This is a genomic window from Streptomyces sp. TP-A0356 (assembly GCF_001417775.1).
In the GTDB taxonomy this organism is placed as follows: domain Bacteria; phylum Actinomycetota; class Actinomycetes; order Streptomycetales; family Streptomycetaceae; genus Streptomyces.
The window spans coordinates 494616-552286 of sequence record NZ_BBZJ01000013.1 but is presented as its reverse complement, the minus strand read 5'-3'; the positions used below and the strand labels follow the sequence as shown (position 1 = coordinate 552286).

Genomic DNA, 57671 nt, shown 5'->3' with positions numbered 1-57671 from the left:
CGGTGCCGTGTCGATCGCGTCGGCGAGGCGTTGGAGCAGCGTGGGGAAGCCGGCATCGGACCACAGCGTGTCCGCCGCGTAGCGGTGCTCGGGGGGCCATGCGGCGCCGGAGCCCTCGTACAGGGCCTCGAACGTCGTCGGCTCGTCCAGTTCCCGGGAGAGGGCGCGTTGGGCGAGAGGGCAGGACCGGAGCGGTCCGAGGTACTCGTCGGCTTCCTGCCGCGACGAGGCGAAGGCGGTCCCGGTCACGGTCACCACCTTGGGACCCGGACTCGTGCCGGGTTCCGCCGTGGCGAGGCAGAAGCTCAACTCCACGTCCGGGGGGAGCTCCGAGGCGGCCCCGGTGGCCCAGTGCGTCGCCTCGGCGACGTCCGCGAGCGGGAAGTTCCAGGTGGTCCTCGTGATCGCGGTGGGACGTGGATACAGCCTGAGGCGGAAGGCGGTGACCGCGGCGAAGAAGCCGGGACCCGCTCCCCGCGCAGCCCAGAACAGGTCGGGGTGCTCGCGCTCGCTGCAGGTGACCGGCTCGCCGTCCGCGGTGACGGCCTCGATCTCCATCACGTCGGCACAGGCCGGGCCGCGGACGCCGGGATTCCAGCCGAGCCCTCCGCTGAGGAGGTATCCGCCGACGGCGACCGAGCCGCAGTGGCCCGTGGGAAAGGCCAGCCCATGACGGCCGAGTTCCGAGATGAGCTCCCGGCCGGTGAGCCCGGGCTGCACCGTCGCCGTGGCCGAGGCAGCGTCGACGGTGCACGTGCGGAGTCCGGACAGATCGATGAGCATGCCGCCGTCGCGCAGCGGGGACCCGCACCAGCTGTGTCCCCCCGAGCGCAGGGCGATCCGGAGTCCCTGGGACCGGGCGAGGCGGACCGCCTCCGCCACGTCATGGGCGGTGGCCGGGCGAACGATGACGTCCGGGAACCGTGCCGGCGTGAGCCCGCTCCACACCGCGCTCCTGCGCAGGTCCTCGTATCCGGGGTCGTCCCGCCGTACCAGCGTTCCCCCGAGACCGCGAGTCCGCGTGTGCCGGCTCATCACCCGTTGCTCCTCGCCTCACCATTCCCTTGCTCGTCACATGCCCCGCAGGGCCGACAAGGTGCGCCCTCGGGACGGAGAGATCGGGGGGAATGCCGTTGTGGACGACGCTGAAGAGGCGTTGTTCGGCGACGAGTCAGAGACGGCAGAGCAGGGCGGTCCGTCGTGGGCGCTCCGCTGGGCGTCAGTTCCGATTGGTCAGCTTTGGTCATAGTTTCACCCATGATCTCCGCGGAAGGTGCAGAGTGGGGACTGTGAGTGTCAGGCGGCGTCTCGCGGACCTGTGGCAGCCGTGGCAACCAGGCCACGAGCTGGTCATGATTCCGCTGGCGCTGATCATCGCGGTCACCGTCGTGGACGTCCTGACCCCCACCCACATCCATCTCGGCCCGTTGCTGGTCGTCGCTCCCGCCCTGACGCCGTCGTTCGCCGGCCCGCGACTCACTGCGCTCGTCGGCGGGCTGGCCGTGCTCGCTCAAGTGGTCATAGCCGCGCTGCGGGGCGGGTTCACCCTCAATCACCAGGTGCAGATCGTCACCCTGGCGTTCATGTCGGCCCTGATCGTGATCTATTCCGGCCAGCGTCACCGGCGCATGCGCCAACTCGAACAGGTGCGGTCGGTGTCCGAGGCCACACAGCACGTGGTGCTGCGGCCGCTGCCCCATCGGCTGGGCCCGCTGCGCATCGCCTCCAGTTATCTCGCCGCCGAGGAAGAGGCACAGATCGGCGGGGACCTCTACGCGGCGACACGCACCGACTTCCGCACCCGCCTGATCATCGGTGATGTGCGGGGCAAAGGTCTGACCGCCATCAGTGACGCCTCGGCGCTGATGGGTGCCTTCCGGGAAGCCGCCCACCGGTGTGCCACGATCCTCGAACTGGCCGACGCCCTGGAGAGAAGCGTCCGCAGACACCTGGAGGAGTACACCGACGACCCCGACGCGGACGAGAGGGGGGAGCACTTCGTCACCGCCCTGATGCTGGACATCCCCGACCATGACCCGTCGGTGCAGATGGCCAACTGCGGGCACCCTCCGCCCCTGCAGCTGCACAAGAAGGGCATGACGATCCTGCACCCGCGCCGACCCGAGCCCCCACTGGGCATGTGCACTCTCGCGCGGACCGGTCTCACCGTCGACGCCTACACCTTCGACAGCCATGACACGCTCCTCCTCTACACCGACGGCGTGATCGAGGCCCGGTCCCCCGACGGATCCTTCTATCCCCTCACCGAACGCGTCTCCCAGTGGGCCGACTGCGGCCCCGAAGCCCTCCTGCAACACATCCGCGAGGACCTGCTGGACCATGTCGGAGGGCGCCTGGAGGACGATGCCGCCTTGGTGGTGATCCAACGCTCGCCCACAATGCTGCCCACTCACCACCTGAGGGACCACCGCGTCGACGGCAACCGTCAGGGGGCCGAGGGGACACCGTCTGAAGGCGCGACGACGCCGACGCGCAGCGGCGGACAAGTGCGGATCGCCGCGGACCATCGCCGCAGGTGAGAGACGCAGTCGGCCAAGGTCGAGCGCCCGACCAGGTTGCATCGGGACGAAGAGGTCACGAGCACGTGGAACGGCCGTGAGGCGTCTCCGTGGAACGGCCGCGAGGCGCCCTCGTGTCGACGCTATGGCGCGGGGTCGGGTGCACGCACTGCCAGGATGGCGACGTCGTCGTCGTTGTCGTGGGGACGGACCTGTTCCAGCAGGGCGTCGCTGAAGGACTCCAGGGGGCGGTGGGCGAGAGACGCGGCGTGCCGACGCAACCGGTGAAGTCCATGGTCGATGGAGTGGTGAGGCGATTCGACCAGGCCATCGGTGTAGAGCAAGAGCGTGGCCTTGGGCGGCAGGACGGTGACGGCATCGGGCCGAGGCCTGGTGACGCCCGTCCCGAGCAGTATGCCGTGAGCATCGTTGAGGTAGCGGGTCTGGCCGTCGTGGGCGACCAGCAGTGGTGGTGGGTGGCCGGCGTTCGTCCAGTGCAGTTGCCACAGCCCCTCGTCCCCGACGCTGATCCGGGCCAGGATCATGGTCGCCATCGGTACCTCGGCTATGTGCATCACGGCATCGTCCAGCCGGGTGACGATGGCGCTGGGCGACTCGGGCTGGGACCACGCGAAGGCGCGCAGCATGTTGCGGATCTGCGCCATACCGGCCGCGGCGTCGAGATCGTGTCCGACGACGTCACCGATGGCCAGTGCATGGGCGCCATCGGTCAGGGGAAAGGCGTCGTACCAGTCCCCGCCGACGTAGGAGGCGTGAGGAGCGGGCACGTACCGGGCCGTCATCTCCAGCCCGGGGACCATGGGGAGCTGGGGTAGCAGGTGGCGCTGCATGGTCTCGGCGACTTTGCGCTGGCGCTGGTAGAGGCGCGCGTTGTCCAGGGCCAGGCCGGCCCGGCGGGTGAGGTCCTCCAGCAGCGCCAGGTCGGCGGCGGTGAAGACGTCGCGACGCTGTGATCGTCCCAGGGTCAGGGCACCGAGCACGTCTCGCAGACCGCGAATGGGCGCGATGGCAGCGGAGTGCATGCCCGTCTCGGCGAACAGGCGGCGTTGCTCGACCGCTATGCCCGAATCGGGTGGGCCCTGATAGGTGGAGGGGCCGGCAACGGCGGAGGCGGCGCCGCGCAGAGCCCGCGACAGAGGCATCGGGGACTCCTCGGGCACCGGCGGCATGGGGCCCTTCAGGTCATGGCGCTCGACAAGGACGCCGTCCTTGTGGCTCATGACCAAAGCACGCCGTACCTCGTCCCTCTCGGTGAGCAGGTCGAACACCGCCCAGTCCGCCAGCAGGGGCACGGTCAGGGCCGCCAGCCGGCGCAGCGCCTCCTCCACATCCAGGGTCGACGTGAGCTGTGTGGTCGTCTCCGCCAGCAGGGCCAGGCGTTCGAGTTCCGTCGGCGGTCTGGAGATCGAGTCCGTGTTCGGTCGCGGGGCCTGCTCCCTCTCGTAGAACAGCACCAGCGCGCCCGTCACACCCGCGCCGACGGCGTACGGGGTGATCAGCCAGGACAGATGGAGAAGAGTGCCGTCCCCGCAGGCGAAACACCCCGCGTCGCCATGCCGGGTGACTTCGGTGAGGAGCGCCTCTCTCATGTCGCAGCGGGTGCGGGGCAGTGGGTGCCCCTGGCTGTCCCGGTGCAGCAGGTCGTGAGCGTCCTGGCCGACGAGCTCCGCGGCGCTTCTCCCCAACAGGATCCTGGCCCCGGCATTGGCCGCGACGATGAGCCCGTCGTGATCGACCACGAAGGCGCAGGCCTTCATGTCCTCCAGCGTGTCGCCGAGCAGGGAACCAGACCCTACCTGGTGACCGAACACAGGCAGAGCTGCCGTGCCGGGGTAGGCGGCGTCCATGTCCCTCCTCGGTGTAGACAACCGTGCACCAACCCCAGGAGCATTGCATGCGGGGACGTGAGACGCCCAGGACCGCTGGGCCGCCGGGTCGTCCGTGGGCCGTGCGAGGCCGCCCGAGGCCGACCGACGACGACGCGAAGTGACGGTCGAGTCACCGTCACCAGCAGTGAAACCGCAGGTCAGAGCCTCCGAGCCTAACGGGTTTCCGCCCAGGGGTGGCGGTACGGCAAGATGGGGTGTATCTGCCCACTGCCAGATTTCAAGCTGCCGGACGGTTTCTCTTGGCTGAGTTCATTTACACCATGCGCAAGGCGCGCAAGGCGCACGGCGACAAGGTGATTCTCGACGACGTCACCCTGAACTTCCTGCCGGGTGCGAAGATCGGCGTCGTCGGCCCGAACGGCGCCGGTAAGTCGACCGTCCTCAAGATCATGGCGGGGCTGGAACAGCCGTCGAACGGCGACGCGTTCCTCTCGCCCGGCTACAGCGTCGGCATCCTGCTCCAGGAGCCCCCGCTGAACGAGGAGAAGACGGTCCTGGAGAACGTCCAGGAGGGTGTCGCCGAGATCAAGGGCAAGCTCGACCGGTTCAACGAGATCGCCGAGCTCATGGCCACCGACTACTCGGACGCGCTCCTCGACGAGATGGGCAAGCTCCAGGAGGAGCTCGACCACGCCAACGCCTGGGACCTGGACGCGCAGCTGGAGCAGGCGATGGACGCCCTCGGCTGCCCGCCCGGTGACTGGCCCGTCACCACCCTCTCCGGTGGTGAGAAGCGCCGCGTCGCGCTGTGCAAGCTCCTGCTGGAGCAGCCCGACCTGCTGCTGCTCGACGAGCCCACCAACCACCTTGACGCGGAGTCCGTGAACTGGCTGGAGCAGCACCTCGCCAAGTACCCGGGCACCGTCGTGGCCATCACCCACGACCGCTACTTCCTGGACAACGTGGCCGAGTGGATCCTGGAGCTGGACCGCGGCCGTGCCTACCCGTACGAGGGCAACTACTCCACGTATCTGGAGACCAAGGCGACCCGCCTCAAGGTCGAGGGCCAGAAGGACGCCAAGCGCCAGAAGCGCCTCAAGGAGGAGCTGGAGTGGGTCCGCTCCAACGCCAAGGGGCGGCAGGCCAAGTCCAAGGCGCGTCTGGCCCGCTACGAGGAGATGGCCGCCGAGGCCGAGAAGATGCGGAAGCTGGACTTCGAGGAGATCCAGATCCCGCCGGGCCCGCGTCTGGGCAGTGTCGTGGTCGAGGTGGACAAGCTCAACAAGGCCTTCGGGGAGAAGGTTCTGGTCGAGGACCTCTCCTTCACGCTGCCGCGTAACGGCATCGTCGGTGTCATCGGTCCGAACGGCGCGGGCAAGACCACGCTGTTCAAGATGATCCAGGGCCTGGAGACGCCGGACTCCGGTGCGATCAAGGTCGGCGAGACCGTCAAGATCTCGTACGTCGACCAGAGCCGCGAGAACATCGACCCGAAGAAGTCGCTGTGGGAGGTCGTCTCCGACGGGCTCGACTACATCAACGTCGGTCAGGTCGAGATGCCGTCGCGTGCGTACGTCTCCGCGTTCGGCTTCAAGGGCCCGGACCAGCAGAAGCCGGCCGGTGTGCTCTCCGGCGGTGAGCGCAACCGCCTCAACCTGGCGCTCACCCTGAAGCAGGGCGGCAACCTGCTGCTCCTCGACGAGCCGACCAACGACCTGGACGTCGAGACGCTCTCGTCGCTGGAGAACGCGCTGCTGGACTTCCCCGGCTGCGCGGTGGTCGTCTCCCACGACCGGTGGTTCCTGGACCGCGTCGCCACGCACATCCTCGCGTACGAGGGCGACTCCAAGTGGTTCTGGTTCGAGGGCAACTTCGAGTCGTACGAGAAGAACAAGATCGAGCGGCTCGGCCCGGACGCGGCCCGTCCGCACCGTGCCACCTACAAGAAGCTGACCCGGGGCTGATCTTGCGGCACATCTACCGCTGCCCGCTGCGCTGGGCGGACATGGACGCATACGGCCACGTCAACAACGTGGTGTTCCTCCGCTACCTGGAGGAGGCCCGTATCGACTTCCTGTTCCGCCCGGACAAGGAGTTCAAGCAGGGGTCCGTGGTGGCGCGCCATGAGATCGACTACAAGCGGCAGTTGGTCCACCGACACGCGCCGGTGGACATCGAGCTGTGGGTCACGGAGATCAAGGCGGCGTCCTTCACGCTCGCCTACGAGGTCAAGGACCCGGGCCAGGTCTACGTCCGGGCCTCCACGGTGATCGTGCCGTTCGACTTCGAGACGCAGCGTCCGCGTCGGATCACCGCGGAGGAACGGGAGTTCCTGCAGGAGTACAGGGACGAGGAGGAGGCCGTCGCCGCATGACGGTGCTCCATCTCGCCGACGACGGGGAGGCGGCGGACCTGGCCGCCTTCCTCTCCCGGCTGATCCACTACGACCGCGGCGCCGCGGTGCGTCTGCAGTCGACCGGCACGATGCTGGCGGTGTTCGGGCGTCCGCCGTCGTTCGAGGTGCTCGCGGTCCGTGCGGTGCGGCTCGCCAAGCCGTACGAGAACGGGCTGGACGTCGGGCTCGACGTGACCGTCTCGGCCGGTGAACTCCTGGAGTCCGTGGACGAGTCGGCGGCCACGGCCACCGTTCCCGCGGCCGTCACCGGACCGCCGTGGGCGGGGGTACTTCCGCCGCGCGGCGGCTGGCGCCCGGAGCCGGGACTGCCCGCGCCCGATGCCCTTCGGTCGACCGTGGCGGCGGCGGTGGCCGAGTTCCGGTCGCGCACGGAGGAGTTGGCGCCCGAGCAGCGGACGCGGGACGCACTCGACCGGATCGGCAGGGACATCTGGTCCCGCGCGGTGGGCGAGACGGCGCTTCCGGTGCGGGCCGCGCACGCGGCGCAGTCGCTCGGCTTCCTGCGCCCCGCCCGGCGGACGTCCGGCGACGAGCCGCTCGGACTGTTCTCGTCGGGCTCCTGGCTCAGGCTGCGCACGCCGTACGGCTCGATCGCCGTACGCCGGGCGGGCCTCGGCGTCCTGGACGTCAGCGTCCGCTGACGGAACACTCCGCCGACGGTTCGTGGGGCCAACGGAAGTCCATGGTTCTCGTGGTACTGCCACCTCGCATGGGGCTGCCGTTTCACATGGGACCGCCGCCTCGTATGGGGCTGCCGGTCCCCATGTGCACCACCGCCCCCGGACGCGCAGCCCTATGTGCTCGCCGACGGACTCCTACGCGCTCATTCCGGGGTGTTCACCATCGACTGGGCCGCGTACGTCAGGTAGTTCCACAGCGTGGTCTCGTGTTCCTCGGAGAGGCCGAGTTCGTCCACGGCGACGCGCATGTGCCTCAGCCAGGCGTCATGAGCGGCCCGGTTCACGGTGAACGGGGCGTGGCGCATGCGCAGGCGGGGGTGGCCGCGGTTCTGGCTGTACGTCGTCGGGCCGCCCCAGTACTGGATCAGGAACAGGGTGAGGCGCTCCTCGGCCGGCCCCAGGTCCTCCTCCGGGTACATGGGCCGCAGGATCGGGTCCTCGGCGACTCCCTCGTAGAAACGATGCACGAGGCGGCGGAAGGTCTCCTCACCGCCGACCTGCTCGTAGAAGGTCTGCTCCTGAAGCGTGCCGCGCCGAATCTCTTTCACATGCTCCATGGTCTCAGACGCGACGGCCGAGGTCTCAAGGCTGAGCGGATCCCGTGGGCACACCGCTGCCCGGCGCACGGCGTGCTCGCCCCAGGGCCGCCTTCCGCCGCACAGTGGAGGTATGACCGCGCATGCTCTCGATCATGATCTGGAGAACCTCGCCACGTCGGCGCGAGCGGATCTCGTGCGGGAGATCGACGCGAGCCGGGCCTGGGACGCCGATCCCGTCTGGCGGGAGGCGTTTCAGGCGGTGCCGCGCCATCTCTTCGTGCCGTACTACTACATCGGCGTCGTCGGCGGCTACGAGCGCAGATGGGACGGCGACCCCGATCCACGGCGCCGGGAGCAGTGGCTGCGCGGCGCGTACGCGGACGCCCCGCTGGCCACCCTGATGCGCGACGGCCGACTGGTCTCCTCCAGCAGCCAGCCGTCACTGATGGCGCAGATGCTGGCCGAGCTGGAGGTCGAGGACGGCAACGCCGTCCTGGAGATCGGCGCCGGCACGGGCTACAACGCGGCCCTGCTCGCCCACCGCCTCGGCGACGACCTGGTCACCACCATCGACCTCGACCCGGAGATCACCGAGGCCGCCCGGCAGCACCTGGCGGCCGCGGGATACCACCCGACCGTGGTCACGGGTGACGGCGCGCGGGGTGTACCGGAGCGCGCCCCCTTCGACCGGATCATCGCCACCTGCACACTGAGCTCGATCCCGGACGCCTGGCCGGCGCAGTGCAATCCGGGCGCGCGCATCCTCGCGCCGTTCGCGTCCGGGCTGATCGCGCTGCGGGTCCGGGACGCCGGTCACGCCGAGGGGCGCTTCCTGCACACGCCCGCCTATTTCGTGCCGCTGCGCGGCGGCACCCGGACCGAGCCGGAGCCTCAGGACCTGGGCGGGCTGCCGCACCGGGCCCGCGGCCACGAGCTGTTCCGGTTCCTGCTGGCGCTGACGCAGCGCAGCCTCGACCCGTACGAGGCGTACCAGCTGTGGGAGCGCGAACAGCGGCCCGCGCGCGAACGGTTCGGGATCACGGTCAGCGGCGACCGCTCCTGGTCCTGGCTGGACGACCCGAAGGGGCCGTACGCCTGGCCGCTGCCGTGACGGCCCGGCCGGCACGAGTGGGGACGTGGACGGACGTGCATGTGGCCGCGTACGCGTACGAGGACCCATGGGGCGTCCCGCGCGCGTACGCGGACCCATGGGGCGTCCCGCGCGCGTACGCGGACCGTGGTGCTCAGCCCCGGCGGATCGTGATCGTCGTCCACGCGCCCACGTGCACCCGGTCCCCGTCCTGCAGGGGCACCGGGACGAAGGGCTGGATGGGCTCCTCGCCGCCGTTGACCGTGGTGCCGTTGGTGGAGTTCTGGTCGACGACCGCCCAGGAGCCGTCCTGCTGCTGGACCAGGACCGCGTGCTGGTGCGAGACGCCCGGATCCTCCGGCGGCACCGACAGGTCGATGTCGGGGGTGTCGCCGGTGGAGTGGCGACGGCGCCCGATGGTGACCTGGTTTCCGGTGAGCGCCCGCTGCTGCTCCGGGGAGTACGCCGGCAGGTTCAGGCCCGCGGCCTCGGGCCCGGAGCGCTGCATCATCGCCATGAAGTACTCGCGGTCCGGGCCGATGGTCGCGGTCCAGGTCGCCGGCTGCTGCTCGTAGGGGCGGGGCGGCGCCTGGGTGGAACCGGGCTGCGGATAGCCGTACCCACCGCCCTGACCGCCACCGGGGCCGCCGGGCGCACCCGGACCTCCGGGACCTCCGGGACCTCCGGGACCGCCGGGTGTGCCGGTCGCCTGGGCGGACGACGGAGGCGAGATGACCCAGTCGTCGCCACCTTCGCCGAAGGAGGGACCGCCGGACCGCGGCGGGGGCGGCGGGAAGCCCTGGGTGGGCGGCGGGGGAGGCGGGCCGGGCCGCTGGTACGCGGCGGGCGGAGCGCCCTGCTGGAAGGACGGGGCACCGCTCTGTGGGCCGCCGCCGGGACCACCAGGACCGCCGGACGGGGGCCCGGGCGGCGGAGGAACCGGACGCGACGGATCCCCGCCGAAGTGGGGACGCGAGGGGTCGGCCCCGAAGCCGGACGGGCGCGCGGGGTCCTGCCCGAAGCCCGTCGGCCCCGACGGCTCGCTGCCGAACGGCGGGCCCGGCGGAATCGGTTCCGCGGGCCGGTTCACCTGCGACGGCCGGGAGCTCTGGTAGTCGTAGGAGTCGGGGCCGGTCGTGGTCTGCCCGCCCTGCTGGAAGCGCAGCGCCGGGTTCGGCGCGGGCGGGCGCGGTGCGGCGGGGGTGTACGAGGTCGCCGTGTTGGTCAGGAAGTTCCACCGGCACTCCTCGCAGAACGGGGCGCCGCCCTCGCGGGGCGTGCGGCACTGCGGGCAGAGTTCCGGCTCGGGGTCGGGCACGGCGGAGTGCGGCCGTCCCCCGGGAGGACCGCCGGGAAGACCCCCGGGAGGACCCCCGGCACCCGGAGGCGGTGGGGGCGAACCCGGCGGCGGATAGCCGTAACCGGCGGTCGGCGGTGGTGGTGGAGGCGGCGGGGGCACGGCACCGGCCATACGGTGACCGCAGACCTCGCACCAGTCGTCGGAACCCGACTGGTGTCCGTTCGGGCAGGTCGGCATGTCGGCGCTTCCCCCTCTCCTTCTCCGGTCGCTGCGACCGGCGTGGTTCTCCAACCCCGTTGGGTCGGGCTCGCTGCTGTCAGGACTTCCAGGTCACTTCTTTACACGAACAGTCTTTGTGGACCGTGTTTCGAGCGTCATCTCGTCGGCCTCCGCGACCTTCGCCTTCAGTCGCACAGTACCTGCCGCGGCGTCGACCACGTCCACCACCTTCGCAAGCAGTTTCGCAGTATCCGCGTTCCCCGACGCGCTGGCGAGCTGAACGGCCCGCCCCAGCTTGGCCGTTGCCCCGTCGACATCGCCCGCTTTGCGGAGATCCAGGCCCTGCTGGATGGCTTGTGCCAGTTCGGCCTGGCCCGTGTAGTGGGCCACTTGGGGGTTGATCGACGTGGACGCCGCCATGTCGTCGGTCCACACCGCCCGTACGAGCCCCTGGGCGCCGAGGTTCTCGGCGCTGCCGTCGCCCCGCGGAATCACCAGGGAGACACGGGCGGCCAGCATCTCCTGCCCGATGTTCGCGGGTGAGACCTGGACGCACACGTGGTAGTCGCGGGACTCGTCGCCCCAGGAGCCGGTCGGGTAGTCCCCGGCGCGCGGTCCCGCCTCGACCCGACGGTCGGTCAGCTCCTCGACCGCGGGCGCCACCTGCTTGACGAACTTGATCTCGGTGCCCACGGGCGTCCACAGCCGCAGTGAGACGTCCGCCACCTCCTTGCCCATGGCCGTCTCCATCATCTGTGTGAAGTCGGCGGCGAGGGCGGCCGGGTCGGCGACGATGTCGGCGGTGCCGAGCAGCGCGGAGGCGATCCCCGTGACCTCCTTGACCTCCCAGTCGGTGCCCACTCCACGCGCGTCACACGTGAAACGGCCCGCACAGGCGTCCAGCGTGGCCTTCAGGTCCTCGGGCGACTCGTGTTCGTTGCGACCGTCGGTGAGCAGGATGCCGTGCCGGATCGAGACGTCCGCCGAGGACAGCAGCCGGTCGGCAAGGCGCAGCCAGGTGCCGATCGCGGTGCCGCCGCCCGCGCTCAGTCTGCGCAGCGCCTGCTTGGCCTGGTCGCGGGTGGTCGGGTCGGCGACGGCGAGCCGGCCGCCGCCCGGGTAGACCTCCTTGGCCACATGGGTACCGCCGATCACCGCGAAGTGCACGCCGTCGCGCAGGGTGTCGATGGCCGCGGCCGTCGCCTCGCGCGCGTTGCGCATCTTGGTCGGCGGGTAGTCCATCGATCCCGAGCAGTCCACCATGATCGCCACGGCCGCGCTCGGGCCCCGCCCCGGCGAGTGGACGTGGGGCGCCGCGACCGCGTTTCCGATCGTGCCGCCGCCGGTCGCAGTCACCGTCACGATGGCGTTGACCTCGCGCCCGCCCTCCGGCAGGTACTCGTTCTGGTAGACGTCCATCGAGAACTGCGGCACGTTCGACTTCGAGAAATTGGCCATGCCTTCTCTGATCCCCCTCAAGACCCCCAGCGCTGTGGGGTGGTGACTGGTTGCGGACCGGTCCCCTCCGGTCCTTGGTCCGGCCTCGGCCGGCGACGGGCGCGTCCGGGGGCGCGCCTCACGCGGATCCTGCCCCCTGCGGCGCGGCCGGGAACGGCAGGACCGCCACTGTTACGTTGTCGTGGCCCCCGCCGTCCAGGGCGTGGCCCACCAGCACGCGGGCGGCGTGCAGTGGCCGCCGCTCGGCGTCGGGCGGCACCACCTCGGCCATCTCCTCGGCGGCCTCGGCGTAGTTCCACAGCCCGTCCGTGCACACCACCACCACACCCGGCCGGTCCGGCTTGAAGGAAGCGGTGTGCGGCTCCAGTTCGTACGCGTCCGCGCCGAGCCAGCCCGTGATCGCGTGGGCGCGCTCGTCGGCGTAGGCCTGGGCTTCGCTCATCAGACCCGCGGCCACCATCTGCGCGGCCCACGAGTCGTCCTCGGTGAGCCGGGCCGGGGGAGCGCCGCGGTCCACCGGGACCCAGTAGGCGCGGCTGTCGCCGACCCAGCCGACGACCAGCAGGCCGGCGGTGACGACCGCGCCGACGAGGGTGCAGGCGGGCGCGTTCTGGTGCGGGGCGTGTTCCTTGGCCGTCTCCGGCTCCGTGGCCAGCGCGTTGACGGCGTGCGAGGCGGCGACGATCGCGTCGTACATGGCCTGCTGGGGATGGGTGCCCCGGGGCAGGGCCTCCAGCAGCGCCTCGTTCGCGGTCCGGGCGGCGGCGAGGGAGGCGTCGTCGGGACGGGTCGCCGAGGAGACGCCGTCGCACACGATCGCGACGACGGCGGGCGAGCCGTCCGGCAGCGCGGCCGTGGCGACCGCGAACGCGTCCTCGTTGCGGTGGTGGCGCAGGCCCCGGTCGCTGACCGCGGCGACCGTGCCCGACTCCTGCTCCATGTGGTCGCGTTCGCGCGGCTGGGCATGACCGCAGTTCTCGCAGTAGCCGTCGGTGTCCACGTTGCCCGCGCGACAGGCCACGCAGACCTTGGTGCCGGCGGGAGGCGTCGGCGGGGCGGCGGTGCGTGGGTCGACGGGCCGGGACGGGTGCCCCCCGTGCGCGAGCGGAGCCGACAGCTCGGGGGACGCCAGGTGGTAGTCGTCGGGCTCCGGCGGACGGTCGAACCGTACGCCCTTGGATGCGGCCCCGGCGGTGTGCGCGGCCGGGGCGGCGGGCGCGCCGGACAGTTCGGAGCCGCCCGAGTCCGTGCCCGGGATGTCGGTCGGCAGGTGCACCGCGGCGGGCGCGCCCGGGCCGCCCGGCGCGGGGGCGGCCGGCCAGTGCACCGGGTCCGTCTCCGAACGGGGGTGCGGCGCCCTGCCGTTCATGGTCAGCGTCGGGGCGTCCGGCGGAGGGGCGGGCACCACCGACAGGTCGTACCCGCAGGCGCCGCAGAAGCGGTCGCCCGACTCCAGCGGCTCCTCACAACTGGGGCACCTCGACAGCGCCGTCGGCTGGGACATCTGGGACATCGATCACACCCACGTCCGGGGGCGGTAACGGTTGGCACGTTCCACCAGGTCGATCCTCTCCTCGCCGCCCTGGGCGAGTCTGGCCAGCGTCCGGTACGAGCGCTCCAGACCGAAGCGCAGGCCACGCTCGTCCAGGTCGCTGCCGAGCAGCGCCCGTCCGTTGTCACCGGGCGGCGCGGAGCCCTGGCTACCGGAGAGTACCCAGTCCAGGGCACAGCCGAGCACCTCTGTGGACAACTGCTCGCGCCGCACGGCGTCCAGGCCGTACGCCTCCAGCGCCTGGACCTGCCCCGCGGCGGCCACGAGGTCGTCCAGGAAGGCCGGGTCGGGGCCCGTGCGCTGCCGCAGCCGCGCCCGTACGGCGGCGACGCGGGCCGCGGTGTAGTGGATGGAGGCCTCCGGCACGGACTCCAGGGTGCGTACGGCGCCACGGCGGTCGCCCGTGGCGAGCTGGACACGGGCCAGGCCGAACGCCGAACCGACGTAGCTGGGATCGGTGCTCCAGACGAGGCCGTAGTACTCGGCCGCGTTGTCGAGCTGGCCGAGGACCTCGGCGCACACGCCGAGGGCGAGCTTCGGCGCGGGCTCGCCGGGGAAGGCGTCGTAGATCGCGTCGAAGGAGAGCGCGGCGGCCTCGTGGTCGCCGGTGACGAGGGCGGTGACACCGCGGTACCAGACGACCCGCCAGTCGTCGGGGTGGTCCGCCTCCAGGGCCGCGAGGGTCCGTCCGGCGCTGCCCGTGTCGCCCATTTCCAGCCGGGCCCGCAGCTCGCGCAGGCGCAGCTCCAGGGAGCTCGCAGGCGCGGCGCGCAGCGCGGCGATCAGCTCGGCCGGCGCGGACGTCAGCAGACCGGCCAGGAAGCCGGCGTTGGGGTCGCCGGGGTCGACACGCGGGACGGGCAGGGCGAGGGCGGCGGCGGGCGCGTCGACCGGCTTGACGACGGCCGACGTGCCGGGCGCACCGAGGGCCGCGCCGCCGGGAGCGTTCCAGGCCGTGCCAGCCCCTGCCGTCCAGCCGCCGCCCGGCGCCCCGGCCGCTGCGGGGCCGGCCACGGGCGCGGGCGCGAAACCACCCGCTGCGGACGGCAGATGGACGGGGCCGGAGCCGGAGCCCGCGGTGCCCGGCGTCGGGGGAAGCACGCCCCCGGCGGTTCCGCCCCGGCGGCGCGCCGACACCACCCTCGCCCCCAGTCGCGAGACTTCTCCGTCCAGCTTCGGGAACAACTCCGTGTCCGTCACCTTGACTTCCGGCCCGAACAACGTCGAGAGCGCGGGCCGCGGCCGGCCCGTCTGGACGGCGACCACCTCCCGCAGCACACCGGTCAGCTGCTCCGCCATCTCCTGCGCGGAGGCGAACCGGCGGGCCGGATCCGGGTCGGTGGCGCGGACCAGGAAGCGGTAGAAGGACTCGTAGCGGCGGAAGACCTCGATGGTGTCCGGATCGGGCAGGGAGTCCACGTAGACGTTCGTGTAGCCCTGGAAGTCGAAGGTGAGCACCGCGAGGGTGCGCGCCACCGTGTACAGGTCGCTCGCCACCGACGGGCCGGCCTCCGCGACCTCCGGCGCCTGGTAGCCCACCGTGCCGTAGATGGCCGACTCGTCGTCGTCCATCCTGCGCACCGCGCCCATGTCGATCAGCTTGAGCTGGTCCTCGGTCTGGATCGCGTTGTCGACCTTGAAGTCGCAGTACAGGAGGTTGCGGTTGTGCAGATGGCCGAGCGCCTCCAGCGCCTCGATGCCGTACGCGCACGCCTGCTCCACCGGCAGCGGATCCCGCTTCCCGTCCGGTGTGCGGCGGGAATTGGCGATCTCCTTCAGCGACTTGCCGCCGACGTACTCCATGACGATGTACCCGTCGAGCGAGCCGGTGCGCTGGTCGAGGTGCTCCACGAAGTTGTAGATGCGCACGATGTTGGAGTGCTCGATCTCCGCGAGGAAGCGCCGCTCGGAGATCGCCGCCGCCATCGCGTCCTGGTCGCCGGTGTCCAGCAGGCCCTTGAGGACCACCCACCGGTCGGAGACCGCGCGGTCCACCGCCAGGTAGATCCAGCCGAGCCCGCCGTGCGCGAGGCAGCCCACGACCTCGTACTGGCCGTGCACGATGTCCCCGGCGTGCAGCTTCGGCACGAACGAGTACGGGTGGCCGCACTTCGTGCAGAAGCCCTCCGTGCGTCCGGGCCGGTCGCCGCGCGCCCGTCCGACAGGGGCGCCGCAGTCGGAGCGCGAGCAGAACCGCTTGCGCTCGGGCACCTCGGGGTTGTCCAGCACCATCGCGCGCGGGTCGGGCCGCGGCACGTCCGGCACCTGGACCAGACCGAGGCCCAGACGGCTGCGCCCGGAGCTCCCGGACGCCGTACCCGAGCTGCGCACGGACACCGAGCGGCCGGTGGACTTCCCGGACAGCCGGCCCGACACCGACCGCCGGGACTGGGACGACCGCGACGACGTCCGCGAACTGGAGCGCGAGCTGCCGCTCCCCGAACCCCGGGAGCCCCTGCCGCCGGCGGTGATGCCCGTGGGCGCCGAGCCGACCATGCCGGACGCCGACACGACCGGCGCGAGCCCACACGTGTCGCAGTACAGCTCGCCGCCGCCCACGTCCTCGTACGATCCCTCGCAGTCCGGCCGCTGGCACGTCTGCCCCGACTGACTCATGCTTCCCCCCTCCGGTCGGCCGGCGCGGCCTGGCCGGGCACGCGCGGGCCGAGCAACTCCGCGGCCGCCTGCTGGTAGCGCAGCACCGCCTGTTCGGCGACTCTGAGGTCGCAGGGCGCGCTCCACAGCATGCGGCGGGCCGTGTCGTACCGCTCGACCAGCAGCGGGTCCTCCGCGAGGCCGTGCCGGGCGACCTTCGCCTTGTACGCGTCCAGGCGGCCGCGCAGCTCGGCGCGGACCGCGAGAGGCGCGGTGACCGCCGTCAACGACTCGCGTGCGCGCAGCAGTTCGTCCTCGGCCTTTTGCTCCAGGGACTCAAGGAGCGGTGAGAGACGGTGCCACTGGGCGTGTCTGCGGTACTCGGCGGCCGTCGCCAACTGCTCCTGCAGCGCGGTCGGCGGGCCGCTGACCGCGGGCACCTCCGAGGCGGCGATCTTCGCGAGGACCTCACCGCGCGCGCTGCGGGCCTCCGACAGGGTGCGGTCGGCGCGGCTGAGCAGATCGCGCAGCTTGACGATCCGCGTCTCCGCGTCCTGACGGACCGTCAGCACCGCGTCGATCTCCCGGCGCACGTCCTCCAGGGCGCGCGCCTCGCGGTCGTACGTCGTCATGTCCGGGCGGCCGCCTCCGGGCGCCGAACTCCCCTGTGCCGCGACCCAGTACGCCAGCGGATCGGAGATCACCTGTTCACGCAGCTTCGTCAGCGTGCGCGTGATGCGCTCCAGGTCGTCGCCCGCCGGGTGCTCCCCGGGGCGTACGCCCACGGAGTGCGCCAGCTGGCGGGTGCGCTTCAACTCCGCGGCCAGTAAATCGATCCGGGCGGGCAGTGCCGACCACACGGCGTCGGCGGCGACGACCATGTCGAGCGAGGACGCGTACAGCTCGTTCATCCGCTCCACGAGCTGCGCCAGGGTGAACTGCTCGCTGAGCCTGCCGGTGCCGGTGAGCGTCGGCGCGTTCGCCGTCGCCGTGGCGCTTCCCGCGACGGTGACGCTCGCGCCGCGCAGCAGTTCGGTCAGCTCGATCAGGTCCTCGCGGCTGGACCAGCGCCGCCGGGCGCGGATCTCGCGCGCGGTGCGCAGGGCGTCCGAGTAGGCGTCGAAGTACGCCCACAGCAGGGTGATCGACGCCTCCGCCGACGTCCAGCGCTCCTTGGTGACGCCCGTCAGCTCGGCGCCTTCCAGAAGTCTGCGGCCCGCGTGGTCCTGCAGGGCGAGCAGCGAGGTCTCTATGGCCTCGTGCTCCGCGCCGAGCCGCGCCAGCGCACGGTCCACCTCGTCCCGGTCCATCACCGGCCCGGTGGGTCCCGTGACGCCCATCGATCACCTCTCGCTCTCCTCGTGCCCTGTGCGCGTGTCCGGTGCGCCGGGGTAACTCTCCAGTGGTATCAGGTCGGTTGCGTCGGTTGTTGTGGTCGCGTCGGTCAGGAGGACGGCGGCAGCGACGACGCCGAGTCCGCGCCCAGCGTCTGGGACAGCCACTTGGCGTACGAGGCTCCCCAACCGCTTCTGCGGTAGTCCACGAGCACCTGGTTGACCCGGCGCACCAGATCCTGGGCCTGCTTGTTCATCGCCACCCCGTAGTACTCGGTCGTGAAGGGCTTCCCCTTGAGTTCGACGGTCGGGTCCTGGGCCGCCTGGCTCGCCGCGAGCGCACCGTCGGTGACGACGGCGTCGACCTCGCCGAGCTGCAGTTTCACCAGGCAGTCGAGCTGGTTGGGGACGGTGGTGGAGATGTCGGCGGACGCGGCGAGCCGGCCGGACTTCTTGTCCTCCGTCAGCTTGGTGTTGGCCGTCGACCCCTGGGCCGAGCAGATCCTGCTGCCGGCGAGCGACGTGTCGTAGCCCGTGATGCCGGACGCCTTCGGTGCCAGGACCTGCTGGCCGGTCGTGAAGTACGGGTCGGAGAAGGCGACTTCCGTCAGCCGGCTGCAGGTGATCGTCATGGTGCGCACCACCATGTCCACCTGCCCACTCTTGATGGCCGGGATGCGCTGGTTGGTGGGAATCGCATGGAAGCGGACGGCGTTCGGGTCGTGGAGGATCTGGCGGGCGATCTCGTGGGCGAGGTCGATGTCGAAGCCCTCCAGGTCGCTGCCCGGCGTGTTGGGGTCCCGGTAGCCCCAGCGGTAGCTGTTCTGGTCCACGCCCACCGACAGATAGCCGCGCTTCTTGATCGCCGCGACCGCCGGTCCGCTCTCGTCGGAGGACGGCGGCGGGCTCAGCCGCTCGGGGTGGTCGCCGCAGGAGTCGGCCTTCGCCTGCGTGCCCTCGGCGAGGCCCTGGCCGCCGGTGCCCGTGGAGCCGCCCCCGGACGCGCCGGTCAGCGGCAGCAGCAGCGCGAAGACCATGGTGAGGACGCAGGCGACCAGCATCGCGCCCACACCGCCCCAGCCCTTCAGGCTCGCCCTCAGGCGCCGCGCGTTCATCGCCCCTCCGCCTCTCACCGGTACTCCGAAAGCCTGCGCCCGATGCCCAGCACCGCACCCGCCGCGCCCAGCACCGCGAGGACCGCCGCGCCCACTGGGAGCCCGGTCAACGCGTCCCGGCCGGCGCCCGCCGCCTGCTGGAACCGGCCTTCCTCGTGGCCCAGCGCCTTCTTCAGGTTCGTGTCCACACCGTCGAAGCACTCGCCCGTCGGCTGGTCGGCCTTGGCGCCTATGATCTTCTTCAGCGCCGCCTGGTAGTTTCCGTCGTCGTCGGCGGCCCGCGCCTGCTTGTGGCGGTCCTGCCAGACCTTCATGTCGCCGGTCGCGGCGGACACGGGCTGCTTGCCCGCCTGGTCGTCGGCGAGGGACTCGGCCTGGGCGAGGCCGGCCGACAGCGTCTTCATCTCCTGCTGGAACGCGTAGTCGTACGCGTCCTCGACCCGCCCGTCGGGCAGCTTCTTGGTCTCGGCGCCACGGCTGACCAGCGTGAGGTTCTCGTTGCCGCGGGCGTTCAGGGAGGCGATGCGCGCGTCGTGCAGCGCGTTCAGCGAGCGGACGCCGTGCTCGTACGAGGAGTCGAGCCCGGCGCGGGCGACGCTGTGGCCGACGACCATCCACAGCAGGACGATCGCGGAGGCGGCCGTGGCGGCGACCAGGCCGTGGTTCAGCACCCGGTTGGTCCGCAGATAGTGACGCCGCTGCGCCCAGCCGAGGGCGGCCAGCGCGAGGACGCCGAGGACGAGCGCGAACCACGGATACGGGGTCGCGTTCGCGTAGTCGGCGCCCAGCCGCTGGTTCTCCGTGGTGTACAGCTCCTGCGCGGCCGGCAGCATCTCGTGCTGCATCTTCTCGTTCGCCGCCCGCAGATACGCGCCACCCACCGGGAAGCCCTGCCGGTTGTTGGCACGGGCCCGCTCGACCAGGCCCTTGTACTGCGGGAGCAGCTTGTTGAGCTTGGCGACGGTGGCCGCGGAGGCGGAGCCGGGCTCGGTGCCGGCGGCCGCTGTGACGAGCCCCGCGGCGGCGGTCTCGATGTCCTGCTCGTAGCGCCTGGTGGTCGCGGCGGGCTCCTGGCCGCCGGACAGGAAGCCGCTGGAGGCCGTCGTGTTGGCGTCCGCGAGGGAACGGTAGATGTCGGCGGCGCCCGCGCTGAGCGGCTGGCTGCTGTGCAGCACGTCGTCGGCCGCGGTGGAACGGTCGGACATCTGCCAGGCGCTGACGGCCCCGAACCCGACGACGAGGAGCGCGAGGACGGCGCCGAGGATGCGCAGCCTGCCGGGCTCGGTCACCGCGGCGGCCCGCAGCCGGTCGACGCCCTCGGCGAAGGCCGTGCGGCGCGGCGGGGCGGTGGCGGGGCGGCCCGGAGGCACGGGAGCCGGCCGTGCCGCCGGAATCGTGGACTGCGGTGGTACGGCCGGTCTCGTCGGTGTCGCCGGTGGCGCGCCACCCTGCTGCGGTTGTGTCACTTGACCTCCCCCATGGCCGTCCGTCGCTCACCTCCGCCCGAACGCGGGAGCCGGACGCAGGCGCACGGCGGCAAGTATCGCCGCCGAAGCCGACATCCGCACAGGGCCTTCGCGCGATCTTGATCGGATCGCAGCGTTCCGCCGACCGCCGGTGCCGCGTGCTGCCTCGTACCACCCCCACCCATGAAAACGCGACGCGCGGGTGTTCGGTTCCCGGTCGTGAGGTCGGAGGTGGGCGGCGGGCTTGGCCGCGGAGATCCGTCGGAAGGCCCCCTAGCCCTCGTACTGGGCCCGCACGCGGGTGTGGGCCTCCTGGGGGGCCCGTTGGTGGTCCAGGCCGAGGAGGGCCGCGCCGAGGACGGGGCGGGCGGTGACCACCCGGGGCACCGCCTTGGGGGCGCGGGCGGCCAGCAGTTCCCGCACGCGGTCGTCGAGTTGGGGGTGGCGGGCGGCCAGGATGCTGCCACCGAGCAGTACCGGGGTCTCCTCGTCGAGCAGGTCGAGCCGGGTCAGCGCGACCGTGGCCATGGCCACCACCTCCTCGGCCAGCCGGTCGACGATCGCACGCGCCACCGGATCGCCTTCCCCGGCCGTGGCGAACAGCACCGGCGTCAGCTCGTGGCGCCGGTCGTGCCCGATGTGCTCCAGGTGCAGCGCCTCGATGAGCGCGTACATGGAGTCGAGCCCGAAGTGCGCGGGCAGGGTGCGGGCCAGGGCGGTGGGGTCGCCCCGGCCGTCCTCGGCGCGGGCCGCCCACCACAGGGCCTCCTCCGCAAGGCCCCAACCGCCGCCCCAGTCACCGGAGATACGGCCGAGCGCGGGGAAGCGGGCGGTGCTGCCGTCGGGGCGCATGCCGACGCAGTTGATGCCGGCGCCGCACACGACCGCCACCCCCCGGGGTTCGGCGACGCCGGCCCGCAGGACGGCGAAGGTGTCGTTGCGCACCTCGACGGTCCCGCCCCACCCGCGCGCGTGCAGCGCGGCCGCCAACTGCTCCTCCTCCACCGGGAGGTCGGCGTTGGCGAGACAGGCGGAGACATGACCGGCCGAGGTGACCCCGGCCTTGGCGAAGGCCTGTTCGACGACCTCGGCCAGGGTGTTCAGGGCCCTCTCCACGCCCACGGACGGCGGCCGGAACCCCCCGCCCCGCGCGGCGGCGAGGACGTGGCCGTCGGCGGCCACGACGGCGACGTCGGTCTTGCTGTTGCCCGCGTCGATGGCGAGGACACTTGCGGTCAGGCCCACGCGAGGTGCTCCCGGTTGTGCGCGATCAACTGGTCGGTGAGGGTGTCGGCGTAGGCGTACTGGCCGATGAGGGGGTGGGCGAGCAGGGCCCGGAACACCCGGTCGCGGCCCCCGCGCAGCGCGGCCGAGAGGGCCAGCTCCTCGTACGCGGTCACGTTCGCCATCAGCCCCGCGTACAGCGGGTCCACTTCGGGCACGGGCAGGGGAGTCGGGCCGTGCGGTCCCACGGCGGCCTGCACCTCGATCACCGCGTCGTCCGGCAGGAAGGGCAGCGTGCCCTTGTTGTACGCGTTCACCACCTGGTACGGGGACCCGCCTCCGCCCAGCAGCGCGGCGGCGAGGTCGACGGCCGCCTCCGAGTAGTAGGCGCCGCCCCGCCGGGCGAGCAGCGCGGGCTTCTCGTCGAGCGCCGGGTCGCCGTACATCTGCAGCAACTGCCGTTCCATGGCAACCACTTCGGCGGCGCGCGAGGGCTTCGTGCGCAGCTCCCGCACGACCTCGTCGTGCGCGTAGTAGTAGCGCAGGTAGTACGAGGGGACCACGCCCAGCCGGTCGACCAGGGAGCGCGGCAGGTGCAGGTCGTCGGCGATCGCGTCGCCGTGCCGGGCGAGCAGCTTGGGCAGGACGTCCTCGCCCTCGGGGCCGCCCAGGCGCACACCTGTTTCCCAGGTGAGGTGGTTGAGGCCCACATGGTCGAGGTGCACATCGAGGGGCGCCACACCGAGCAGGGCGGCGAACTTGCGCTGGAAGCCGATCGCCACGTTGCACAGGCCCACCGCCCGGTGGCCCTCCTGGAGGAGGGCACGGGTGACGATGCCGACCGGGTTGGTGAAGTCGATGATCCAGGCCCGCGGATTGGCGCGGCGGACGCGTTCGGCGATGTCGAGGACGACCGGCACCGTGCGCAGCGCCTTGGCGAGACCGCCCGCGCCGGTCGTCTCCTGGCCGACGCAGCCGCACTCCAGCGGCCAGGTCTCGTCCTGCTCGCGCGCGGCCTGGCCGCCGACGCGCAGCTGGAGGAGCACCGCGTCGGCGCCCTCGACGCCCGCGTCCAGGTCGGAGGTGGTGACGATTCGGCCGCCGTGCCCCTGGCGCGCGAAGATGCGCCGGGCCAGCCCGCCCACCAGCTCGAGGCGCTCGGCGGCCGGATCGACGAGGACCAGCTCCTCCACCGGCAGGGCGTCCCTCAGCCGCGCGAATCCGTCGATGAGTTCGGGGGTGTAGGTCGACCCTCCGCCGACCACGGTGAGTTTCATGTCGTACTAGCCCTTCACTCCGGTGAGCGTGACACCCTCGACGAACGCCTTCTGGGCGAAGAAGAACACGAGGATCACTGGGGCCATGACCAGCACGGTCGCGGCCATGGTGAGGTTCCAGTCGGTGTGGTGCGCGCCCTTGAACGACTCCAGGCCGTAACTGAGCGTCCATGCGCCCGGGTTCTCCGAGGCGTAGATCTGCGGGCCGAAGTAGTCGTTCCAGGCGTAGAAGAACTGGAAGAGCGCGACGGCGGCGATGCCCGGCCTGGCCATGGGCAGCACCACCTTCAGCAGGGTCCGCAGATCACCGCAGCCGTCGACCTTCGCCGCGTCCAGGTACTCGTTCGGGATGGTCATCAGGAACTGGCGCAGCAGGAAGATGGAGAACGCGTCGCCGAACGCCATTGGGATGATCAGCGGCCACAGAGTGCCCGACAGATCCAGCTGCTTCGCCCAGAACAGGTACATCGGGATGATGATCACCTGCGGTGGCAGCATCATCATCGAGATCACCAGCATGAGGGACAGACCGCGGCCCCGGAAGCGGAACTTGGCGAGGGCGTACGCGACCGGGATCGACGACACGACGGTCAGGACCGTGCCCAGGCCGGCGTAGACCAGCGTGTTCTTCCACCAGGTGAGGAAGCCGGGCGTGTCGAAGACCTTCCGGTAGTTGCCCCACTCCCAGGAGTGCGGGATCAGATCGCGGCTGAGCGCCTGGGAGTCGCTCATCAGCGAGGTCAGCAACACGAACACGAAGGGGAGCGTGAAGAAGAGAGCGGCGGCCACGCCCAGGGAGTGGACCGCGATCCACTCCAGGGCGGCTCTGCGCCGGGCGGAGCGTTCGGCCGGTGAGAGGGGTGCCCGCAACTCCAGGGGCTTGTCGAGTACTTGGGTCATGGTCAGTCACCTGCCAGGTTGAGACCGCCCCGGCGCCGCATCAGGAACGCGGTGAACACCATCGACAGGGCGAAGAGCACGAGCGCGACCACACAGGCGGAGCCGTAGTCGAAGCGCTGGAAGCCGAGGTTGTAGACGAGCTGGGGCAGGGTGAGCGTGGACTTCTCGGGGTAGCCCGGCTCGAACTGCGTCCCCGCGCCCTGGATGACGCCGGAGGCGACCTTCCCCGCGATCAGGGGCTGCGTGTAGTACTGCATGGTCTGGATCACCCCGGTGACCACAGCGAACATCACGATCGGCGAGATGTTCGGCAGGGTGACGTACCGGAAGCGCTGCCACGCGGACGCTCCGTCCAGTTCGGCGGCCTCGTACTGCTCCTGCGGCACGTCGAGCAGCGCGGCCATGAAGATGACCATGAGGTCGCCGACGCCCCACAGGGCGAGCAGGGTGAGGGCGGGCTTGGACCAGGCGGGGTCGTTGAACCAGCCCGGAGCCGGGATGCCGATCGTGTCGAGCATCGCGTTGACCGGTCCCGTGCCGGGATTGAGGAGGAAGGCGAAGGCCATGGTGGCGGCGACGGGCGGGGCGAGGTAGGGCAGGTAGAAGAGGGTCCGGAAGACGCCCGTGGCCGTCTTGACCTTCGTGATCAGCAGGCCGACGCCGAGCCCGAACACGACCCGCAGGCTGACCGTGATCACGACCAGCCAGAGGGTGTTGCGCAGGGCGGGCCAGAACAGCGGGTAGTCGTGGAAGACATACGTCCAGTTCTGCGCCCCGCTCCAGGCCGGCGGCTTGAAGCCGTCGTAGTGCATGAACGAGAAGTAGACCGTGGAGATCAGCGGGTACGCGAAGAAGACCGCGAAGCCGATCAGCCAGGGCGACATGAACGCGGCCGTCCGAAGCGCCGCGCGGCGGCGCTTGGACGCGAGGGTGATCGTGCTCATGGCTACTTCGCCTGCGCGATGTCCGTGTCGATCTGCTTGGCCGTGCTCGCCAGCCCGGCCTTGAGGTCCTTGGCCTTGCCGCTCTCGTAGTCGTAGCCGAACTGCTGGATCGTCACGAGGTACTGGCCGCCGTTGATGGACGCGGGCGTCGTCGTCGAGTTCGGATCGGCGGCGATGTCCAGGAACGTCTTGAAGCGCGGGTCGTACTTCAGCTTGGGCGACTTCAGCGCGGCCAGCGTGGACGGCACGTTGTGGATGTCGTTGGCGAAGCCGACCACCGCGTCGGTGTCCGTGGTCATGTACTTCACCAGCTCCCAGGCCGCGTTCTGCTTCTTGCTGGTGGCGGCGACGCCCGCGATGGTGCCGGTGATGTAGCCCTTGCCGTACTGGGCGGCCTGGTCGTCGGGCACGGGCAGCGGGGCCACCCCGATGTCGAACGCCGGCCTCGCGTCCAGGGCCATGCCCAGGCGCCACTCACCGTCGAGCTGCATCGCGACCTGGCCGGTGTGGAAGGGGTGCTTGGGGCCCCACTCGTCACCCAGCTGGGAACGGTACTTCTCCAGCTTCTGGAAGCCGCCCAGTTCGTCCACCAGTTGCTTCTGGAGCGTGAAACCGGCCGTGAAGGCGGGGTCCTTGGCGAGGTTCGACTTGCCGCCCTTGTCGAAGTACGTCGGCGAGAACTGGGCGAAGTAGTGCTCGGTCGTCGACTCCCAGCCGTGGTAGTTCGGCATGAACCCGAGCTGCTTGTAGCTGTCGCCGTCGGTGATCGTCAGCTTCTTGGCGTCCGCCTCGAACTCGGACCACGTCCTGGGCGGGTTCTTGATCCCGGCCTTCGCGAAGGCGGTCTTGTCGTAGTAGAGCCCGTACGCGTCGCCCAGCAGCGGCACCGTGCAGCGGTTGCCGGCGTACTGCGTGTACTCGTTCATCGCCTTCGGGAAGGTCGTGCCCGGGTCGATGCCCGCCTTCTCGAAGAAGGGGTTGAGATCGACGAGGGCGCCCGAGGAGCAGAACTTGCCGACGTTGTTGGTGGTGAACGAGGAGATGACGTCGGGTGCCTTGTCGCCGCCGGTGCGCAGCGCCTGGTTGATCTTGTCGTCGGTCATGTTGGCGACGACGTTGACGTGGATGTTGGGGTGCGCCTTCTCGAAGCCCGCGATCAGCGCGTTCACGGCCTTGGTCTCGGTGGGCGCGCTCCAGGCGTGCCAGAAGTTGATGGTGGTCTCCTTGGACGTGTCGTCGTTCGCGCCGGAGGAGGACTGGCCGGTACAGGCGGTGGTGAGGAGAGCGAGGGACGCGGTGAGGACGAAAGCCGTCTTTCGGATCACTTCGGGCATGACTTCGGGCATGACGGGGTCTCCCTGGGACGGGCGGGGTGTGGGTTCGACCTGGGCGGGTGTCGGGACCGGGGGGCAGACCGGGGTGGGGCCCGGCGGGTGCTCAGCGCGAGGTGTCGAAGACCTCGTCGCGGGTGGTCGCCAGCGCGCTCTCCAACGCGCCGCGCACCACGGGGTGTTCGCGTACGTCGCCGATGACCAGGCGCGGCCGGGACGCGGCCAGCTCCTCCAGTTCTGCCTGGAGCAGGGACCGCAGCGGCTCGCCACCGGCGGTGAGCGAGGCGCCGCTGAGGACGACGAGTTCGGGATCCAGCACCGAGACGAGGGCGGCAAGACCGGTGGCGAGCCGTGTCGCGTACGTCTCCAGGAGGCGCCGGTGGGGGCCCGTGGCGCTGTCGGCGCCCTGGGCGACGAGGGCGGCGGCGACCTCGGTGTACGGGCCGGTGGGCAGGTCCTTGACGCCGAGTTCGCGGGCCAGCTTCGGGAGGGACTGGGAGCCGGCCAGCTCCTGGTAGCCGCCGCTGTTGGCCTTGGTCACCTGGCGGACCAGGGGGGCGCCGGGCACCGGCAGGAAGCCGACCTCGCCGGCGCCGCCGGTCCAGCCGCGGTGCAGCCGGCCGCCGAGGACGAGGGCGGCGCCGAGACCGCCCTCGTTCCACAACAGGACGAAGTCGTCGTGGCCCCTGGCCGCACCGAGCCGTTGCTCGGCGAGGGCGACGAGGTTGACGTCGTTCTCGTACTCGACGGGCATCGGGAGCGCGGCGGCGAGTTCGTCCAGCAGGGCGGGGGAGTGCCAGCCCGGCAGATGCGAGGCGTAGCGCAGGCGGCCGGTGGTGGGGTCGAAGGCGCCCGGGGTCCCTATGACGACGCGGTGCACGTCGGCGATGGCGAGCCCGGCGGCCTTCACCGCGCCGCCGAGGGCGTCGGTGACCTGACGTACGACGGGATGCGCGGGGCGGCGGCCCGGGGTGGGCAGCTCGTGTGTGCCGACCGTTCTGCCGGTGATGTCGGCGACGGCGGCGAGGATGCGCTCGGGGGTGACGTCGACGCCCGCGACATGGGCGGCGGTCGGGTTGACGACGTACAGCTGGGCGCTGGGGCCCGGGCGGCCCTCGCTCGTGCCGGTCATCAGGACGAGGCCGGCGGCTTCGAGTCGGGCGAGCAGCTGGGAGGCGGTGGGCTTCGACAGGCCGGTGAGCTTGCCGATGCGGGTGCGGCTGAGCGGACCGTGCTCCAGAAGCAGATCGAGGGCGGCGCGGTCGTTCATGGCGCGCAGCACGCGCGGGGTGCCCGGCGTACCGGCGGATCCTGCCATGTGTGTCGCCACCTGCCTTTCAACGGCCCAGCTTCGCAGCGGGGCCGCCGGGAAGTCCACCGGGTGATCCTCCTCCGGGACGGTGCCGTGGCCGGGCAGCCCCCCCGAAGATCACTGTTAGGAAAGTTTCCTATTGCTGAGAGGAAAGTAGGCCCGGTGTCGTGGAGGCGTCAATACCGGCCACTGCCGGCAACCAAGTCGTTACCTGGGCGCGGGATGGCTACGGCGCAGGTCGAGGCCGCGTATCGCGGGGCGGTGGCCGAGGGCCGCCGCGCGGCGTTCCGGGCGTGGTGGCGGAACTGGCTGAAGCGGTGGGCGTACGTGGGCGTACGACGGGAAGGGCGCCCGGAATCCTCCGGGCGCCCTTCCCATGTGTCCCGTGGGTGCTACTTCGCGGCCGGGCGCGGCGGCAGGATCGCGGACGCCGTCTCCGTCTGGGGCGAGGCCGAGTTCGAGTACGCCGACGGGGCCGCCATCGTGGCCGTCGGGTCGGCCGGGAGCTCGTCCTCCGGCACGGTCGGCAGGCCACCCACGATACGGATGTTCGCCTCGTCGAAGGCCCGCTTGATGCGCCAGCGCAGCTCGCGCTCCACCGCCACGGCCTTGCCCGGCATCGTCTTCGCCGAGACGCGCACGACCATCGAGTCCAGCAGCACGCTGTCCAGGCCGAGCACCTCGATCGGCCCCCACAGGCGCTCGTTCCAGGGCTCTTCCTTGCTCATCTGCTCGGCCACCGCGTCGAGGGTCGCCCTCACCCGGTCCAGGTCCTCGCTCGCGCGGACGGTCACGTCCACCCCGGCCGTCGCCCAGCCCTGCGAGAGGTTGCCGATGCGCTTGACCTCGCCGTTGCGGACGTACCAGATCTCGCCGCCGTCACCGCGCAGCTTGGTCACGCGCAGGCCCACCTCGATCACCTCGCCGGAGGCGACCCCCGCGTCGATGGTGTCGCCGACGCCGTACTGGTCCTCGAGGATCATGAAGACGCCGGACAGGAAGTCCGTCACCAGGTTGCGCGCGCCGAAACCGATCGCCACGCCCGCCACACCCGCGGAGGCGAGCAGCGGCGCCAGATCGATCTGGAAGGTGGACAGCACCATCAGCGCGGCCGTACCCATGATCACGAAGGACGCCACCGAGCGCAGCACCGAGCCGATCGCCTGCGAGCGCTGCCGGCGGCGCTCCGCGTTCACCAGCAGGCCGCCGAGCGCCGTGCCGTCCACCGCCTGGACCGTCCGGTTCATGCGGTCGATCAGCTTGGTGATCGCCCGTCGCACCGCCACTCTCAGTACCGCCGCGATCACCAGGATCAGGACGACCCTGAGGCCGATCGCGAGCCAGGTGGACCAGTTCTGCTCGACCCAGCTGGCGGCTTTCGTCGCGCTCTGCTGGGCGTCCTGCAGCGTGGCAACCCCCGGAGCCGTCGTCTCCGAGGGAGCCGGCGTCGGCGTGGCGCCGGTGGCCAGTAGGGCGGGCAAGGACACGGCGGGTACCTCCATGTGCGGTGTCTGCCTCCGGCGCTGGCGGTCAAGGTCACGGAAAGGACACCGGACGGCAGAGGCACCACACTAACGGGGCATCGTGTGGGGATCGTCGCGGTGTCCGAAGGAGAGACCGTGCTCACCTGGGGAAGTAAGGGGGCGCTCGGCGGGGGATGCTTCAGGTGTGGTCGAAAACACTCCCAGCCCGTTACCGGGACATGGTGGCGCTTCCACCAGGCATGAGGGGAGACTGGCTGCAGATCGTCCCGGCGCGAGCCACGCGCCGCCGGCGTACAAGGAGGCATCCGTGCCGCATGTCCTGGTCCTCAACGCGTCGTACGAGCCACTCGGCGTCGTACCGCTCCGCCGCGCGCTCGTCCTAGTCCTCGAGAACAAGGCCATCTGCCTCGAGGAGTCCGGCGCCTATATGCACAGCGCAACCGTCACCGTCCCCGCGCCCAGCGTGGTCCGGCTGAAGCGATTCGTGCGGGTTCCCTACCGGGGGCCCGTTCCTCTTACCCGGCGCGCGCTCTTCGCGCGTGACGGCGGCCGGTGCATGTACTGCGGTGGCGTCGCAACCAGCGTCGACCACGTCATTCCGCGCAGCCGCGGTGGTCAGCACGTCTGGGACAACGTCGTGGCGTCCTGCAGGCGCTGCAACCACGTCAAGGCCGACCGCCATCTCTTCGAGATCGGCTGGCGGCTCCGTCACAAACCCGCTCCGCCCACCGGTCTGGCGTGGCGCATCATCGGCACCGGGCATAGGGACCCGCGCTGGCTGCCATACCTGCAGCCGTACGGCGCGGATGACGCCTTGGCCCGGATCGACGGCATTTCCGCCTGACGATCCGGGCCTTCGCGTTCCCGGCCGCCTCCTGACCGGCCCCGCGCACCGCGGGGCCGGTCCGCCGTCGTGGCCCGGGGTTGTCGTTTCAGGGGCTCTGTCTCTGCGTCGGCACGTCCGGCCCGTGAGCCCGGTCGTGTGCGTCACGCATCGAGTCGGTGGTCCGCTTCGTTAGGGTGTCGACGGGAGTGGCCCATGTGTCGCATGTGTCCCTCGTGACGGACCGCAGGGGACGGGTTGTGAACAGAGGCACCTCGCTCGTCCTCGTACGTCTGCGAACGCGCCCACTGGGTAGGCCTGCTCTCACTCGCATCCGTCGTACGACGACAAGGAGGCCTCCGTGGCCGCACCGGCACACCCCCTGCTCCCGGCCCCGTCCAAACGGGACGCGGAACCGTCCGCCGACCCCGAGACCCTGCTGAGCGTCCTCAGCGCGGAGGGCGCCTACGCGGCGGCACCGCTGACCAGCGAGCCGCCGCTGCCCGACGCCGAGCCCCTGACCAGCGAGCCCCCGCTCGCCGAAGCCACCCACCTGACCAGCGAGCCCTCCGCCGTCGGCCCGGACGCCACGGGGTTCTAGATGACGCCGGCCGACCCCGCGCGCGACGAGACGCCCCTGGCCCGGCTCGCCGCGCTGCACGGCGTGGCCACCTCCTACCGCCCCTCTCCGGACCGTACGGTCGCCGTGTCGGACACCGCCGTCACCGCCGCGCTGGCCGCGCTCGGGGTCGACGCGAGCACCCCGGACGCCGTACGTCACGCCCTCGCCGCGCGCGAGACGGAGCTGCGCGAGCGGCTGCTGCCACCGACCGTGGTCGGCTGGGGTGGACGGCCGCCCGCCGCGCTCGCCGCCCTCCCGGACGGCACCCGTCTTCGCGTCGAGACCGAGCAGGGCGAGATCCGCGCCTCGGCCGAGCAACTGCCGCCCGGCGTCCACCTGTTGCACGTCACCGCGCCCGACGGACGCACCGCCGACGCCCACCTGGTCGCCGCGCCCGCCCGGCTGCCCGCACCGCCGGCCCGCTCCTACGGACTGCTCGTCCAGCTCTACTCCCTGCTCTCCGGCCGCTCCTGGGGCATGGGCGACCTGGGTGACCTCGCCGAGCTGACCGCCTGGGCCGGGCGCGCGCTGGGCGCCGGGTTCGTGCAGGTCAACCCGTTGCACGCGGCCGTACCCGGCGCCCCCACCGACCCGTCGCCCTACCGTCCCTCCTCGCGCCGCTACCCGGACCCGGTGCACCTGCGCATCGAGGACGTCCCCGAGTTCCCGTACGTCGAGGAGCGGGCCCGCCTCCGGGCCCTGCTGGAGCGCGCCGCGCGGCTGCGGGAGACCGTCCTCGACAAGGGCGCGCTGATCGACCGCGACGCCGTGTGGGAACTCAAGCGCGAGGCGCTCGAACTCGTGCACGCCGTCCCCCTCGGACCCGGACGGCGCGCCGCGTACGCCGACTTCCTCGCCGAGGAGGGGGAGGTGCTGGAGGACCACGCGACCTGGTGCGCGCTCGCGGAGGTGTACGGCTCCGACTGGCAGAACTGGCCCTCCCGGCTGCGTGATCCGCGCTCGGCCGAGACCGCCCGCGCCCGCCGCGCGCTGCTGGACCGCGTCGACTTCCACTGCCGGCTCGCCTGGCTGACCGACGCCCAGCTCGCCACCGCCCAGCGCACCGCCCGCGACGCCGGGATGGCGGTCGGGCTGATCCACGACCTCGCGGTCGGCGTGCATCCGGGCGGCGCCGACGCCTGGGCGCAGCAGGAGTACCTCGCGGGAGGCATGTCGGTGGGCGCCCCGCCGGACGCCTTCAACGCGCGCGGCCAGGACTGGGGCCTGCCCCCCTGGCGCCCCGACCGCCTCGCCTCCTGCGGCTACGCCCCCTACCGCCGGCTCCTGCGCGCCCTGCTCCGGCACGCGGGCGCCCTGCGCATCGACCATGTCATGGGCCTGTTCCGGCTGTGGTGGGTGCCGCAGGGGCAGCCGCCCACAGAGGGCACCTACGTCCGCTACGACGCCGAGGCGATGCTCGCCGTCCTGGTTCTGGAAGCCTCGCGGGCCGGGGCGCTGGTCATCGGCGAGGACCTCGGGACGGTGGAGCCCGGGGTGCGCGAGGCGCTGCACGAGCGCGGGGTGCTCGGCACCTCCGTGCTGTGGTTCGAACGGGACTGGGAGGGCAACGGGCAGCCCCTGCCGCCCGAGCGCTGGCGAACGGACTGCCTGGCCACCGCCACCACCCACGACCTGCCGTCGACCGCCGCCCGGCTCACCGGCGAACACGTCGATCTGCGCGCCCGGCTGGGCCTGCTGACCCGCCCCCTGGACCAGGAACGCGCCGCGGCGGCCGCCGACACCCGCGAATGGCTCGCCCTGCTGTCCCGGCTCGGCCTGCTGAAGGGGACGGGCGGAGGGGGCTCGGCGGTCGCGGAGGAGATCGAGATCCAGGCCGTGCACCGCTTCCTGCTGCGCACCCCCGCCCGTCTGGTCGGCGTCTGGCTCCCCGACGGGGTGGGCGACCGCCGCCCGCAGAACCTGCCGGGCACCTGGGACCAGTACCCCAATTGGCGCCTGCCGATCGCGGACGCGGACGGGCGCCCCATGACCCTTGAGGACCTGGCGGCCGCTCCGCGGCTGCACGCGCTGGTGAACGTACTGCGGGGGAGGGGCACGCCGGGTGAGGACGACGGTGAGCCACCGAGAGCGGCTGGGGCGGGGGCCTGAGGCCTCAGACCGCACCCCGGCCGCGCGGGCCGTTCAGGCGTTCGCTACTTTTGCACCGTGGACAAGAAGAACGCCCTGCGCGCCGGCGCCCTGGCCGCCGGTACGACGCTGATCACGCTGCTCATGTCGTCCCCCGCCCTCGCGCTGACCCGCGACGACGGCGACGACCCCGGCAAGTCCCTGAGCATGGCCTCGACGCTGGGGCTGTTCGTGGCGGCGCCGATCGTGCTCTTCCTGGTCATCGCGGGCCTGGTCATGGTCACCGACAAGTCCCGCAAGCGGGGCTGACCCCCGTCCGGACAGCCGCGGGTGCCGCCCGCGGCCGTCGGCCGCATTCGGCCATCGGCATCTCTCGGCGAGGGAGTCCGCGCACCCGTCAGGCGCGCGGACTCCCTCGCCGTTTCACCCGGACGTACGGCACCCGGACGTAGGGCACCCGGACGTACGGCACCCGGCGCTTGCCGCGGCTACGGGTGGCGCCTCTACGGGTGGCGCCCCCACGGGTGGCGCCCCCACGGGTGGCGCCCCTGCGCGTGCGCTCCGCCAGGGGCGGGGTCCGCTACGGGTGCGGCGCCGTGAGGTAGCGCTGCACCGTGGGGCCGAGCCAGGCCACGACCTCCTCGGGAGCCAGGGCGACGGCCGGGGGGAGCTTCAGCACGTATCGCGTGAGCGCCAGCCCCAGCATCTGCGAGACGATGAGCCCGGCGCGGGTCGGCGCCTGCTCGGGGTCCGGGCAGGCGTGCCGCGCGACCGGCAGCAACTGGTCCCGGAAGACCGCCTGCAACCGCTCGGCCCCCGCCGGGTTGGTGACGCCGACCCGCAGCATCGCCGTGAGCACGTCGTTGTTCTCCTCCCAGAGGGTGAGGAAGTGGCTCACCAGCACCTTGCCCATGTCGTGCCGGCCCAGCCGCTGAGGGTCGGGCATGCGTAGATCGACGTCGAGGACCGCGTCGAAGAGGCCCTCCTTCGATCCGTAGTAGCGCATCACCATGGACGGGTCGATGCGCGCGTCCTTGGCGATCGCGCGGATCGTGGCGCGTTCATAGCCGTCGGAGGCGAAGCGCTCACGGGCGGCGGCGAGGATCGCGGTGCGGGTGGCGTCGGAGCGGCGGGGTGCGTTCTCGGACATGCCAACAAACGTAGGCCAACGTGTGTTGACAGTCCAGTGGGGTCACCCTATGTTGGCAAACGGGCGTTGGCCTACAGGCGTTGGCATCAGGAGGTCGCCATGGCAGGCAAGACCCGCACCACCGCTTCTTCCGGTTCTTCCGGTGCTTCCGGTAACGGCACCGCCGCCGGTGTCCTCGTCGTCGGCGCCGGTCCCACCGGACTCCTCCTCGCCGGCGATCTCGCCGCCGCGGGCATCCCCGTCACCCTCGTCGAGAAGCGCCCCCACCAGATCAGCAATCTCTCCCGGGCCTTTGCCCTGCACGCCCGCACCCTGGAGCAGCTCGACGCCCGCGGGCTCGCCGACGAGCTGGAGGCGACGGGGCAACCCCTCTCCGACCTCCGGCTCTTTGGCGGTCTGACCATCCGGCTGGGCACCCTCCCCTCCCGCTTCAACCATGTCCTCGTCCTCCCGCAGTACGAGGTGGAGAAGGGGCTGGAGCGGCGCGCGGTGGAGGCCGGGGCGCGGTTCGCCTACGAGACCGAGGTCACCGGCCTGAGCCAGGACGCCGACGGCGTGACGCTGCACGTCCGCCGGGCCGACGGCGAGCCCGGTGAGATGCGCGCCGCGTACGCCGTCGGCACCGACGGTCTGCACAGCGCCGTCCGCCAGGCCGTCGGCCTGCCCTTCCCCGGCAAGTCCGTCATCCGTTCCGTCGTCCTGGCCGACGTCCTCCTCGAGGAGAAGCCGGAGCAACTGCTGACCGCGAACGCGGTCGGAGACGCCTTCGCCTTCATCGCGCCCTTCGGTGACGGCTACTACCGGGTCATCGGCTGGCGCCGCGACCGCAACGTGCCCGACAGCGCGCCGCTCGATCTGGACGAGGTCCGGGAGATCGTCCGGCGCTCGCTCGGCCATGACTACGGCATGCGCGACGCCCGCTGGATGTCCCGGTTCCACAGCGACGAGCGGCAGGCGCCCGCGTACCGCGTCGGGCGCGTCTTCCTGGCCGGGGACGCCGCGCATGTGCACACCCCGGCCGGCGGCCAGGGCATGAACACCGGTCTCCAGGACGCCGCGAACCTCTCCTGGAAGCTCGCCGCCGTCCTGCACGGCCACGCCGACCCCGGCCTCCTGGACACCTACCAGTCCGAGCGCCACCCCGTCGGCAGGTCCGTGCTGCGCAGCAGTGGCGGGCTCGTGCGGCTGGCGATGGCCGAACGCCCCTGGACCCTGGCGCTGCGCGCCGCGCTGGCCACCCTTGTCTCCCATGTCGGTCCGGTCCGCCGGCGGGCCATGGGCCAGATCACCGGCATCGGGTACGCGTACGCCGCCCCGCGCGGTGCCCACCCCCTCGTCGGCAGGCGCATCCCGGACGTCGCACTCACCGGCGGCCGGCTCTACGAGGCGCTGCGCGGCGGCCGGTTCGTGCTGATCACCCCGCGGGCGTTCGACGCGGACGGCCGCAAGGACCGGCTGACGGTGGGGCACTGGGCGAGTGGGCGGCGTACGACCGTGCTCGTACGGCCCGACGGGTACGTGGCCTGGGCCGCGGAGGCGCCCGACGCCGCGCGGGTCGAGGAGGCGCTGGTCAGCTGGACGGGCCGGAGCTGACCGTACGCGCATCCCCGCGCGCGACCGGCTCACCGACCTCAGGCCCGGGACGTCCCCTGCGCGGGCCGGCGCCCCCGCCACCACGTGCGCAGGCACAGCAGATGAACGCCGCCCAGCGTGATCACCACCGCCGCCGAGTCCAGTCGCTCGCCCGCCGAGTGACCGAGGCCGAGCCGGGTCACCGCCCGGGCGAACAGCGTGATGTCCGCGGGCAGGGTCACCGTGGCGAGGAACGCGAGACACAGCGCGGTGCCCACGACGAGCACCACGCTGTACACGCGGACGGCCCTGCGTTCGTGTGCGGGCAGGCCGTGGCTCGGGTCGGGCACGGCCTGCTTCATCGTCCTGGCCTACCTGACCGGGATGCGCCCGGCCGAAAACGGGGCGGAGTTGCATCTGATGCAGCACTCCACAGGGTCCAAGTAAGCGTGAATCAGCAGGTGATGGGCGTCTGCTCCGTCATCCTCTCGCACTGCGCAGGCGATCTACCAGGGACTCTTGCGCTTCAGCGATGCCATCCCAACAATGATGCGTCTAACGCAACGGAGGTTGGAGTGGCGAAAGCGGCCGATTTGGCGGGTGCGGCACACCTGATGCTCGTGGACGGGATCTCCTACCTGGAGCCCGCGCCTGCTGTGTTCGAGGCCATGCTGGAGGGGTGGACCAAGCAGCAGCGGGCCCGTTTCCTGAAGTGGGACGGGACCATCAAGCCGCGGCTGTCGCTGGTCCGCCGGTTCGCCGAGTTCTCTAACCAGTACCCGTGGCAGTGGCAGCCGGCGGAGTTCGAGGCATTCATCGACCATCTGCGCACGAAGACGCCGACGTTCACGGTGGCGAGTGGCCGCAACTACCAGAACCACCTGCGGCTGTTCTGCGAGTACATCACCGATCCGCGCTACGGCTGGATGTCCGTCTGCCAGGAGCGTTTCGGCGAGGTGCCGGTCCAGATCCTGCACGAATGGAACACCGTCACCCACGTCAGTGAGTACGAGGGCGACCCGAGCCGCCGACCGCTGACCTACGACGAGATCCAGGACCTGTTCGACGCTGCCGACGGACGGGTCGAGGAGATCCGAAAGCGCGGCCGCAAGGGCGCGTTGACCGCGATGCGCGATTCCGCCCTGATCAAGACCTACTACGCCTACGGCATGCGGCGCCGGGAGAACGTCGGCCTCGACCTCGCCGACCTGCGGCGCAACTCGAAGGCCCCGCAGTACAAGCGCCACGGGGCGGTGTTCGTACGCTGGGGAAAGTCTTCCAAGGGCAGCCCGCCCAAGCGCCGCACCATCTTCACCGTCCCCGAAATGGACTGGATCGTAGACGACCTCGACCACTACCTGACCGAGGTCCGGCCCCGCTTCAACGTGGGCAAGCACCCGGCGATCTGGGTCACCGAACGCGCCGGTCGCCTGTCACGCCGGTCGGCGAACGAAGCCTTCGAGGCCGCCAAACAAGCTGCTGACCTGCCCGAAGAACTCGAATTGCACTGCCTGAGACATTCCTATATCACACATTTGACCGAATTTGATTACCCGGAACGGTTCATCCAAGACCAGGCCGGTCACGGCTATGCCAGCACGACGGCCCTTTATACGGGTGTCTCGGACGAGTACCGCAACCGGCTGCTGCACAAGAAGTTGGGCCAGCGTTACCCGGGCATCTGGGAGGACCCGCAGTGATCAAGAAGATGGGCTACCGCTGGAACCTGCGCAAGCTCATGGCCGACAGGGATATGTTCCAGACCACCGACCTGGTGCCACTGCTGGCCGAACGGGGCGTCAACCTCTCACGCGAGCAGGTCTTCCGCCTGGTCACGCAGCCGCCGCAGCGGATGTCGATGGACACCCTCGCGGCTCTGTGCGACATCCTCGACTGCCAGCCCAACGACCTCATCGAGGTTCAGGTCGTCAACGAAGAGGTACGCAAGACCGCCGGCGGCGAGACGCCTGGCCCGCTTCCGGCCGTGTGCCGCACCTCGATCCGGCGGCCGGAGGGCCTGTGAGCGCATCCTCTCCGACTGCTCCGTCAACCGTCGCCCGGCTCGCTGCGCAAGCAGCCCGCTTGGAGGCCGCGACGGCCGCCGCCGTCGGCCACCTCACCTCGGCTCTGCCGTCGCTCGTCCGCGAGGACGCCGAGGCCGCGCTGGTGACCGCGGTGCCGATCCCCACCCGCGGGTCGGCTCGCTACCTGGAAGAACTGGCTGGACACCTCGCGGCCCACCCCGACGCGCTGACGTCAGGCAGCTCGCTCTGTCCACCGGTCCTGCTTCGGCTCGCTGAAGCTCTGCACGATGCCGGGCACCCTGTGGTCCGTCCCGGATGCGCACATTGCGGAAAGATCCGGTCTGACCTGCGGCAACTCCGCCCTGAGGGGCGCCTCTGCGGTTCGTGCGACGCCCGAAGCCGTAAACGCGAAACCTGCGCACGGTGCCACCGTGACGGCCAGCGCGTCGTCGCCCGTCGCCCCGAGGGACCGATCTGCAACCGTTGCTACCGCGCCGACCCCACCACGTTCGAGGAGTGCGCCGAATGCGGGCAGCTCCGACACCCGGTGGTACGACGGGACGACGGCCGAGGGCTATGCATCAAGTGCTGGAAACGCCCCATGCACACTTGCGTGAGCTGCGGAAAGTCCGCAGCCGCCGCCCTCGTTGACGACGACGGCGCACTCTGCCACCTCTGCTACAACCGTCATCGCCGGCCACGGCGGCTCTGCGGTCGGTGCGGACAGCTCAAGCGCATCGCCCGCAACGCGCGCGACGGGCAGCCGGACCTCTGCGACGGCTGCTACCAGGGCCCCGAGGCGACCTGCTCGATCTGCAGCCGGGTCCGCCCCTGCGCCAGTCGCGACGAACAGGGACAGCCGGTCTGCGCCACCTGCTACCAGCGTCATCGCACTGGCGAGCCGTGCGCCCGCTGCGGCCGGACCAAGCCGGTCAACACCCGTTGGCCGATCGGGCCGGTCTGCATGACCTGCTACACCGCTGTGCTCCGCTCACCGGCCGAGTGCCCTCGCTGCGGCACGGTCCAGCCGCTGATCGCGCGGGATGACGACGGCGCCGAGGTCTGCGGACCATGTGTCGGGTTCGCCGCCGACTACACCTGCAGGCAGTGCGGCCGGACCGGCAACCCCCACAGCCGCGGCCAATGCGCTCACTGTGTGCTCGCCAAGCGGGTCAACGCCCTGCTGGCCGGGCCCGACGGCACGATCGCCGCGCAGCTGGAACCGCTCGCGGCCGCGCTGGCGGACGCTCCCTCACCGTTCCCCGCCATCCAGTGGCTCAAGGAGAGCCCGAACACCAAGCTCCTCGCCCGGCTGGTATCCGAAGGGAACGAGCTCAGCCACGAGCTGCTGGATGAGCTTCCGCCCAGCCGGAACCAGCGCTACATCCGCCAACTACTCGTCCACACCGGCGCCTTGGAGGAGCGCAATGAGGACCTCGAACGCATCCCGGGCTGGCTGGAGCACGAGCTCGCGGGCAAGCCGACCGCACACGCCAATCTCGCCCGCCCGTTCCTGAACTGGTTCCTGCTCCGACGCGCACGTCAGCGGGCGGCTATCCGCCGCCATCCTGCCTCCCCCGACCGCGACCTGCGGCGCCGCGTCAGCGTCGCCCTGGACTTCCTGGCCTGGATGGACCAACGTGGCCTGGCCCTCGCCAACCTCGCCCAGGAGCACGTCGACGACTGGATCGCCGGGGCCACCAGCCAGCGGCGCTACCTGATCCGCTACTTCCTGAAGTGGACCACGAGTCGTCGGCTCACCCGTGAGCTGACCGTCCCCTCCATCCCGAGCCAGGAGCCCCAGGACCTGCTCGACGACGACGATCGCTGGCGGCTCCTCCAACGCTGCCTGACCGACGATGCCCTGCCGACGGATGTCCGGGCCGGCGGCGCGATCACCCTGCTGTTCGGCCTGTCCACCGAACGCCTTTGCCACCTGACGCCTGAACACCTCAAGTTCGGTGACAAGCACGCTCACCTGGTCCTGGGACGCCACCCCGTCCTGCTGCCTCCACGGCTCGCCGAACTCCTTCGGCAACTTGCCGAACAGCCCCAACTCCGGCCGCAGCTCTCGCGAGCCCACCCAGGTCCTCAGTGGCTCTTCCCGGGCATGGTCCCGGGCAAGCCGATCTCGACGCACAGCATGACCCAGAAACTCAACCGGCACGGCATCCTGGTTCGCACCGCGCGGAACGGGGCGCTGGCCGCCCTCGCTGCTGATCTCCCCAGCCCGATCCTCGCCGACGTGACCGGGATGCATCGCCACACCGCGCTCCGCTGGGTCGCCTACGCCCGACGCGACTGGGCCGAGTACCTCGCCGCCCGCGCCGAGGACGAGGCCAACCGGACTCCTACTCGACCTACTGTCTTGAACCGTCGAAGTCGGTGAGCGCCAGCGAGGTCAAGGGGAAGATCTTCACAGTGCTCAGGCCATGGGTCCCAGCGCCTCGCATCGGTTTATCCAGGTAATTCGACAGCAAGCCAGCTACTGTTCCGGTGCCCTGTTCGATGACTGCGGCGGATGCGAGCCTGGCGGGCACATGAGGGCCAGCGGCGACTATCGCGCCCTCACTGACAGCAAGGACCTTGTAATCATAGGACGTTCGGACAGGAGTTCCAGCAAGGTCCATCCAGCCCACGATCTTCAGGTCTGCGCCGACCGCAGGAAGCGAAAGGAGTCGCTTCGCAGGGGTGACCGGTGTCCGGGCCCGGAGGATGGCAGGCTTGTCCGGGCCACTCCACCCAACCAACTCGGCTGTTGCGTCGCCACTTGGCAGCCCAGCGAGTACCGGGGCACTGTCCGGTCGAGCGTCGTGCCTACCGTCGGTGAGCCCGTAACCCATTGTCACCCAATATCCAGGCGCGACGAACACGCCGTTCGTTCGAATGACGCACCCGTCCTCGTCTCGTGCCAAGACACCGGCTACCGCGTCGATGCTGCGACGCATGCGCAGGGGAACGACGAAGCCAGTGCGGAGCAAGCCCCATCCGCTTACCCCCGCTGTCATGGAAGCGACCAGAGGAACCCAGCTACTGAGTCCGGCCACTGATGCACCTGTTGCGAGAACGCTTGCGCCTACAAGCGTGAGCGTGGATGCACTGGCCCTGGCCTGCTGCAGCAGGGTGCGTCCCTCGCGGCGAAGCCGTACTGCGCCCGAATCGGTTGTAGGTATGAGGCGCTGATGGTCTACCGCTTCAGGTTCATCCACGACGTCAGTCTGGCGCATCGTCGCGGCGGCGGTCCCCTGTTCGCTTGCCTTGTGACATGCCGGTCCACCTCGGCCCTTGAGGAGTCCCCCTCCGACAGGAGGCTAGACATTGCCTGCCTATAGTGCACGGTTGGAATAACTCCCTCCCGCCAGTAGTGCTGGGCCTGCAGACCGGGTGCTGCCCGGAGGTCGCCTCCGGGCAGCACCTCATCCACGGGCGCGAGTTCAAAAACGCCTTCGACGAGGACGGCAACCACCACTCCGCCGGGCGCCTGCGCGAGGTGCCCTGGGTGGCGACCCCTCCCGTGGTGAGGGCGATCCGCGTGCTGGAGAAGATCGCCCCGGCCGAAGGTCTGCTGTTCGACGCGGCCACGCGCACCTTCGTGAACACCCCCACGCCCAGCACAACCTCCCTGCGCTATTCGAGGCTTCGCACGCGCATCGAGGCATTCGTCGCATGGGCCTCGCGCCTGGCCCAGCGCCTGGGACGGGACGGCGAGGTCATCCCCCACGATCCGCACGGCGCGATCGGCCTGGCCCGATTCGCCGCACCCTGGCCTGGCACATCGCACGCCGCCCGGGCGGCCTGGTGGCGCTGGCCATCCCGTACGGGCACATGCGCACCGCGGTCAGCGGCGGATACGCCGCCCGCGGCCGCGACGGGATCCACCAGCTGCTGGACATCGAAACCGCCCGGGCCACCGCCGACACCCTCACCACCCTCCACGACGACCTCGCCCGCGGGGTGGGGATCTCCGGGCCGGCCGCGCGCCGCGCGATCCACGCCGCGACGCAGGCGCCGGCCTTCGCCGGGTCGATCCGCACCCACCGCCAGGCCCGCGACATCCTCGGCAACCCGGCCCTGACCGTCTACGACGACCCGCGCTCCTTGCTGATGTGCGTCTACAACCGGGACCGGGCCCTGTGTCACCGCCTGGACGCCGACGACGCTCCGCGCCTGGACCGCTGCCGGCCGTCGTGCGCGAACATCGCACGCACCGACCGCCACGCCGACGAACTCGTGCAGCACGCACAGATGCTGGAGAAACAGGCCGCCTCGGAGGCTGTGCCCGACCCGCTCGCCGACCGGCTCACCCGGCGTGCCGACCATCTCCGTGGTCTGGCCGACCGCCACAACAACGATCGCATCCACTCCCAGGAGCCGACCGCATGAGCCCTGTCGCAGACGAGCGCGGCCGCATCGGTGCCGCGATGGACCGCATCCTGCGCGGCACTCCCGAGTACTCCAACGGCGCCCTGACGATCGTTGCTCTTGCGCTCGAAGCCGGTGTCCCGCGCAACGCACTGACCCAGCGGCACACCGACCTGAAGAATGAGTTCTACGACAAGGTCCGCGCCCGAGGTGGAACTCCGGACAGTGAGCGGCGCCTGCGCGAGCGGATCCGCCGGGCTGAAGGAACTACGAGCCGCCGACGCCGAGGAGCTCGCCCAGCTCAAAGCAGACGTCGAGGCACTGGTCGGCGCCCTACACCAGGCCACGATGGAGAACCTTCACCTGCGCCAGCAGCTCGCCGACCGCCATGCTGTGATCCGCGCGCTGCCCACGCAGCCTCCACTCGGCAGGTAGCCGGTCTGCCGCCGAAAACGGAGTCGGCAGCAGCCCTCGTAGCGGCCGTGGCCTTGGACAAGCCGACGGCCTGTTCCTCGGAGGCGCCGCGGGCGGGACGCCTGTCACAGCTGTGTGGCATCAGTCAGTATCGAGGCCGTCGATCAGGCGGTTGAGGAACCGGGTGAAGGTGGCGTCGGGGGTGAGGGGACGTCCGGGGGCGGAAAGGGCTTCGGCGAGTTCCGGGTGGCAGCCGTCGGCGGCGACAGCGGTCAGGTAGCGGCCCTCGGCTGCGGCCCGGTCCGGTGATCGTGAAACTGCGGCCTGCGCGACCTCATGGCCAACGTGCCCGGCCACGAATGCGGTGATCTGGGCGAAGACCTCTAGCTTCGCCGCACCGTCCAGCCCGGTGGGCCGCAGTACGGCGAGCACGTGTTCCAGGAAGGCCAGGGTGTTGGGGCCCGGAACGCGACGGGTGGACAAGGCCACGGGCAGCCAAGGGTGGCGCAGCATGTGGGCGCGCTGCAGTCGAGCCACGGTCTTCAGATCGGCACGCCAGTCGCCGGTGGGTGGGTCCGTGACCGTGAGTTCGCCGCTGACGTGGTCGACCATCAGTTCCAGCAGCGTCTCCTTGTCAGGGGCGTAGCTGTAGAGCGACATGACGCCCGCCCCGACCTCCGCGGCCACCCGCCGCATGGTGACCGCGTCGAGTCCTTCCGCGTCCGCCAGAGTGACGGCCGCCGCAGTGATTGTCTCCCGGCTGAAGGAGGGCCTGCGGCCCCTGCGGGGCTCGGTGGGAGGCAACCAGAGCTGTTCGGGATCGACGCTCTCGGCACCGGCCTTTCCGTCGCTGGACACGGCCTCGCACTCCTTCCCCTGGTTGTTGAGGCGGCTCTTGCCAAGGTCATCCAAGCATCCTCTATTCTCGTACATGGTACGAGAATAGAGGAGGGGAACGATGCCATCACGCACGCCCGACGTCGTAGCCAGGCCAGCCTGGGTGCCACCCGCCGGAAAACCGCCGCTGTCCTCCCGGATGATGAGGGCGACCTGGCGAGGTCTGCCGGCGAAACGGTACGAGGCCGGATGGGAGCCGGGACTGTTGGTGCCGGCCGCCGACGGCAGCCCATTGATCACTGACCACTACTTCCCGCGCGCCCAGGGAGACTTCCCCACCCTCCTGGTCCGCTCGCCCTATGGCCGAGGCCTGCCGTGGTCACCCCAGTACGGCCTGCTCTTCGCCGAACAGGGCTTCCACGTGGTCCTGCAGAGCTGCCGCGGCACCGGAGGTTCGAGCGGCATGTTCGATCTGTGGCGCAACGAGGCCGCCGACGGCCAGGCCACGGTGTCCTGGCTGCGCGAGCAACCCTGGTTCAACGGAACACTGGGGACCGTCGGTCCCAGTTACCTGGGCTACGTGCAATGGGCCCTCGCTTTGGACCCACCGCCAGAACTGAAGGCAATGGTGGTGCAAGTAGGGCTGCACGATCCCTACGCACTGTTCCACTCAGGCGGTGCGCTTCGCCTGGAGAACGCCCTCGCCGTGGGCGTGGGCATGAACTACCAGCACCAGGGCATGGCACCGTTCCTCAAGGCGACGCTGCGCCTGCAGCGCCGCCTGCGCGACGTCACCACCGCGCAGCCCCTGCGTGGGGCGTACGTGTCAGCCTTCGGCAGCGAACTGCCTTGGCTGGACGGCGTGATGACACACCCGGACGCCAAGGACGCCTACTGGCACGGCGCGTCGTTGGCGAAGTCGGCGCAGCGGCTCCGCGTGCCCACGGCTCTGATCACCGGATGGCACGACGCACTAGTCGACCAGACCTTCGAGCAGTACGACCGGCTGCGCCAGGCCGGATGTGAGACCGCCCTGCTCGTCGGTCCCTGGACCCATACTTCGGCCCTGCAGCAAGGATGGCCCGAGGTATTCACCGAGAGCCTCGCGTGGCTGCGCGCGCACCTGTACGCCGATCCCTCCGGCCTGCGTCCCACCGCGGTGCGTGTGCACATCGGCGGCGAAGACACCTGGCGGGACCTCGACGACTGGCCGCCAGCCGCGGTTGCCACCTCGTGGTACCCCATCCCCGGCGGGCATCTCACCCAGCTGGCCCCCGCAGACTCCGCACCCGTGACGGCGTTCCGCTACGACCCGGCCGACCCCACCCCCTCCCTCGGCGGTCCGCTGCTCTCCCGCGCCGCCGGCCCCCGGAACAACGCCACCCTGGAGGCCCGAGACGACGTCCTGACATTCACCGGCCCACCACTGACCGATCCCATGGACATCCTGGGTCCCGTCTCCGCAGGGATGAGCATCTCCACGGACACCGGACACGCCGATGTCTTCACCCGCCTGTGCGACGTGGACGCACAAGGCCGCTCCGTCAACATCTGTGACGGGTTCGTCCGACTCCGGACGACCGAACAGGAGCCCTCGCAGGTCACCGTGCCGATGAGCTCCACCGCGCACCGCTTCCCCATCGGCCACCGCATACGCTGGCAGATCAGCGGAGGCGCCCACCCACGCTACGCCCGCAACCCGGGCACCGGTGAGTCGCCGGTGGACGCCACCACCTTCACACCGGTGCGCATCACGCTCCACACGGACTCGGCACTGATACTTCCCAGTAGCTCTGAGCTCGCGTAATTCGTCGACCCTCCGGGAAACGGTCGACGAGCCAGGCCGTCCGGCCCGGCTCACTCCTCGAGTCCTCTTCACCGTCCAGGCCAACCAAGTCAGGGTTACTCAGCGGCCACCCGGGGGGCCACGATTCACTTCGACACGCTGAACTTGACAGAGAAGCGGTCAGCGACGCGACCGTCAGATTGGTCGCGATCCCGGCCAGAAAGGAGAGTTGGCGTGGCAGAGAAGATCGTGATCCGCCCGCTGGACAAGAAGGAGACCAGCGGCGACAGCAACAGCCAGGGCAACTGAGCACGGCAAGGGGCGCCCGGCACATCGCCGGGCGCCCCACCGATGGACGGTGACCAGGGCCCTTCTGACGGATCTTCGCGCCGTCGCGACGGAGATCCGTCGGAAGCGCCCCTAGGCCCTGGCCGCCGCCGCGTCCGCCGCCTGCGCCTTCAGCGCCCGCTCGACGCCGGCACGCGACTCCAGGATCAGGCGTCGCAGAGCCGGGGGCGGCTCCGCGGAGGCCAGCCACGCGTCGGTCTTCGCCAGCGTCTCCTCGGAGACCTGGATCGACGGATACAGCCCGACCACGATCTGCTGGGCCATCTCGTGCGAGCGCGAGTCCCAGACGTCCTTGACCGCCTCGAAGTACCGGTCCGTGTACGGGGCGAGCAGCTCGCGCTGGTCGGTCTGGACGAAGCCCGAGATCACCGCCTCCTGCACGGCGTTCGGCAGCTTGTCCGACTCGACGACCGACGCCCAGGCCTCCTCCTTGGCCTCCGGTGTCGGACGGGCGGCCCGGGCGGTGGCCGCGTGCCGCTCACCCGCCGCCGTCCTGTCGCGCTCCAGCTCGCCCGCGATCTCCGGTTCGTCGAAGCGGCCCACCGCCGCCAGCCGCTCCACGAACGTCCACCGCAGCTCGGTGTCCACGACCAGGCCCTCGATGGTCCCCGAACCGTCGAGCAGCGACTCCAGCAGGTCCAGCTGCTCCGGCGTACGGGCGGTCGCCGCGAAGGCACGCGCCCACGCCAGCTGGTGGTCGCTGCCCGGCTCGGCCGCGCGCAGATGGGCGAGGGTCGCGTCCGTCCACCGGGTCAGCAGCGCCTCGCGCGCGGACGGGTCGGCGTACAGGTCGACCGCCAGCTTCACCTGGCGCTGCAGCGACTGCACCACACCGATGTCGGACTCCTTGCCGATGCCGGACAGCACCAGGGAGAGGTAGTCCCGGGTGGCGAGCTCCGCGTCGCGCGTCATGTCCCAGGCCGAGGCCCAGCACAGGGCGCGCGGCAGCGACGACTCGAAGTCGCCGAGGTGCTCGGTGACGAAGGCGAGGGACTTCTCGTCCAGGCGGACCTTGGCGTACGACAGGTCGTCGTCGTTGAGCAGGATCACGTCCGGGCGGCGCCGGCCGACCAGCTGCGGTACGGCGGTCAGCTCCCCGTCGACGTCCAGCTCGATCCGGCCGTCCTCGTCGCGCAGCAGCCTGCCGGTGTCCTCGTCGAGGTTGTAGAGGCCGATCGCGATGCGGTGTGGACGCAGCGTGGGCTCGCCCTTGGCGCCGGGCGGCAGCGCCGGGGCCTCCTGGCGGACGGCGAAGGAGGTGATGACACCGTTCTCGTCCGTCTCGATCTCGGGGCGGAGGACGTTGATGCCCGCCGTCTCCAGCCACTTCCTCGACCACGTCCTGAGGTCACGCCCGGAGGCCTCCTCCAGGGCGCCGAGCAGGTCGGACAGACGCGTGTTGCCGTACGCGTGGCGCTTGAAATAGGCCTGCACGCCCGCGAAGAACTCGTCCATGCCGACGTACGCGACGAGCTGCTTGAGCACCGAGGCGCCCTTGGCGTACGTGATGCCGTCGAAGTTGACGAGGACGTCGTCGAGGTCGTTGATCTCCGCCATGATCGGGTGGGTCGACGGCAGCTGGTCCTGCCGGTACGCCCACGTCTTCATCGAGTTGGCGAAGGTGGTCCAGGAGTGCGGCCACCGAGACTCGGGGTGGTACGCCTGGCAGGCGATGGAGGTGTAGGTGGCGAACGACTCGTTCAGCCACAGGTCGTTCCACCACTCCATGGTCACGAGGTCGCCGAACCACATGTGGGCCAGCTCGTGCAGGATGGTCTCGGCGCGCCCCTCGTACGCGGCGTCGGTCACCTTGGACCGGAAGACGTACTGGTCGCGAATGGTCACGGCACCCGCGTTCTCCATCGCGCCCGCGTTGAACTCCGGCACGAAGAGCTGGTCGTACTTCTTGAACGGGTACGGGAAGTCGAACTTCTCCTCGAACCACTCGAAGCCCTGCCGGGTCACCTCGAAGATCGCGTCCGAGTCGAGGAACTCGGCGAGGGAGGGCCGGCAGTAGATGCCGAGCGGGACGCTGTGGCCGTCCTTCTCGTACACGCTGTGGACGGAGTGGTACGGACCCACGATCAGCGCGGCGACGTACGTCGACAGCCGCGGCGTCGGCTCGAAGACCCAGACGTCGTCCTTGGGCTCGGGGGTGGGGGAGTTGGAGATGACGGTCCAGCCGGTCGGCGCCTTCACGGTGAACTGCAGGGTGGCCTTGAGATCCGGCTGCTCGAACGAGGCGAAGACACGGCGGGCGTCCGGCACCTCGAACTGGGTGTAGAGGTAGGCCTGCTGGTCGACGGGGTCGACGAAGCGGTGCAGCCCCTCGCCGGTGTTGGTGTACGCGCAGTCGGCGACCACCCGGAGCACGTTGCGGCCCTCCAGGAGCCCCGGCAGGGCGATCCGCGAGTCCTTGAAGACCTCTGCGGGGTCGAGGGGATCGCCGTTGAGGGTGACCTCGTGGACGGTCGGGGCCACCAGGTCGATGAAGGACTCCGCGCCGCTTTCGGCGGAGTCGAAGCGCACCGTGGTCACGGACCGGTAGGTGCCGCCCTCCTGCGCGCCGGAGAGGTCGAGATCGATCTCGTACGAGTCAACGGTGAGCAGCTTCGCCCGCTGCTGCGCCTCTTCGCGAGTCAGGTTTGTGCCAGGCACGCGGTCATCTCCTCGTCATGTGTGGGTCGCGCCATCCTTCCACGTCGTGACGGCGTTGGGCGATGACCGGGCCCGCAGCTCCGGCCGCCCGCCGAGGCCCCCGGCGCCCGGGTGCTTCCTGTCCGGGAACCGCGGGGACCGGACACGACGCAGGGGCGCCCACCGCCACGGGCGGGCGCCCCTGCGTCGTGGTCCTCACTCGCTCAGTTCCGCCGCCACCAGCTCCGCGATCTGCACGGCGTTGAGGGCCGCGCCCTTGCGGAGGTTGTCGTTGGAGACGAACAGGGCGAGGCCGTTCTCCACGGTCTCGTCGCGGCGGATGCGGCCCACGTACGACGGGTCCTTGCCGGCCGCCTGGAGCGGGGTCGGGATGTCGGAGAGCGCCACGCCCGGGGCGCCGGCCAGCAGCTCCGTCGCGCGCTCCACCGACAGCGGGCCCGCGAAGCGGGCGTTGACCTGGAGGGAGTGGCCGGAGAAGACCGGGACGCGGACGCAGGTGCCGGAGACCTTCAGAGCGGGGATCTCCAGGATCTTGCGGGACTCGTTGCGGAGCTTCTGTTCCTCGTCGGTCTCGTTCAGGCCGTCGTCGACGAGGTTGCCCGCGAAGGGCACGACGTTGAAGGCGATCGGGCGCTTGTAGACCTGCGGCTCGGGGAAGTCGACCGCCTCGCCGTCGTGGGTCAGCCGGTCGGCGTCCGCGACCACCTTCTGGGTCTGGCCGTGCAGCTCCGCTACGCCCGCGAGGCCCGAGCCGGACACCGCCTGGTACGTGGCGACGATCAGCGCTTCCAGGCCCGCCTCCTCGTGCAGCGGCTTCAGCACCGGCATCGCGGCCATCGTCGTGCAGTTCGGGTTGGCGATGATGCCCTTGGGACGGTTCACGACCGCGTGCGGGTTCACCTCGGCCACCACGAGGGGCACGTCCGGGTCCCTGCGCCACGCCGAGGAGTTGTCGATCACGACGGCGCCCTGCGAGGCGACCTTCTCGGCCAGCGCCTTCGAGGTCGCGCCGCCCGCGGAGAACAGCACGATGTCCAGGCCGGTGTAGTCGGCCGTCGCCGCGTCCTCCACCGTCACGCCGTCGAGGACCGTCCCCGCCGAGCGGGCCGAGGCGAACAGGCGCAGCTCCTGGACCGGGAAGTTCCGCTCGACGAGGATCCTGCGCATGACCGTGCCGACCTGACCGGTGGCTCCGACGATTCCGACCCTCACGGCGACTCCCTCTTCGTGTCTCTTCGTGTCTTGACGTGTGTGTTGCTTGGCCGAGGCTTTTCCATCATGCGGCCGACCCCGGCCCGCCTGTCCAATCCTTTGCACGGGGTGCCCGGGGAATGGGACGTCACGGCCGGGCCGCGGGTTGCGGACGTCCGGCTGACACCCCCGCTGAGCTGGAGAAATTCGCTCGCTGGGGGTCCCGGGCCGCAAGCTGTGGCGCCTCGTGCCTGCCCACGGCCACCGGGCCCATACGGCGGTGTGACGTACGCCTCTGCCGTTGGCCGAGGACGCCGAGGACGCGCCGAGGGCGCCGAGGGCGCCGTCCGAACGTTTCCGGCCTCTGGGACGTCGTAGGGGAAACGCGCAAGGGGAGGGGTGGCTGTGCTGCGCAGAAAGGGCCGCCGCGGCCAGGGGGCCGACCGCACGGGGGACGACCCGCTGGACGCGGCCCAGGAGCGGCGGGTGCGGGCCGTGCTCGCGCTCGGCGGGGTACCGCAGGCGGACCTGCAGGACGGGGTGCAGCAGGTCCGTCTGCGGTTGCTGGAGCGGGCCGCGAGCGGGCGCGAGGCGCCGCGCGACGTGTCCGCGTGGGCGGCGGTCGTCGCCTCCAACCTGGCGATGGACTGGCACCGGGCCAGGCGCCGCCAGGACCGGCTCGGGGAACGGCTGGCCTCCCTGCGGCAGCCGGAGCACCTGTCCGGCGAGGACTCCCGTCTGCTCTCGCTCGCCGTCGCCCAGGGCCTGGACGACCTGCCGGACGCCCAGCGCCAGGTCCTGGTGCTGCGCTTCTACGCCGATCTGCCGGTGCGGCGCATCGCGCAGGAGCTCGGCATCCCCGAGGGCACGGTCAAGAGCAGGCTCCACTCGGCGGTCCGTGCGCTGCGCGACCGTCTGCACGAGGACGAGGTGGTGTGACATGGCCGCCGAGCACGAGGGCCACGAGGCCGTCGACGCGCTGATGGCCGCGATCACCGGCGAGCGGCTGCCGGACGCCGTGCTGGCCGACGCCCGGTTCATGGCCGAGCACCGGGCGGCACGAGCCGACGTGGCGCTGCTGCGCGAGCAGCTGGCGATCATCGGGGAGGCGCTCTCCCCGGTCGATGCGGCGCCACCGCCGAAGCCCGGCACCCGGCCGACCCGGAACCGCACCCGGCCGGCACGCCCCCGGCCGCCCGGGAAGCGCGCCCGGCGTCCGAGGGCCCGGGCCCTCGGCTTCGGCGCCCTCGGCATGGTCGTCGTGGCCGCCGCGGTGGTCGGGCTGGGCCGGCTCGCGCACAGCGGCGGCGCGGCCGAGACCAGCGACTCGGGCGCGAAGGCCCCGAGCAGCACGGGCGCGCAGGCGGGCAGTGGGCAGGGAGCGGCGCCCCGGAGCCCGGCGGACTACCTCGCCTGCGCCCGGCTCGTCGTCGAGGGCCGTGTGACCGGCGTCGAGAGTGTGCCCGGTGCCGCGCGGGTCCGGATCACAGTGACCGTCGGCCGCTACTACAAGCCCGCCTCCGGCACCAAGGAGGTCACCTTCCTGAGGGACGAGGACGCCGAGCCCCCGCTCCGCAAGGGCGAGCACGTCCTGGTCGGCGTCCCGCACGACTCGGAGGTCCCGGACCGCACGACCGTCGGGGAGAAGGAGATCGCCGCCGATCGCGCCGGGATCCTCGGGGCGCTGCCCGCATCCCGCTCCCTCAGCTGCGAATGAGCGAGGGCGGGCGCCCGCACGGACGCCCGCCCCCGCACCGTGCGGAGAACTACGGGGTGACCTTCTGGATCTTCACGCTGCCGACGCCCGCGACCGTGCCGCGCGCGTTGACCAGCTGGACCTGGCCGAAGAACTCCCGGCCCTCGGGGGCCGCCGCCGTGGCGGTGACCGCCCCGGACACCGTCGTGGAGTCGCCCGTGCCGAGCTTCACCGGCGCCGATCCGTCGACCGTGACCTGGCCGAGCGCGGGGGAGAAGAACACGTCACGGTAGTCGTACGCCGTCGAGCCGGACGGGACCGAGTAGCCGGCGACCTCGACGGTGTACGTACCGGCGGCCGGCGAGGCGATGTGCACCGACTCCTCGGAGTCGCCGCCCGCGGACTGCGCGACCTGCTTGCCGTTCGCGTCGTACACCGTCAGGTCGAGGTCGGCGGCCGTGTCGGAGGCTTTGCCGATCGCCACGTCGAGCGACGTGGCGCCCGCGGGCACCTCGACGGTCGTGGTCTGCTTCTCGCCGCCCTTGATGGTCGGCCGCGCGGTCTTCGAGGAGCCGAGCGGTCCGCCCTTCAGGGTGCCGTCCAGGGCCGCGTGCGTGTTCGTCACCTTCCAGGAGGCGGTGGCCGGGGTGCCGACCTTGGCCTCGGGCAGGGTCACGGTCTCCGGGTCGAAGGCCGCGCCGAGGACGGTGACGTCCAGCTTGTACGGGTTGTCGAGCAGCGGCGAGGTCCGGCGCGACTCGACCTCGATCTCCCAGACGCCGGCCTGCGGTGCCGCGTACGAGCGCACGTCGGGCCTGCAGCCGTTGCCGTCGAGGTAGTTGTTGTAGCAGTTCGGCGTCGAGGTGCTGTCCACCGGGACGCCGTACGGGTGGATCGCGATGAACCGGGTCTGGCTCTTGTCCTTCAGCCCGCCGATCGCGACCTCCAGCGACTTGGCGCCCGCGGGGACGGTCACGAAGTACGACTGGGAGCTGTTGCGCTGCACCGAACTCGACGCGGAGTAGGTGTACTCGAGCGGCGTCGAGACGACGACCGTGTTCAGGATCTGCTTGTCGACGCCCACGGTCCTCGGGTCGTCGACCTCCAGGATCGCGCTCTTGAGGCCCGCGGACCGCGGGGCGGCCTGGACCTTCACCGTCACCGGCTGGTTCAGCGGCAGCTTCACCAGGCTCGGTCCGACGATCCGGAAGGTGCCCTCGGCGTTGTTCTGGAAGTGCAGCGTGTGCCACACCGCCTTGTCGGAGCCGGAGGTACGGGTGACGGTGACGTCGTACGTCTTCTTGTCACCGGCCTTCAGCCCGCCCTCGCGGTCGTACAGGCCGGTGCCGAAGCCCGGGGTCTTCAGCGCGTAGTCGATCGCGGTGTCGACCGGGGCCTTCACCGTGTAGTCGTTGGCGGTGGCGCCGTACCTGATGGCGTCCCACGCGTCCACGATGTTGATACGGCCCGCGCCCTCCTCGTAGGCCTGGGCTCCCTGGATGTGGTCCGCCGTCGAGGTGAGGGCCGTGCGCAGCTCGGCGGGCGTCAGGTCGATGCCCTTCTGCCGGGCGGCCGACAGCAGCAGGGCCGAGGCGCCCGCGGCCTGCGGGGAGGCCATCGAGGTGCCCTGGAGCATGGAGTAGCCGGCCGGCAGCGAGTAGCCCGCCTCGGCGACCGGGGAGCCGGGCAGCCAGGTCTGGGTGGTGTTGATCGCGGCGCCGGGCGCGACGAGCGTCGGGGTGAAGCCGCCGTCCTCGCGCGGGCCGCGGGAGGAGAAGGGCAGCAGGGCATACTTCTTCTCCACCTGCGAACCGTAGTTGGCGGCCCAGGTCTCCTTGGAGATGCCCGCGCCGACCGAGATCACCTTGTCCGCGAGACCGGGGTCGCCGATGGTGTTGGCGCCGGGGCCGGAGTTGCCCGCGGAGATCACCAGCTGGACGCCGTAGGTGTCGATGAGGCGCGTGTAGAGCTCGGCGCGCGCGTTGTTGCCGTCGTTGAGCGCGGGCAGGCCGCCGATGGACATGTTGACGATGTCGACGCCGCGGTTGACGACGAGGTCGATCATGCCCTCGGTGAGCGCGACGTTGGTGCAGCCGCCGGTCCAGGTGCAGGCGCGGGAGGAGACGATCTTCGCGCCCGGGGCGGCGCCGTTCATCTTCCCGCCGAACAGGCCGTTGGCGGCGGTGATGCCGGCGACGTGCGTGCCGTGCTCGGACTCGATGACGCCGATGTTGACGAAGTCGGCCTTCTTGCCGATCCAGGACCCGCCGTAGGGGTCCATCGGCACGTCCTTGCGGATCTGCACGACGAACGGCACGCGCTCGACGACGTCGGTCTTCGGGTCGTCGGTGCCGAAGTAGCCGACCTGGTGGCCGTCCTTGTACGGCTTCATCGGCGTGTCGTCGGTGAAGTCGTGGTTGTTGTTCAGGTCGACGGTGACCGTGCCGGCCGCCGGGTCGTAGAGGACGCCCCAGCTGTCGGTGGTGTCGCCGTCGCGGTTGAGGTCGCCCTTCTCGTCACCGCCGGTGGTCGCGGACTCCTTGAAGGTGCTGATCTCGTACGACCCCGCCGGCGCCGTCCAGGTCTGGCCGGCGTAGGCGAAGGTGGGTCCGGAGACCGCGGTGACCATCGGGCGCCAGGTCGCGTCGCTGTCCACGATCGGGTCGGTCGCGGTCACCCAGTCGACGATCTTCCGCTCGCCGGTGGTGGTCTTCTGCAGCGCCGGGTGGCCGAGGTCGACGCCGGAGTCCAGGATGCCGATGGTGATGCCGCGGCCGTCCGCCTTCGGGTGATCCCTGACGAAGTCGACGGCGCCCGTCTCGAAGGACGGGTTGTACGGGTTCTTCGCGGGGGTGTTCCGGTCGGGGCCGGAGTAGGTGGCCGTGCCCTTGGCGGAGGCGCCCTTCGCGGTGTCCGCGCTCGGCGTGGGGTCGTCGAGCGGGATCTCCTGCCGCAGGTCGATGGCGTGCACGGAGGACAGCTTCTCGGCGGCGGCGATGACCGAGTCGGCCTTGGCCGTCGGCACGGTGGCGCGGACGTAGCCGAGTCGGTCGTAGGTGCGGCCCACGGAGCCGCCCTTGACGGCATCCAGTTCCCTGGCGACCTGCTCGGTCTGTCCGGGTGCGGTCGCGATCATCATCGTGACGTTCTTGGCGCCGCCGGCCTTGGCCTCGGCCAGTAGATCGGCGTCGTCCGAACCGAGCTTGGCGCTCGCGGACTTGACGACCGGGTCGGCGGTGGCGTGCGGGTGGCTCGCTGAGTAGGCCAGGGGTATCGGCCCGGCCGCGGAGAGCGCGGCCACGAGACCGGCGGCAACGGCTGTGCGGGCCACGCGTCTCGCGCCCGATATCGGGGTGCGCTGAGGGTCGGAGGTCATCGGCATCCCTTGTAGGTAAAGGAACGAAAGCGGTGCGGCCGGGACCTGACGATCGATCGGTCCTGGCCACGGTCGTCCGGATTTCGGGTCCGGGCGATCGCTCAGCTTTACCCAAGGGACAGATGTTTGGGGAGAGTTGACCGAGACGGGATGGAGTCATGGCGTAATCCCGCCATGTGCCATCGAGGACTTAGCGGCGCAGGGTGGGACATTCCCGTGGGCCCGCTGCCTCCCTACGCGCGTAGTGCGTGCAGTGGGCCCCACGCCGGGTCGGCGTCGGTGGCGACGAGGAGCGCAGGGTCCGCTTCACCGTGCGGGACGCCGTCGTCACCCCCTCGGCGGTACCGCTGCGGTGGGCCGCGCCCGGATACTCGCCTGCCAATCCGGATCCGGCGGGTTAACGTCCGGGCGTGCGCAAAAAGTTGAGGGTGGCGGCCTACGCCATCTGCGTTCGCGACGGCCGGCTCCTGCTCGCCCGCGGTACGGCCCGCGACGGCACGCCCGAGTGGACCCTGCCCGGCGGCGGCATGGAGCACGGCGAAGATCCCTACGACACCGTGGTGCGCGAGGTGGAGGAGGAGACCGGCTACCGCATCGAGCTCACCGGACTGCTCGGCGTGGACTCGATCCGCCGCAGCTTCCGCCGCCGCTTCGGACGCGTCGTCGACCACCACGGCGTACGGCTCCTCTACGAGGGGCACGTCGTCGGCGGTGAGCTCCGCAACGAGGTCGGCGGCTCCACCGACCTGGCCGCCTGGCAGGACCTGGCCGCCGTGCCCGCGCTGCGGCGGGTCGCGCTCGTCGACACCGGACTCGCGCTGTGGCGCCAGCGTCCCGCGGCGGGCCGCTCCGCGCTCCCCGGAGGATAGCTCCGGTGTACCCCGCGAGACGAACACGGAGTGGCCGCCCGCCCGGCCGCCCGGCGAGCGGTCGCGGGCGCGCGGGGTGGATGGAGATCCACGTACCGTGATGGGCGCCGCGTGTTGCCGTCGCGTTCACGCCCTGGTCATCCCCGATGCCAACGATCCGGAGCGAGCGGGGCGTTCGCGACAGCGAGGCTCCGCGGCCACTGCCGACGCGTTCGACACTCGGGGGGATCGCGCAATGTCGCGCCTACGCTCTGTCACCCGCTCCGTGCCGGGGGTAGACCGCGGCACCGTCCTCGCCGCCGGCGCGGTGCCCGTCCCCGCGGGCGTCGGCTACGCCCTGCGGCCCAGTGACAGCCAGGCCGCCACGGCGCACGACGGCATGGCTCACGACGGCACGGCCGAAGCACCCGCCACCTCCTCCGGGAGGGCGCAGGCCGCCCCGCTCGCGCCCTACACGAAGGGCACCACCGTCGCCGGTGTCGCCGCTCCCCGGAACGGCTCCGGGTACCGCCGCCTCGGCGACGGCCCCGGCTGGCCGCGCGCCGTACGCGATGAGCTGGCCGCGCCCCAGGCGGGCCGGGCGGGCCGCCGCACCACTCTCACGGCGTTCGTGCAGTTCACCGATCTGCACCTGATCGACAGCCAGCACCCGCTGCGGCTGGAGTACCTGCGCTCGACCGACCCGCACGCCTGGCGGCCCCACGAGGCGCTCACCGTGCCCGGCGCGATCTCGCTGGTCGAGCGGGTCAACTCGCTGCGGGGCGCACCCGTCACCGGCACCCCGCTCCACTTCGTCATGACCACCGGCGACAACACGGACAACAACGCCAAGTCCGAGTTGGAGTGGTTCATGAAGATCATGAGCGGAGGTCGCATCACCCCCAACTCCGGTGATCCCCGGCACTACGAGGGCGTTCAGAGCAGTGGCCTCAAGCTGTACTGGCAGCCCGACTCGACCCTGCGCGACGCGGACAAGCAGCTCGGCTTCCCGCACATCGAGGGGTTCCTGGCCGCCGCGATCCGCGAGGTGCGCAGCCCCGGCCTCACGCTGCCGTGGTACTCCACGGTCGGCAACCACGACGCCCTGCCGCTGGGCTGCTACGCGCACGGCGACCCGTACCTCGCCGAGTACGCCATCGGCGGCAGGAAGCTGATGAGCCTGTCCGCGGCCGAGGCGAGGAAGCTCCAGGACACGATCAAGAACGCCAAGGACCCCAGGGGTGTCCAGTTCCGTGACCTGCTCAAGGCCCACGCCCGCGCCATGCGCTCGGTCACCCCGGACGAGAAGCGCGCCCCCTGCACCCCCGCCGACTACCTCAAGGCGCACCTCGACCCGGCGTACACGGGCCCGGGCCCGGTCGGCCACGGCTACTCGTCGGCGAACGTGGACGCCGGCACCCAGTACTACTCCTTCCGCATCGCCGACGACGTCATCGGCATCAGCCTCGACACCACCGACGCGGCCGGCCACTACGAAGGCTCCATCGGCACCGCGCAGCTGCAGTGGCTGGACAGGACGCTGCGCGACAACAAGGACTCGTACGCCGTCGTCTTCAGCCATCACACCAGCAAGTCGATGGACAACACCCGTCCCGACCCGGCCCGCCCCGGCGAGCGGCGTCACAACGGCGCCGAGGTCGTCGCCCTGCTCGCCGGCCACCGCAACGTGCTGGCCTGGGTGAACGGGCACATCCACAAGAACGTGATCACCCCGCACTCCGCCGCCGGCGGCCACGGCTTCTGGGAGATCTCCACCGCCTCGCACGTCGACCACCCCCAACTCGCCCGGATCGTCGAGCTCGTGGACAACAAAGACGGCACGCTCTCGTTGTTCACCACGCTCATCGAGTCCGCCGCCCCGCACCGCACGGATTTCGCCGACCTCACCCGGACGGGCCTGGCCGCCCTCTACCGTGAGCTGTCCCTCAACGCGCCCGGCGCCAACCGGACACTGGCGGGCAACGCGGTGGACCGCAACACGGAACTGGTGCTGAAGAAGGGCTGAAACCCGGTCAACCGGCATACGGGCAGGCAACCCCGGCGCTCATGGGTGCGGTCCCCCTGGCTGACCACGCCCACCGGCGAGAAGGGGGAAGACATGTCCGTACGCAGAGGACTGATGGGAGCGGCGGCGACGGTGGCCGTCACGGCGGTGGCCCTCACCGCCCCGGCCTCCGCCGCTCCGAGAGCGGCCGACCACACCGCCACCCGGCAGGCCATGGACGCCGCCGTCAAGGCGGGCGTCCCCGGCGTGACCGCCACGGCGAAGGACGGATCCGGCACGTGGCGGGCGACCTCGGGAGTCGGCGACCTGAGGACGGGTACGCCGCGTTCGACCGAGGACCGCTACCGCGTCGGCAGCATCACCAAGACGTTCGTGTCGACCGTGCTGCTCCAACTGGAGGCGGAGGGACGGCTGTCCCTCGACGACACGGTGGAGAAGTGGCTGCCGGGTGTGATCCGCGGCCACGGCCACGACGGCCGACTCATCACCGTCCGCAGGCTGCTGAACCACACCTCGGGCATCTTCAACTACACGGCGGACGACACGTTCGCCCGTACGTACTTCCTGAAGGACGGCTTCTTCCGGCACCGCTACGACACCCTGAAGCCGCAGGACCTGGTACGTGTCGCGATGTCCCACAAGCCGGACTTCGCGCCGGGCACCTCCTGGAACTACTCCAACACCAACTACGTCGTGGCCGGCATGGTGATCGAGAAGGTCACCGGGCACTCGTACGCGCGGGAGATCCGCGACCGCGTCATCGAGCCGCTGGGCCTGCGCGCCACCTCGGTCCCCGGCACCAGGACCACGGTCCCGCGGCCGAGCAGCCGCGCCTACAGCAAGCTGGGCGAGGCGACGACCGGCCCGGCGTACGACGTCACGACCCTGAACCCGTCCCTGGCGTCCTCCGCGGGCGAGATGATCTCGGACTCCGCGGACCTGACCCGCTTCTACTCGGCCCTGCTGACGGGCAGGCTGCTGCCGCCCGAGCAGCTGAAGGAGATGAAGACGACGGTCACGGTCCACGGCATCCCGAACGCGGGCTACGGGCTCGGCCTGATCGACCGGACACTCAGCTGCGGGGTCCATGTCTGGGGCCACGACGGCGGCATCCACGGTTCGACGTCCTTGGCCGTCACCACCGCGGACGGCCGTCACTCCCTCGCCCTCAACTTCAACGGCGACTGGTCGGGGAACAGCGACGCGGTGATCGAGGCGGAGTTCTGCGGCAGGTGAGCCGTCCCC

45 protein-coding genes (1 of these 45 only partly in view) are annotated in these 57671 nt (G+C 71.1%); 22 read left to right on the top strand and 23 right to left on the bottom strand.

Features of this window, described 5'->3' with window-relative positions:
• On the bottom strand, positions 1-1035 hold the 5' portion of the coding sequence (locus ASC56_RS05690) for an FAD-binding oxidoreductase (RefSeq protein ID WP_055490070.1). It extends 351 nt beyond the left edge of the window; the window shows 1035 of its 1386 coding nt (coding positions 1-1035); its start codon is at positions 1033-1035; its stop codon lies off the left edge, out of view.
• 317 nt (positions 1036-1352) lie between these two features.
• On the opposite strand from ASC56_RS05690, the gene ASC56_RS05685 reads away from it, so the two are divergent.
• A complete protein-coding gene (locus ASC56_RS05685; protein ID WP_063784927.1) occupies positions 1353-2540 on the top strand; it encodes a PP2C family protein-serine/threonine phosphatase in 1188 nt (395 codons plus the stop codon).
• Between the two features lie 122 nt (positions 2541-2662).
• Here ASC56_RS05685 and ASC56_RS05680 read toward each other — a convergent pair whose 3' ends face one another.
• Positions 2663-4387: a SpoIIE family protein phosphatase gene (locus tag ASC56_RS05680; protein ID WP_055490069.1), complete on the bottom strand. Its 1725-nt coding sequence runs from the start codon at positions 4385-4387 to the stop codon at positions 2663-2665.
• Between the two features lie 281 nt (positions 4388-4668).
• Here ASC56_RS05680 and ettA point away from each other — a divergent pair, with 281 nt between their 5' ends.
• From ettA to ASC56_RS05665, 3 genes are read left to right on the top strand one after another with little or no spacing between them, the layout of a single operon-like run.
• Positions 4669-6333 carry an energy-dependent translational throttle protein EttA gene (ettA, locus tag ASC56_RS05675; RefSeq protein WP_055490068.1) on the top strand — a complete coding sequence of 555 codons (1665 nt, stop codon included), beginning with the start codon at positions 4669-4671 and terminating at the stop codon, positions 6331-6333.
• Between the two features lie 2 nt (positions 6334-6335).
• On the top strand, positions 6336-6743 hold the full coding sequence (locus ASC56_RS05670; RefSeq protein WP_055490067.1) for a thioesterase family protein: 408 nt from the start codon (positions 6336-6338) through the stop codon (positions 6741-6743).
• On the top strand, positions 6740-7426 hold the full coding sequence (locus ASC56_RS05665) for a hypothetical protein (protein ID WP_055490066.1): 687 nt from the start codon (positions 6740-6742) through the stop codon (positions 7424-7426). Before ASC56_RS05670 ends, ASC56_RS05665 begins: the two co-directional genes overlap by 4 nt.
• A 182-nt stretch (positions 7427-7608) precedes the next feature.
• Here the strand turns inward: ASC56_RS05665 and ASC56_RS05660 are convergent, their stop codons facing one another.
• Positions 7609-8022, bottom strand: coding sequence for a globin (locus ASC56_RS05660; RefSeq protein ID WP_055490065.1), 414 nt, complete (start codon positions 8020-8022; stop codon positions 7609-7611).
• 112 nt (positions 8023-8134) lie between these two features.
• Here ASC56_RS05660 and ASC56_RS05655 point away from each other — a divergent pair, with 112 nt between their 5' ends.
• On the top strand, positions 8135-9115 hold the full coding sequence (locus ASC56_RS05655) for a methyltransferase domain-containing protein (RefSeq protein WP_055490064.1): 981 nt from the start codon (positions 8135-8137) through the stop codon (positions 9113-9115).
• A 133-nt stretch (positions 9116-9248) separates the two neighbouring features.
• On the opposite strand, the gene ASC56_RS05650 is transcribed toward ASC56_RS05655, so the two are convergent.
• The 14 genes from ASC56_RS05650 to ASC56_RS05585 all read right to left on the bottom strand — a co-directional run bounded on the left by ASC56_RS05650 (position 9249) and on the right by ASC56_RS05585 (position 28608).
• A complete protein-coding gene (locus tag ASC56_RS05650; RefSeq protein ID WP_055490063.1) occupies positions 9249-10631 on the bottom strand; it encodes an FHA domain-containing protein in 1383 nt (460 codons plus the stop codon).
• A 93-nt stretch (positions 10632-10724) separates the two neighbouring features.
• On the bottom strand, positions 10725-12071 hold the full coding sequence (locus ASC56_RS05645; protein ID WP_055490062.1) for a VWA domain-containing protein: 1347 nt from the start codon (positions 12069-12071) through the stop codon (positions 10725-10727).
• 118 nt (positions 12072-12189) lie between these two features.
• Positions 12190-13584, bottom strand: coding sequence for a PP2C family serine/threonine-protein phosphatase (locus ASC56_RS05640; RefSeq protein WP_079102303.1), 1395 nt, complete (start codon positions 13582-13584; stop codon positions 12190-12192).
• Positions 13585-13587: 3 nt separating this feature from the next.
• Positions 13588-16239, bottom strand: coding sequence for a serine/threonine-protein kinase (locus ASC56_RS05635; RefSeq protein ID WP_055490060.1), 2652 nt, complete (start codon positions 16237-16239; stop codon positions 13588-13590).
• The gene (locus ASC56_RS05630; RefSeq protein WP_055490059.1) at positions 16236-17558 is read right to left on the bottom strand and encodes a hypothetical protein; all 1323 of its coding nucleotides are present in this window, start codon (positions 17556-17558) and stop codon (positions 16236-16238) included. Before ASC56_RS05630 ends, ASC56_RS05635 begins: the two co-directional genes overlap by 4 nt.
• A 104-nt stretch (positions 17559-17662) precedes the next feature.
• Complete coding sequence (locus tag ASC56_RS05625; RefSeq protein WP_055490058.1) at positions 17663-18667, bottom strand: glutamate ABC transporter substrate-binding protein; 1005 nt, start codon at positions 18665-18667, stop codon at positions 17663-17665.
• A 14-nt stretch (positions 18668-18681) separates the two neighbouring features.
• Positions 18682-20133, bottom strand: a complete 1452-nt coding sequence (locus ASC56_RS05620) for a hypothetical protein (RefSeq protein WP_055490057.1) — start codon at positions 20131-20133, stop codon at positions 18682-18684.
• A 273-nt stretch (positions 20134-20406) separates the two neighbouring features.
• On the bottom strand, positions 20407-21378 hold the full coding sequence (locus ASC56_RS05615; RefSeq protein ID WP_055490056.1) for an N-acetylglucosamine kinase: 972 nt from the start codon (positions 21376-21378) through the stop codon (positions 20407-20409).
• Complete coding sequence (locus ASC56_RS05610) at positions 21369-22634, bottom strand: 6-phospho-beta-glucosidase (RefSeq protein ID WP_055490055.1); 1266 nt, start codon at positions 22632-22634, stop codon at positions 21369-21371. The genes ASC56_RS05615 and ASC56_RS05610 overlap by 10 nt, the downstream gene beginning before the upstream one ends.
• Before the next feature lie 6 nt (positions 22635-22640).
• A complete protein-coding gene (locus tag ASC56_RS05605) occupies positions 22641-23534 on the bottom strand; it encodes a carbohydrate ABC transporter permease (RefSeq protein ID WP_055490054.1) in 894 nt (297 codons plus the stop codon).
• Positions 23535-23536: 2 nt separating this feature from the next.
• The gene (locus ASC56_RS05600) at positions 23537-24478 is read right to left on the bottom strand and encodes a carbohydrate ABC transporter permease (protein WP_055490053.1); all 942 of its coding nucleotides are present in this window, start codon (positions 24476-24478) and stop codon (positions 23537-23539) included.
• Positions 24479-24480: 2 nt separating this feature from the next.
• Positions 24481-25812: an ABC transporter substrate-binding protein gene (locus tag ASC56_RS05595; protein ID WP_055490189.1), complete on the bottom strand. Its 1332-nt coding sequence runs from the start codon at positions 25810-25812 to the stop codon at positions 24481-24483.
• Positions 25813-25915: 103 nt separating this feature from the next.
• Positions 25916-27127 (bottom strand): ROK family transcriptional regulator, encoded by a 1212-nt coding sequence (locus ASC56_RS05590; RefSeq protein WP_055490052.1) that lies wholly within the window; start codon positions 27125-27127, stop codon positions 25916-25918.
• 386 nt (positions 27128-27513) lie between these two features.
• Positions 27514-28608 (bottom strand): mechanosensitive ion channel family protein, encoded by a 1095-nt coding sequence (locus tag ASC56_RS05585; RefSeq protein ID WP_234376849.1) that lies wholly within the window; start codon positions 28606-28608, stop codon positions 27514-27516.
• A gap of 304 nt (positions 28609-28912) precedes the next feature.
• Between ASC56_RS05585 and ASC56_RS05580 the strand changes: the two genes are divergently transcribed.
• From ASC56_RS05580 to ASC56_RS05565, 4 genes are all read left to right on the top strand, one after another.
• The gene (locus ASC56_RS05580; protein WP_055490050.1) at positions 28913-29449 is read left to right on the top strand and encodes an HNH endonuclease; all 537 of its coding nucleotides are present in this window, start codon (positions 28913-28915) and stop codon (positions 29447-29449) included.
• A gap of 340 nt (positions 29450-29789) precedes the next feature.
• A complete protein-coding gene (locus tag ASC56_RS05575) occupies positions 29790-30029 on the top strand; it encodes a hypothetical protein (protein ID WP_055490049.1) in 240 nt (79 codons plus the stop codon).
• Positions 30030-32159, top strand: a complete 2130-nt coding sequence (gene malQ, locus ASC56_RS05570; protein ID WP_055490048.1) for a 4-alpha-glucanotransferase — start codon at positions 30030-30032, stop codon at positions 32157-32159.
• Positions 32160-32216: 57 nt separating this feature from the next.
• Positions 32217-32447, top strand: a complete 231-nt coding sequence (locus ASC56_RS05565) for a hypothetical protein (RefSeq protein ID WP_055490047.1) — start codon at positions 32217-32219, stop codon at positions 32445-32447.
• Positions 32448-32718: 271 nt separating this feature from the next.
• Here ASC56_RS05565 and ASC56_RS05560 read toward each other — a convergent pair whose 3' ends face one another.
• Positions 32719-33288: a TetR family transcriptional regulator gene (locus tag ASC56_RS05560; protein WP_055490046.1), complete on the bottom strand. Its 570-nt coding sequence runs from the start codon at positions 33286-33288 to the stop codon at positions 32719-32721.
• A 99-nt stretch (positions 33289-33387) separates the two neighbouring features.
• Here ASC56_RS05560 and ASC56_RS05555 point away from each other — a divergent pair, with 99 nt between their 5' ends.
• Positions 33388-34881: an FAD-dependent monooxygenase gene (locus ASC56_RS05555; protein ID WP_055490045.1), complete on the top strand. Its 1494-nt coding sequence runs from the start codon at positions 33388-33390 to the stop codon at positions 34879-34881.
• A gap of 38 nt (positions 34882-34919) precedes the next feature.
• Here ASC56_RS05555 and ASC56_RS05550 read toward each other — a convergent pair whose 3' ends face one another.
• A complete protein-coding gene (locus tag ASC56_RS05550) occupies positions 34920-35222 on the bottom strand; it encodes a hypothetical protein (protein WP_055490044.1) in 303 nt (100 codons plus the stop codon).
• 213 nt (positions 35223-35435) lie between these two features.
• Between ASC56_RS05550 and ASC56_RS05545 the strand changes: the two genes are divergently transcribed.
• The 5 genes from ASC56_RS05545 to ASC56_RS41660 all read left to right on the top strand — a co-directional run bounded on the left by ASC56_RS05545 (position 35436) and on the right by ASC56_RS41660 (position 41681).
• Complete coding sequence (locus ASC56_RS05545; RefSeq protein ID WP_055490043.1) at positions 35436-36560, top strand: tyrosine-type recombinase/integrase; 1125 nt, start codon at positions 35436-35438, stop codon at positions 36558-36560.
• Complete coding sequence (locus ASC56_RS05540) at positions 36557-36883, top strand: helix-turn-helix transcriptional regulator (protein WP_055490042.1); 327 nt, start codon at positions 36557-36559, stop codon at positions 36881-36883. The genes ASC56_RS05545 and ASC56_RS05540 overlap by 4 nt, the downstream gene beginning before the upstream one ends.
• 602 nt (positions 36884-37485) lie before the next feature.
• Complete coding sequence (locus ASC56_RS05535) at positions 37486-39273, top strand: XRE family transcriptional regulator (protein ID WP_159039597.1); 1788 nt, start codon at positions 37486-37488, stop codon at positions 39271-39273.
• A 1409-nt stretch (positions 39274-40682) separates the two neighbouring features.
• Complete coding sequence (locus tag ASC56_RS05530) at positions 40683-41267, top strand: hypothetical protein (protein WP_159039596.1); 585 nt, start codon at positions 40683-40685, stop codon at positions 41265-41267.
• A gap of 189 nt (positions 41268-41456) precedes the next feature.
• Complete coding sequence (locus ASC56_RS41660) at positions 41457-41681, top strand: hypothetical protein (protein WP_234376848.1); 225 nt, start codon at positions 41457-41459, stop codon at positions 41679-41681.
• A gap of 120 nt (positions 41682-41801) precedes the next feature.
• Here ASC56_RS41660 and ASC56_RS05520 read toward each other — a convergent pair whose 3' ends face one another.
• Entirely contained in the window at positions 41802-42518 is a 717-nt protein-coding gene (locus ASC56_RS05520; RefSeq protein WP_055490039.1) for a TetR/AcrR family transcriptional regulator, read from the bottom strand.
• Between the two features lie 181 nt (positions 42519-42699).
• On the opposite strand from ASC56_RS05520, the gene ASC56_RS05515 reads away from it, so the two are divergent.
• Positions 42700-44304, top strand: a complete 1605-nt coding sequence (locus tag ASC56_RS05515; RefSeq protein WP_055490187.1) for a CocE/NonD family hydrolase — start codon at positions 42700-42702, stop codon at positions 44302-44304.
• 399 nt (positions 44305-44703) lie between these two features.
• On the opposite strand, the gene pepN is transcribed toward ASC56_RS05515, so the two are convergent.
• Both pepN and ASC56_RS05505 read right to left on the bottom strand, forming a co-directional pair.
• The gene (gene pepN / locus ASC56_RS05510) at positions 44704-47289 is read right to left on the bottom strand and encodes an aminopeptidase N (protein WP_055490038.1); all 2586 of its coding nucleotides are present in this window, start codon (positions 47287-47289) and stop codon (positions 44704-44706) included.
• A gap of 195 nt (positions 47290-47484) precedes the next feature.
• Positions 47485-48501: an aspartate-semialdehyde dehydrogenase gene (locus ASC56_RS05505; protein ID WP_055490037.1), complete on the bottom strand. Its 1017-nt coding sequence runs from the start codon at positions 48499-48501 to the stop codon at positions 47485-47487.
• Between the two features lie 378 nt (positions 48502-48879).
• Between ASC56_RS05505 and ASC56_RS05500 the strand changes: the two genes are divergently transcribed.
• Together ASC56_RS05500 and ASC56_RS05495 are read left to right on the top strand one after the other, a co-directional pair.
• Complete coding sequence (locus tag ASC56_RS05500) at positions 48880-49419, top strand: RNA polymerase sigma factor (RefSeq protein WP_199835927.1); 540 nt, start codon at positions 48880-48882, stop codon at positions 49417-49419.
• A gap of 1 nt (position 49420) precedes the next feature.
• On the top strand, positions 49421-50197 hold the full coding sequence (locus ASC56_RS05495) for a hypothetical protein (RefSeq protein ID WP_055490035.1): 777 nt from the start codon (positions 49421-49423) through the stop codon (positions 50195-50197).
• A 49-nt stretch (positions 50198-50246) separates the two neighbouring features.
• Here ASC56_RS05495 and ASC56_RS05490 read toward each other — a convergent pair whose 3' ends face one another.
• Positions 50247-53552, bottom strand: coding sequence for a S8 family serine peptidase (locus ASC56_RS05490; protein ID WP_055490034.1), 3306 nt, complete (start codon positions 53550-53552; stop codon positions 50247-50249).
• Positions 53553-53800: 248 nt separating this feature from the next.
• On the opposite strand from ASC56_RS05490, the gene ASC56_RS39430 reads away from it, so the two are divergent.
• From ASC56_RS39430 to ASC56_RS05475, 4 genes are all read left to right on the top strand, one after another.
• The gene (locus ASC56_RS39430; protein ID WP_371330034.1) at positions 53801-53953 is read left to right on the top strand and encodes a hypothetical protein; all 153 of its coding nucleotides are present in this window, start codon (positions 53801-53803) and stop codon (positions 53951-53953) included.
• Positions 53954-53962: 9 nt separating this feature from the next.
• Complete coding sequence (locus tag ASC56_RS05485) at positions 53963-54421, top strand: NUDIX hydrolase (protein ID WP_079102301.1); 459 nt, start codon at positions 53963-53965, stop codon at positions 54419-54421.
• Between the two features lie 235 nt (positions 54422-54656).
• A complete protein-coding gene (locus ASC56_RS05480) occupies positions 54657-56426 on the top strand; it encodes a TIGR03767 family metallophosphoesterase (protein ID WP_055490032.1) in 1770 nt (589 codons plus the stop codon).
• A gap of 93 nt (positions 56427-56519) precedes the next feature.
• Positions 56520-57662 (top strand): serine hydrolase, encoded by a 1143-nt coding sequence (locus ASC56_RS05475; protein WP_055490031.1) that lies wholly within the window; start codon positions 56520-56522, stop codon positions 57660-57662.
• Positions 57663-57671 lie beyond the last annotated feature (9 nt).

Bases quoted from the DNA above. Each gene is read 5' to 3' on its own strand.
- ASC56_RS05685 (WP_063784927.1), top strand. From the start codon at position 1,353: ATGATTCCGCTGGCGCTGATCATCGCGGTCACCGTCGTGGACGTCCTG.
- ASC56_RS05680 (WP_055490069.1), bottom strand. From the start codon at position 4,387: ATGGACGCCGCCTACCCCGGCACGGCAGCTCTGCCTGTGTTCGGTCAC.
- ASC56_RS05665 (WP_055490066.1), top strand. From the start codon at position 6,740: ATGACGGTGCTCCATCTCGCCGACGACGGGGAGGCGGCGGACCTGGCC.
- ASC56_RS05660 (WP_055490065.1), bottom strand. From the start codon at position 8,022: ATGGAGCATGTGAAAGAGATTCGGCGCGGCACGCTTCAGGAGCAGACC.
- ASC56_RS05655 (WP_055490064.1), top strand. From the start codon at position 8,135: ATGACCGCGCATGCTCTCGATCATGATCTGGAGAACCTCGCCACGTCG.
- ASC56_RS05650 (WP_055490063.1), bottom strand. From the start codon at position 10,631: ATGCCGACCTGCCCGAACGGACACCAGTCGGGTTCCGACGACTGGTGC.
- ASC56_RS05645 (WP_055490062.1), bottom strand. From the start codon at position 12,071: ATGGCCAATTTCTCGAAGTCGAACGTGCCGCAGTTCTCGATGGACGTC.
- ASC56_RS05640 (WP_079102303.1), bottom strand. From the start codon at position 13,584: ATGTCCCAGATGTCCCAGCCGACGGCGCTGTCGAGGTGCCCCAGTTGT.
- ASC56_RS05635 (WP_055490060.1), bottom strand. From the start codon at position 16,239: ATGAGTCAGTCGGGGCAGACGTGCCAGCGGCCGGACTGCGAGGGATCG.
- ASC56_RS05630 (WP_055490059.1), bottom strand. From the start codon at position 17,558: ATGGGCGTCACGGGACCCACCGGGCCGGTGATGGACCGGGACGAGGTG.
- ASC56_RS05625 (WP_055490058.1), bottom strand. From the start codon at position 18,667: ATGAACGCGCGGCGCCTGAGGGCGAGCCTGAAGGGCTGGGGCGGTGTG.
- ASC56_RS05610 (WP_055490055.1), bottom strand. From the start codon at position 22,634: ATGAAACTCACCGTGGTCGGCGGAGGGTCGACCTACACCCCCGAACTC.
- ASC56_RS05605 (WP_055490054.1), bottom strand. From the start codon at position 23,534: ATGACCCAAGTACTCGACAAGCCCCTGGAGTTGCGGGCACCCCTCTCA.
- ASC56_RS05600 (WP_055490053.1), bottom strand. From the start codon at position 24,478: ATGAGCACGATCACCCTCGCGTCCAAGCGCCGCCGCGCGGCGCTTCGG.
- ASC56_RS05595 (WP_055490189.1), bottom strand. From the start codon at position 25,812: ATGCCCGAAGTGATCCGAAAGACGGCTTTCGTCCTCACCGCGTCCCTC.
- ASC56_RS05590 (WP_055490052.1), bottom strand. From the start codon at position 27,127: ATGGCAGGATCCGCCGGTACGCCGGGCACCCCGCGCGTGCTGCGCGCC.
- malQ (WP_055490048.1), top strand. From the start codon at position 30,030: ATGACGCCGGCCGACCCCGCGCGCGACGAGACGCCCCTGGCCCGGCTC.
- ASC56_RS05560 (WP_055490046.1), bottom strand. From the start codon at position 33,288: ATGTCCGAGAACGCACCCCGCCGCTCCGACGCCACCCGCACCGCGATC.
- ASC56_RS05555 (WP_055490045.1), top strand. From the start codon at position 33,388: ATGGCAGGCAAGACCCGCACCACCGCTTCTTCCGGTTCTTCCGGTGCT.
- ASC56_RS05550 (WP_055490044.1), bottom strand. From the start codon at position 35,222: ATGAAGCAGGCCGTGCCCGACCCGAGCCACGGCCTGCCCGCACACGAA.
- ASC56_RS05535 (WP_159039597.1), top strand. From the start codon at position 37,486: ATGCACACTTGCGTGAGCTGCGGAAAGTCCGCAGCCGCCGCCCTCGTT.
- ASC56_RS05515 (WP_055490187.1), top strand. From the start codon at position 42,700: ATGAGGGCGACCTGGCGAGGTCTGCCGGCGAAACGGTACGAGGCCGGA.
- ASC56_RS05495 (WP_055490035.1), top strand. From the start codon at position 49,421: ATGGCCGCCGAGCACGAGGGCCACGAGGCCGTCGACGCGCTGATGGCC.
- ASC56_RS05490 (WP_055490034.1), bottom strand. From the start codon at position 53,552: ATGACCTCCGACCCTCAGCGCACCCCGATATCGGGCGCGAGACGCGTG.
- ASC56_RS05480 (WP_055490032.1), top strand. From the start codon at position 54,657: ATGTCGCGCCTACGCTCTGTCACCCGCTCCGTGCCGGGGGTAGACCGC.
- ASC56_RS05475 (WP_055490031.1), top strand. From the start codon at position 56,520: ATGTCCGTACGCAGAGGACTGATGGGAGCGGCGGCGACGGTGGCCGTC.